This window comes from Pseudomonas sp. 15A4, assembly GCF_016925575.1.
Classification (GTDB): domain Bacteria; phylum Pseudomonadota; class Gammaproteobacteria; order Pseudomonadales; family Pseudomonadaceae; genus Aquipseudomonas.
In genome coordinates, this window is record NZ_CP068986.1 from 3,472,960 (window position 1) to 3,530,630 (window position 57,671).

Annotated in this window: 44 protein-coding genes and 9 pseudogenes (2 of these 53 only partly in view); 32 read left to right on the forward strand and 21 right to left on the reverse strand. The window is 62.2% G+C overall.

All coding sequences use genetic code 11. From position 1 onward, the window contains the following. Positions 1 to 117, forward strand: a pseudogene (locus tag JN403_RS15460) (VWA domain-containing protein); its annotated part reaches 357 nt to the left of the window's first position; the annotation flags it as partial. A 35-nt stretch (positions 118 to 152) separates the two neighbouring features. Here the strand turns inward: JN403_RS15460 and JN403_RS15465 are convergent. After that, complete coding sequence (locus JN403_RS15465; protein WP_062381945.1) at positions 153 to 419, reverse strand: hypothetical protein; 267 nt, start codon at positions 417 to 419, stop codon at positions 153 to 155. 388 nt (positions 420 to 807) lie between these two features. Between JN403_RS15465 and JN403_RS15470 the strand changes: the two genes are divergently transcribed. Further along, a complete protein-coding gene (locus JN403_RS15470) occupies positions 808 to 2,145 on the forward strand; it encodes a sigma-54 dependent transcriptional regulator (protein WP_205483067.1) in 1,338 nt (445 codons plus the stop codon). Between the two features lie 52 nt (positions 2,146 to 2,197). On the opposite strand, the gene JN403_RS15475 is transcribed toward JN403_RS15470, so the two are convergent. Together JN403_RS15475 and pnuC are read right to left on the reverse strand one after the other, a co-directional pair. After that, the gene (locus tag JN403_RS15475; RefSeq protein ID WP_205483068.1) at positions 2,198 to 2,722 is read right to left on the reverse strand and encodes an AAA family ATPase; all 525 of its coding nucleotides are present in this window, start codon (positions 2,720 to 2,722) and stop codon (positions 2,198 to 2,200) included. Positions 2,723 to 2,727: 5 nt separating this feature from the next. Then, positions 2,728 to 3,291: a nicotinamide riboside transporter PnuC gene (gene pnuC, locus JN403_RS15480; RefSeq protein WP_205483069.1), complete on the reverse strand. Its 564-nt coding sequence runs from the start codon at positions 3,289 to 3,291 to the stop codon at positions 2,728 to 2,730. Positions 3,292 to 3,646: 355 nt separating this feature from the next. On the opposite strand from pnuC, the gene JN403_RS15485 reads away from it, so the two are divergent. Both JN403_RS15485 and JN403_RS15490 read left to right on the forward strand, forming a co-directional pair. Then, positions 3,647 to 4,477, forward strand: a complete 831-nt coding sequence (locus tag JN403_RS15485) for an undecaprenyl-diphosphate phosphatase (protein ID WP_205487389.1) — start codon at positions 3,647 to 3,649, stop codon at positions 4,475 to 4,477. 7 nt (positions 4,478 to 4,484) lie between these two features. After that, positions 4,485 to 4,928 (forward strand): DUF1294 domain-containing protein, encoded by a 444-nt coding sequence (locus JN403_RS15490; protein WP_205483071.1) that lies wholly within the window; start codon positions 4,485 to 4,487, stop codon positions 4,926 to 4,928. Between the two features lie 31 nt (positions 4,929 to 4,959). On the opposite strand, the gene JN403_RS15495 is transcribed toward JN403_RS15490, so the two are convergent. The 4 genes from JN403_RS15495 to JN403_RS15510 form a co-directional block, all read right to left on the reverse strand. Continuing rightward, positions 4,960 to 5,304: an MmcQ/YjbR family DNA-binding protein gene (locus tag JN403_RS15495; protein ID WP_205483073.1), complete on the reverse strand. Its 345-nt coding sequence runs from the start codon at positions 5,302 to 5,304 to the stop codon at positions 4,960 to 4,962. An 85-nt stretch (positions 5,305 to 5,389) separates the two neighbouring features. Then, on the reverse strand, positions 5,390 to 5,962 hold the full coding sequence (locus tag JN403_RS15500) for a cytochrome P460 family protein (protein ID WP_240356587.1): 573 nt from the start codon (positions 5,960 to 5,962) through the stop codon (positions 5,390 to 5,392). 194 nt (positions 5,963 to 6,156) lie between these two features. Next, positions 6,157 to 6,570 (reverse strand): Cu(I)-responsive transcriptional regulator, encoded by a 414-nt coding sequence (cueR, locus tag JN403_RS15505; RefSeq protein ID WP_205483074.1) that lies wholly within the window; start codon positions 6,568 to 6,570, stop codon positions 6,157 to 6,159. After that, a complete protein-coding gene (locus JN403_RS15510) occupies positions 6,567 to 8,825 on the reverse strand; it encodes a heavy metal translocating P-type ATPase (RefSeq protein WP_205483076.1) in 2,259 nt (752 codons plus the stop codon). The genes cueR and JN403_RS15510 overlap by 4 nt, the downstream gene beginning before the upstream one ends. 175 nt (positions 8,826 to 9,000) lie before the next feature. On the opposite strand from JN403_RS15510, the pseudogene JN403_RS15515 reads away from it, so the two are divergent. From JN403_RS15515 to JN403_RS15525, 3 genes and pseudogenes are all read left to right on the forward strand, one after another. Then, a pseudogene (locus JN403_RS15515) lies at positions 9,001 to 9,935 on the forward strand (LysR substrate-binding domain-containing protein). 597 nt (positions 9,936 to 10,532) lie between these two features. Beyond that, on the forward strand, positions 10,533 to 11,138 hold the full coding sequence (locus JN403_RS15520) for an FMN-dependent NADH-azoreductase (protein ID WP_205483077.1): 606 nt from the start codon (positions 10,533 to 10,535) through the stop codon (positions 11,136 to 11,138). A 400-nt stretch (positions 11,139 to 11,538) separates the two neighbouring features. Beyond that, positions 11,539 to 12,606, forward strand: coding sequence for a dienelactone hydrolase (locus JN403_RS15525; RefSeq protein ID WP_205483078.1), 1,068 nt, complete (start codon positions 11,539 to 11,541; stop codon positions 12,604 to 12,606). Positions 12,607 to 12,631: 25 nt separating this feature from the next. On the opposite strand, the gene JN403_RS15530 is transcribed toward JN403_RS15525, so the two are convergent. The 5 genes from JN403_RS15530 to JN403_RS15550 form a co-directional block, all read right to left on the reverse strand. After that, positions 12,632 to 13,540: a TIGR03915 family putative DNA repair protein gene (locus JN403_RS15530; RefSeq protein ID WP_205483079.1), complete on the reverse strand. Its 909-nt coding sequence runs from the start codon at positions 13,538 to 13,540 to the stop codon at positions 12,632 to 12,634. After that, complete coding sequence (locus tag JN403_RS15535; RefSeq protein WP_122538546.1) at positions 13,537 to 14,757, reverse strand: putative DNA modification/repair radical SAM protein; 1,221 nt, start codon at positions 14,755 to 14,757, stop codon at positions 13,537 to 13,539. The genes JN403_RS15530 and JN403_RS15535 overlap by 4 nt, the downstream gene beginning before the upstream one ends. Positions 14,758 to 14,839: 82 nt before the next feature. Then, positions 14,840 to 15,484 carry an HAD-IA family hydrolase gene (locus JN403_RS15540; protein WP_122624703.1) on the reverse strand — a complete coding sequence of 215 codons (645 nt, stop codon included), beginning with the start codon at positions 15,482 to 15,484 and terminating at the stop codon, positions 14,840 to 14,842. 231 nt (positions 15,485 to 15,715) lie between these two features. Then, positions 15,716 to 16,630: a 2-hydroxyacid dehydrogenase gene (locus JN403_RS15545; protein WP_205483080.1), complete on the reverse strand. Its 915-nt coding sequence runs from the start codon at positions 16,628 to 16,630 to the stop codon at positions 15,716 to 15,718. Between the two features lie 52 nt (positions 16,631 to 16,682). After that, a complete protein-coding gene (locus tag JN403_RS15550; RefSeq protein WP_205483081.1) occupies positions 16,683 to 17,225 on the reverse strand; it encodes a cysteine hydrolase family protein in 543 nt (180 codons plus the stop codon). Between the two features lie 277 nt (positions 17,226 to 17,502). Here JN403_RS15550 and JN403_RS15555 point away from each other — a divergent pair, with 277 nt between their 5' ends. From JN403_RS15555 to JN403_RS15605, 11 genes and pseudogenes are all read left to right on the forward strand, one after another. After that, positions 17,503 to 18,624 (forward strand): DUF1615 domain-containing protein, encoded by a 1,122-nt coding sequence (locus JN403_RS15555; RefSeq protein WP_205483082.1) that lies wholly within the window; start codon positions 17,503 to 17,505, stop codon positions 18,622 to 18,624. Positions 18,625 to 18,859: 235 nt separating this feature from the next. Then, on the forward strand, positions 18,860 to 19,339 hold the full coding sequence (locus tag JN403_RS15560) for a hypothetical protein (RefSeq protein ID WP_122538719.1): 480 nt from the start codon (positions 18,860 to 18,862) through the stop codon (positions 19,337 to 19,339). A gap of 266 nt (positions 19,340 to 19,605) precedes the next feature. After that, positions 19,606 to 20,457: an STAS domain-containing protein gene (locus JN403_RS15565; protein ID WP_122538555.1), complete on the forward strand. Its 852-nt coding sequence runs from the start codon at positions 19,606 to 19,608 to the stop codon at positions 20,455 to 20,457. A 3-nt stretch (positions 20,458 to 20,460) separates the two neighbouring features. Continuing rightward, positions 20,461 to 20,823, forward strand: a complete 363-nt coding sequence (locus JN403_RS15570) for an STAS domain-containing protein (protein ID WP_037010489.1) — start codon at positions 20,461 to 20,463, stop codon at positions 20,821 to 20,823. Then, positions 20,820 to 21,224, forward strand: coding sequence for an anti-sigma regulatory factor (locus JN403_RS15575; RefSeq protein ID WP_122624707.1), 405 nt, complete (start codon positions 20,820 to 20,822; stop codon positions 21,222 to 21,224). Before JN403_RS15570 ends, JN403_RS15575 begins: the two co-directional genes overlap by 4 nt. Continuing rightward, positions 21,215 to 22,252: an ATP-binding protein gene (locus tag JN403_RS15580; RefSeq protein WP_205483083.1), complete on the forward strand. Its 1,038-nt coding sequence runs from the start codon at positions 21,215 to 21,217 to the stop codon at positions 22,250 to 22,252. Before JN403_RS15575 ends, JN403_RS15580 begins: the two co-directional genes overlap by 10 nt. After that, positions 22,245 to 23,126, forward strand: a complete 882-nt coding sequence (locus tag JN403_RS15585; protein ID WP_122538559.1) for an ATP-binding protein — start codon at positions 22,245 to 22,247, stop codon at positions 23,124 to 23,126. Before JN403_RS15580 ends, JN403_RS15585 begins: the two co-directional genes overlap by 8 nt. Next, positions 23,116 to 25,055, forward strand: a pseudogene (locus tag JN403_RS15590) (response regulator). The gene JN403_RS15585 and the pseudogene JN403_RS15590 overlap by 11 nt, the downstream one beginning before the upstream one ends. Before the next feature lie 156 nt (positions 25,056 to 25,211). Continuing rightward, positions 25,212 to 27,451: pseudogene (locus tag JN403_RS15595) on the forward strand (ATP-binding protein). Positions 27,452 to 27,484: 33 nt separating this feature from the next. Further along, the gene (locus JN403_RS15600) at positions 27,485 to 27,946 is read left to right on the forward strand and encodes a response regulator (RefSeq protein WP_122538564.1); all 462 of its coding nucleotides are present in this window, start codon (positions 27,485 to 27,487) and stop codon (positions 27,944 to 27,946) included. 68 nt (positions 27,947 to 28,014) lie between these two features. After that, positions 28,015 to 30,390, forward strand: coding sequence for a hybrid sensor histidine kinase/response regulator (locus JN403_RS15605; RefSeq protein ID WP_205483085.1), 2,376 nt, complete (start codon positions 28,015 to 28,017; stop codon positions 30,388 to 30,390). A gap of 250 nt (positions 30,391 to 30,640) precedes the next feature. On the opposite strand, the gene JN403_RS15610 is transcribed toward JN403_RS15605, so the two are convergent. From JN403_RS15610 to JN403_RS15630, 5 genes are all read right to left on the reverse strand, one after another. Beyond that, on the reverse strand, positions 30,641 to 30,982 hold the full coding sequence (locus JN403_RS15610; protein ID WP_122624711.1) for an FKBP-type peptidyl-prolyl cis-trans isomerase: 342 nt from the start codon (positions 30,980 to 30,982) through the stop codon (positions 30,641 to 30,643). A gap of 93 nt (positions 30,983 to 31,075) precedes the next feature. Further along, positions 31,076 to 31,678: a DUF1349 domain-containing protein gene (locus JN403_RS15615; RefSeq protein WP_205487394.1), complete on the reverse strand. Its 603-nt coding sequence runs from the start codon at positions 31,676 to 31,678 to the stop codon at positions 31,076 to 31,078. A 181-nt stretch (positions 31,679 to 31,859) separates the two neighbouring features. Next, a complete protein-coding gene (locus JN403_RS15620) occupies positions 31,860 to 33,443 on the reverse strand; it encodes an aldehyde dehydrogenase (NADP(+)) (protein ID WP_205483087.1) in 1,584 nt (527 codons plus the stop codon). 250 nt (positions 33,444 to 33,693) lie between these two features. Continuing rightward, positions 33,694 to 34,800: a Gfo/Idh/MocA family oxidoreductase gene (locus JN403_RS15625; protein ID WP_205483088.1), complete on the reverse strand. Its 1,107-nt coding sequence runs from the start codon at positions 34,798 to 34,800 to the stop codon at positions 33,694 to 33,696. 520 nt (positions 34,801 to 35,320) lie between these two features. Beyond that, a complete protein-coding gene (locus tag JN403_RS15630; protein WP_205483089.1) occupies positions 35,321 to 36,766 on the reverse strand; it encodes a PLP-dependent aminotransferase family protein in 1,446 nt (481 codons plus the stop codon). 213 nt (positions 36,767 to 36,979) lie between these two features. On the opposite strand from JN403_RS15630, the gene treS reads away from it, so the two are divergent. From treS to mnmH, 4 genes and pseudogenes are all read left to right on the forward strand, one after another. Further along, entirely contained in the window at positions 36,980 to 39,049 is a 2,070-nt protein-coding gene (gene treS, locus JN403_RS15635) for a maltose alpha-D-glucosyltransferase (RefSeq protein ID WP_205483090.1), read from the forward strand. Positions 39,050 to 39,399: 350 nt separating this feature from the next. Beyond that, on the forward strand, positions 39,400 to 40,548 hold the full coding sequence (locus JN403_RS15640) for an MFS transporter (RefSeq protein WP_240356595.1): 1,149 nt from the start codon (positions 39,400 to 39,402) through the stop codon (positions 40,546 to 40,548). Between the two features lie 364 nt (positions 40,549 to 40,912). Beyond that, a pseudogene (selD, locus tag JN403_RS15645) lies at positions 40,913 to 41,946 on the forward strand (selenide, water dikinase SelD). Beyond that, the gene (gene mnmH, locus JN403_RS15650; RefSeq protein WP_205483091.1) at positions 41,946 to 43,055 is read left to right on the forward strand and encodes a tRNA 2-selenouridine(34) synthase MnmH; all 1,110 of its coding nucleotides are present in this window, start codon (positions 41,946 to 41,948) and stop codon (positions 43,053 to 43,055) included. The pseudogene selD and the gene mnmH overlap by 1 nt, the downstream one beginning before the upstream one ends. A gap of 625 nt (positions 43,056 to 43,680) precedes the next feature. On the opposite strand, the gene JN403_RS15655 is transcribed toward mnmH, so the two are convergent. After that, entirely contained in the window at positions 43,681 to 44,916 is a 1,236-nt protein-coding gene (locus JN403_RS15655; protein ID WP_205483092.1) for a M20/M25/M40 family metallo-hydrolase, read from the reverse strand. A 225-nt stretch (positions 44,917 to 45,141) separates the two neighbouring features. Here JN403_RS15655 and JN403_RS15660 point away from each other — a divergent pair. The 3 genes and pseudogenes from JN403_RS15660 to JN403_RS15670 all read left to right on the forward strand — a co-directional run. Further along, positions 45,142 to 46,224: pseudogene (locus JN403_RS15660) on the forward strand (3'-5' exonuclease); the annotation flags it as partial. Positions 46,225 to 46,521: 297 nt separating this feature from the next. Continuing rightward, entirely contained in the window at positions 46,522 to 46,740 is a 219-nt protein-coding gene (locus tag JN403_RS15665; protein ID WP_205483093.1) for a hypothetical protein, read from the forward strand. 506 nt (positions 46,741 to 47,246) lie between these two features. Next, positions 47,247 to 47,456: pseudogene (locus JN403_RS15670) on the forward strand (hypothetical protein); the annotation flags it as partial. A gap of 9 nt (positions 47,457 to 47,465) precedes the next feature. Here the strand turns inward: JN403_RS15670 and JN403_RS15675 are convergent. Continuing rightward, a complete protein-coding gene (locus JN403_RS15675) occupies positions 47,466 to 48,365 on the reverse strand; it encodes a LysR family transcriptional regulator (RefSeq protein WP_205483095.1) in 900 nt (299 codons plus the stop codon). A 94-nt stretch (positions 48,366 to 48,459) separates the two neighbouring features. Here JN403_RS15675 and JN403_RS15680 point away from each other — a divergent pair, with 94 nt between their 5' ends. Continuing rightward, positions 48,460 to 48,903: a cupin domain-containing protein gene (locus JN403_RS15680; RefSeq protein WP_122624084.1), complete on the forward strand. Its 444-nt coding sequence runs from the start codon at positions 48,460 to 48,462 to the stop codon at positions 48,901 to 48,903. 19 nt (positions 48,904 to 48,922) lie between these two features. Here JN403_RS15680 and JN403_RS15685 read toward each other — a convergent pair whose 3' ends face one another. Further along, positions 48,923 to 49,864 (reverse strand): AraC family transcriptional regulator, encoded by a 942-nt coding sequence (locus JN403_RS15685; protein WP_205483096.1) that lies wholly within the window; start codon positions 49,862 to 49,864, stop codon positions 48,923 to 48,925. A gap of 222 nt (positions 49,865 to 50,086) precedes the next feature. Between JN403_RS15685 and JN403_RS15690 the strand changes: the two are divergent. Further along, positions 50,087 to 51,114 (forward strand): annotated as a pseudogene (locus JN403_RS15690) (alpha/beta hydrolase). Between the two features lie 105 nt (positions 51,115 to 51,219). On the opposite strand, the pseudogene JN403_RS15695 reads toward JN403_RS15690, so the two are convergent. Then, positions 51,220 to 52,088: pseudogene (locus tag JN403_RS15695) on the reverse strand (oxaloacetate decarboxylase). 704 nt (positions 52,089 to 52,792) lie between these two features. Between JN403_RS15695 and JN403_RS15700 the strand changes: the two are divergent. The 5 genes from JN403_RS15700 to xylB all read left to right on the forward strand — a co-directional run. Further along, positions 52,793 to 54,370 carry a sugar ABC transporter ATP-binding protein gene (locus tag JN403_RS15700; RefSeq protein ID WP_205483097.1) on the forward strand — a complete coding sequence of 526 codons (1,578 nt, stop codon included), beginning with the start codon at positions 52,793 to 52,795 and terminating at the stop codon, positions 54,368 to 54,370. Between the two features lie 15 nt (positions 54,371 to 54,385). Then, positions 54,386 to 55,378: a ribose ABC transporter permease gene (locus tag JN403_RS15705; RefSeq protein ID WP_108121758.1), complete on the forward strand. Its 993-nt coding sequence runs from the start codon at positions 54,386 to 54,388 to the stop codon at positions 55,376 to 55,378. Positions 55,379 to 55,442: 64 nt separating this feature from the next. Then, entirely contained in the window at positions 55,443 to 56,384 is a 942-nt protein-coding gene (locus JN403_RS15710) for an ABC transporter substrate-binding protein (RefSeq protein WP_205483098.1), read from the forward strand. Between the two features lie 26 nt (positions 56,385 to 56,410). Then, positions 56,411 to 57,409, forward strand: coding sequence for a LacI family DNA-binding transcriptional regulator (locus JN403_RS15715; RefSeq protein ID WP_205483099.1), 999 nt, complete (start codon positions 56,411 to 56,413; stop codon positions 57,407 to 57,409). A gap of 43 nt (positions 57,410 to 57,452) precedes the next feature. Then, positions 57,453 to 57,671 carry the start of a xylulokinase gene (gene xylB / locus JN403_RS15720; protein WP_205483101.1) on the forward strand. The gene runs 1,266 nt beyond the window's last position, so only the first 219 of its 1,485 coding nucleotides appear in the window; it begins with the start codon at positions 57,453 to 57,455; the stop codon falls past the right edge of the window.

Consider the following 57,671-nt stretch of genomic DNA (forward strand, 5'->3'; position numbering starts at 1 on the left):
TTGTTCAGCGGCCCCGTGCTGCTGATCGACATCGAGCGCGGGCCCATCCGACTGGGCCGCGCTCGGGACATCGCCGCGCAACTAGACGCTGACTACCGCCACATCGACGAGTGCTGAGCGCGCGTCGCCGGCAGGTGTGTGATCAGCAGGTCTCAGGCCGGCATGGTCCACGGCTCAAGGCTGTAGCCTTCACCGCTGATCTCTGCGCGGGCCTGTTCAAGAAACTGCGCCAGTTGCTTCGGATCAGAGTAGGCGCTGCTGGGGATCTGCTTGCGGCCAATGCGGGTGCTGGTGCGGTCGACAACCGTCAGGCTCAGCTCGCCGTTGCCATCCTGTGGGGCCCAGGCCACGCACTGGAAGGGTTCAAAGGCGTGACCGGCAATCAGCAAAGCATCGTTGAAGCGCAAGGGGGCGTTCATGGACTGTCCTCAAAGTGCCCGTATCCGTGGTGCACCGGCGGCGGGCGTTTCGCTCGGTGGTGACTGGTGTCGCTACCTGTACTGATGACCGTCCCCCACGGCTGAGTCACACCCATTTCTGAAATTTCCTGATTTATTTTGAACGAAGGTGAGGCCGCGCTTCCTTCCCGCGCCTGGGTGAGCTGTTCCGGCGCCGGGTTTTTCATGCCCAGCGCCGTTGGATTTCGCGCACTGCTGCTAAGCACGTTTCGATCTTAGGCTTATAGATAATCGATCCAAGGGCGTGTCAAAAATCTTGCTATGGTGTCAATCGGCCTTCACAAGCCACTGTTTATAAGAACGTTTTCTCCATGGATCACTACGCGACCCCGGCGCCAAGGAATCTAACATGCATGATCTGGCCTCCATCCGCCGCCTGCTGATCGTCGAACCGTGCGAGGAATGTTTGCAGCTGGTCCCCGGCTTGCGTATCGCGGGTTGGGATGTCGACAGCTGCACCCTGCAAGAGGCGGCGTTGCGTCCCTGCGACGTAGGTCTTATCCGCCTGCTGCCCGAGCATTTCGCCCACCCCGAAGTGGTCAAATCCCTTATTTCCCGAAGCAACACCGAATGGATCGCCGTGCTGACCAGCGAGGACCTGCGCCGCGAGCACATCGGTGATTTCGTCTGCGAATGGTTCTTCGATTTCCATACCTTGCCCTTCGATGTCGCGCGGGTGCAGGTCACGTTGGGTCGCGCCTACGGGATGGCGCGACTGCGAGCCAAAGACGCCAGCCATTCCAATGGTCTCCCTGTTGGCGAGAACCCGGGGCAGCAACTTCTGGGGGAAAGCCGGCCTATGCGCGAGTTGCGGCGTTTGCTGGGCAAGCTGGCGCCCACTGAATCGCCAGTGCTGATCCGAGGCGAAGGCGGGACAGGCAAGGAATTGATCGCGCGCACGTTGCATGGACAGTCCCAACGCCGCGAACAGCCCTTTATTTCGGTCAATTGCGGGGCGGCTTCGAACGGTTTGCTGCAGGAAGAGCTCTTCGGCGACGCAGGGGAGACAGTCGACGCATCACGCCAGCGCAAGCCGGGGCGCATCGAAGAAGCCAACGGCGGCACTTTGTTTCTCGACGGAATTGGCGATCTGCCCCTGGACGTGCAGGCCAACCTGCTGCGGTTTTTGCAGGATCGGCACATCCAGGTGGCCGGCGATCGCATCCCGGTCGATGTACGGGTCCTGGCGGCGACCCACGTCGACCTGGAAGCGGCGATTCGCATGAAGCGTTTTCGTGAAGACCTGTATTACCGGCTCAATGTGTTGCAAGTGAGCACCGCACCTTTGCGTGAGCGGCACGGCGATCTGGCGTTGCTGGCCAATCACTTCGCTCAGTTCTACAGCCGGGAGACCGGCCGGCGGGCGCGCAATTTCAGTCAGGACGCGCTGGTCGCCATGGGCAAGCACGACTGGCCCGGCAACGTGCGGGAGCTCGAAAACCGGGTGCGTCGCGGGCTGGTGCTCGCAGAGGGGCGGCAGATCGAAGCGTTTGACCTCGGCTTACTGGGTGAAGAGGAAATCAGCTCCAGCATGGCCACCCTGGATGAGTACAAGTCCCGGGCGGAACGGCAAGCGCTGTGTGATGTGTTGACCCGTCACAGCGACAACCTCAGCGTAGCGGCGAAAGTGCTGGGCATTTCGCGGCCCACGTTCTATCGCTTGCTGCACAAACATCAGATTCGTTGATCTGGCGTCGGGCGATTTATGCCCCGACGCCCACCTGCCGGCTGTTTTGCATTCAGCCGTTGATCAACCGGGCGACCCGCTGCAGCACATGTTCGTTGCGGTCGCTCCAGCTTCCTTCAATCACAGCGAAAGGCTGCCCGTGGGCCACCAGCCATTGCCGGCTGGCCTCGAAGAATGCCTGGCGTTCGCCCAGATCCGGCTGGCAGCGCTGACCGTCTCCGACCCATTCGACGCCGTCGGGCGATAGCAACAGGTGCAGATCGTACTGGCGCTCGACGAGGGCGGCTTCGAGCCAGGCCGGGCAGTCGTTGAACAGCGTACGACTCCAGAGGATGTTGCTGAGCAAATGGGTGTCGAGGATCAGCAGTGCCGGCTTGACTGCGCGGGCGGCGTCTTCCCGTGCCAGTTGCTCGTGAGCGATGACATCGATGTCGGCGTAAACGGTGTCCCGCTGCACCTCATCGATGTATTGGCGGACGTATTCGCCCACCAGCACGCCACCGAACTGTCGTTGGATCTCTTCCGCCAGCCAGCTCTTGCCGCTGGATTCGGGCCCTGTCAGTACCAGCACTTTCATCCCGGTCAACGCGCCAGCGCAGGGTCGGCGCGCCAGTCACGCCAGCCTTGCACGGCGAGCAGGGTGAACAGGGCATAGAGGCCGGCGGTGAGGTACAGCGCCTTGTAGAGAAACAGACCAACAAAGATGACGTCGAGGAGGATCCACAGCGGCCAGCACTGCACGCGCTTTTGCGCCATCCAGACCTGCGCCACCAGGCTGTAGCCAGTCAGTGTGGCGTCAAGCCAGGGTTGCGCAGCGTCGGTGAAGTGGGCCATGGCCGCGCCAAGCACGAGGCTGACTACCGCGCCGGCGGCCAGACTGAGCAACAGACTGCCGCTGCCCAGCGAGGTGACGAGGCGGCCGGTGTCTGCCGCGCCCCGTCGGGTCCACTGCCACCAACCGTATAGCTGCAGCCCGGCGTAGACCACCTGCAGCAGCATGTCGGAGTAAAGCTTCACGTCAAAGAATATCCAGGTGTAGAGCAGCACCATGACCAGGCCGATCGGCCAGCACCACGGGTTCTGTTTGACTGTCAGCCAGACGGCAATGACACCGAGTGCAGCGGCGAACAGCTCAAGCCCAGACATGGCAACTCCTGAAGAGACGGTGGAAAAACGGGTCGGCGATTGTAGGCGCTTTATCGCCCGAGGTGGGGGGCGATGATGCGTCGGAAGCGTCTGAAAAGGCAGCGGAAAACCGTCAGGGCATCCAGTGGCGCTCATAGAGAAAATGTAACGGGCAAGGGGCGAACGTCAAAGGCTTCGCGCCAGTATTCATGCTAGCGCGTTCGTCAGAAAGGTCTGCTAGCATCGCCGCGCTCATGCCCGAGCCAGACCGCTTCAGCGTTCATGCTTTTTACGCGCGACCGTTTATCGTTCGCGCAACAGTTTGTAATACAAATCAAGAGAGCCTTGCCATGAGCAGGTTCCAGCCGGGGGAATGATGGATCTTTGGACCGCTGCACAGGCGCTGATACTTGGGGTTGTAGAAGGGCTGACGGAATTTCTGCCGATCTCCAGCACGGGCCATCAGATCATCGTCGCTGATCTGATCGGCTTTGGCGGCGAGCGCGCGATGGCGTTCAATATCATCATTCAACTGGGGGCGATCCTCGCAGTGATGTGGGAGTTTCGCCGCAAGATCCTCGACGTCGTCAGCGGTTTGCCGACGCGGCCCGAGGCGCGTCGATTCACCTTCAACCTGATCATCGGCGTGCTGCCGGCCATGGTCCTCGGGGTGCTGTTTTCCGACCTGATCCACGAATACCTGTTCAACCCGATCACCGTGGCCGTTGCACTGGTGGTCGGCGGCTTCATCATGCTCTGGGCCGAGCGCCGCGAGCATGCGATTCACGCCGAAACCGTGGATGAGATGACGTGGGTGGATGCGTTGAAGGTCGGCTTCGCGCAATGCCTGGCGATGATCCCCGGCACCTCGCGGTCGGGCTCGACCATCATCGGCGGGCTGCTGTTCGGCCTGTCGCGCAAGACCGCCACCGAGTTTTCGTTCTTTTTGGCGATGCCGACCATGATCGCGGCTTCGGTGTACTCCGGTTACAAATACCGAGACCTGTTCCAGCCCGGCGATTTGCCAGTGTTCGCCATCGGCTTTATCGCCGCGTTCATCTTCGCGATGATCGCCGTGCGCGGCTTGCTTAAGTTCATCGCCACCCACAGCTACGACGTGTTCGCCTGGTACCGCATCGCCTTCGGTTTGCTGATTCTGGCGACCTGGCAATTCGGCTGGGTCGACTGGTCCAGCGTGCAGGGCTGATCTTTCAATGACTCAACGCTTTGAACCGCAAAACCCGGGTCGACCGGCTGCTGGCAAGCCTGTTGCGGTGCGCTTTCTGAAACTCAAGCTCCTGGCGCTCTTGTTGCTGTGCGGCTTGCCGGTTTACGGGGTCGTGACGTATTGGACGCGCGGCGGCAGCTGGCTGCCGGCGGCGATCTACGCGTTGATGAGCGTTGTTGCCTTTGCCTTGTACGGCTACGACAAGCAGCAGGCTCGGCACGGCGGCCAGCGTACGCCGGAAAAGCTGCTACACGGGATGGAACTGCTCGGTGGCTGGCCCGGCGCACTGCTGGCCCAGCAGGTGTTCCGCCACAAGACCCGCAAGTTTTCCTACCAGTTGCTGTTCTGGCTGATTTTGCTGCTGCATGAATTATTCTGGATCGACCGTCTGCTGTTCGGCGGTCGCCTGATCTCGCGCCACCTGTTTTAAACGAATCACCTACGACTCTGGACGGGCGCGGTCACAGCTTCAGTGCCACCTGCCGGCGCTTCGACAGTTTGCCAACCACTAACTGGTGGGAGCGGGTCAGCAATTCCTTCAGCTCGTCTTCGCCCATGGCGAACGGATAGGTGAGGGTGATCCAGTGGGCGCGGGCGAGGTACGGCGCAGGGCGCACGCCCGGACGGTCAACATAGCCGAGGAACAGCTCGGCGCCGACCTTGAACGACAGGTCGTTGCCCGCCAGGCCCATCACGGCGAACATTTTGGTGTCTGCGACGGAGAACACCCTGATGCCGCCCCATTTGTAATCCTCTCGCGCGCCCGGAAGATTCAGGCAGAACGCGGCGACGTCTTCAATTTCCATCGGCTGTGTCCGGTTTCAAAGGGTGCATTCACGCACGGATTGGCGAGTGTATCGCAGTCGAAGCTGCTCCTTTCCCGCCCAGGCATCAGCGGGAATAACGGGTGAAGATAAGGTCGGCCGCGGCCGGCAGTTTGTTGTGACAGGCGAAGCAGGTGTTGGCGAGTTTCTCGCTGGGGTTGGCTTTGCCCTCTTCGAATTGCCCATAACCCCAGCCGCCGGTGCTGGCAAAGCGTTTCGAATCCTTGATTTCAATCTGCACGTTGGTCGGGTCCCCCGCGACGAACGATTGCTCACGACCGAAGACCGCGTTGTTCTGTGCCGACACCTCGTAGTTGTAGGCAAGGCGGGCAATGATCGCGCCGTCCGGAAATGGCCGGGTGCCGTCTCTGAAGGCTTGCATGGCGATGTCGTTGCCGAGGATGACCCGGATGTCCTGTTTGTCCCCGGCTTCATGGGCGATGCTCACGAACGGCCAGTCGCGGTATCCCGGTGGCAGCGTTACGCCAAACACCGGCGAGGCGTCGGGTGGCGCGGCTTGGGGTGATTCAGCCCTCGCATCGGATGACAGCCCGAACTCCGAAAGCCCGAGCCATGTGAGACCGATCAGTGCGGAGAGCGCGCTGGCGGTCACCGAGGCAAAACGCATGTTCCGGGTCATCACAGATTCTCCCGTGGGTAGACATAGGTGAACGCAGCGTTGAATGGCGCTTCGGCGGTGGGGTGAGGACTTCAGAGCTGATCTATCGCCGCACGCCGATCATCCCGCGATCTGAAAGGCAGCGGAATGACCCAATCCCGCAATCCAGCATTGCACGGGGCGAAATGATCCGGCGGCGCGCGGGCCTTCAGGCGTTACACGGGCTGATGGGTGCGAGCGCCATTGGACGCCAGGTCCGCCAGAATCGGGCAGTCCGGGCGGCGGTCGCCCTGGCAGTGGCTGACCAGGTTCTGCAGCGTGTCGCGCAGCCCGGCCAATTCCTCGATTTTCTGATTGAGTTCGGCTATGTGCTGGTGGGCCAGCGCCTTGACGTCGGCGCTGGCGCGGCCGCGGTCCTGCCACAGGGTCAGCAGCTTGCCGACCGCTTCCAGGGAAAACCCCAGATCCCGCGAGCGTTTGATGAACGCCAGCGTGTGCAACTCGTCCGGGCCGTACAGGCGGTAACCGCTGTCGGTGCGGGCAGCGGCAGGCAGCAGGCCGATGGATTCGTAATAACGAATCATCTTGGCGCTGAGGCCACTGCGTTTGGCGGCTTGTCCGATGTTCATGACGCGTCTCCCGTGTGGTTGGGCTTGTCTTTGGGGTCGTCTTTGGGTGTCCAGGTTTTCAACAGCAGAGCGTTGCTCACGACGCTGACACTCGACAAGGCCATGGCCGCGCCGGCCAGCACCGGATTGAGCAGGCCGAACGCGGCCAGCGGAATGCCGATCAGGTTATAGACGAAGGCCCAGAACAGATTCTGGCGGATCTTCGCGTAGGTCTTGCGGCTGATGTCGAGGGCGGCGGGGATCAACCGTGGGTCGCCGCGCATCAGGGTGATGCCGGCGGCATGCATGGCGACGTCCGTGCCGCCGCCCATGGCGATGCCAATGTCGGCAGCGGCCAGGGCGGGGGCGTCGTTGATGCCGTCACCGACCATCGCCACCACGCCGGTTTTCTTCAGGGACACGACGGTCGCGGCTTTGTCGGCAGGCAGCACTTCGGCGTGCACGTCGCGGATGCCCAGCGCCTCGGCGACCACCCTGGCGCTGCCGCGATTGTCACCCGTCAGCAAGTGGCTGCTGATGTGCCGGGCGTTCAGTTGCGCGATGGCCTCAACGGCGCCGGTCTTGAGCGTGTCGCCGAAGGCAAACAGGCCCAGCACCTGACGCTGCGGGCTCAATTCGATGAGCCAGGACAGCGTGCGGCCTTCCGCCTCCCAGGCCTGAGCGCGCTCGTGCAGGGCGTCCCCGGTCAAGCCGCTTTCCGGCAGCAAGCCGCTTTCTGCCAGCAAGCCGCTTTCCTGCAGCAGGCGCTGATTGCCCAGCGCCAGTTCGCGGCCGCCCAGGGTGCCAGCGATCCCGCGCCCGGCCAGCGCTCGGCTGTTGCTGACGGTCTCCAGCTGCAGGCCGCGCTCTGTGGTCACGTCCAGCACCGCTTTGGCCAATGGGTGTTCGCTGCCACGCTGCAACGCACCGGCCAGTTCAAGCACGTTGTTTTCATCACCGTCGAGCGCGACCAGGTGGGCAATGCGCGGCGTGCCGGAGGTCAGCGTGCCGGTCTTGTCGAACACCACCGTGGTGACTTCATGGGCGCGTTCCAGGGCTTCGGCGTCCTTGATGAGGATGCCGTGGCGTGCGGCCACGCCGGTGCCGGCCATGATCGCGGTGGGCGTGGCTAGCCCCAGCGCGCAGGGGCAGGCGATGACCAGTACGGTGACGGCGTTGATCAATGCGCTCTCCAGCGAGGCACCGGCCATCAGCCAGCCGGCCAGTGTGGCGATCGCTGTCAACAAGACCACCGGTACGAACACCTGACTGACTTTGTCGACCAGCTTCTGAATCGGCGCCTTGGCAGACTGCGCGGCTTCCACCAGACGGATGATGCGGGCCAGCACGGTTTCCGCGCCCAGCGCCCGGGTGCTGATCAGCAGCCGACCTTCGCCATTGATCGCGCCACCGGTGACCCTGTCGCCGGGCTGTTTCGGCACCGGCAGGCTCTCGCCGCTGATAAGGGCTTCATCGGCGTGGCTCTGGCCTTCGGTCACCTCGCCATCCACCGGAAAGCGCTCGCCGGGTTTTACCACCACCGTATCGCCGACGCTCAATTCGCTGATGGCGACGTTCGCTTCCTGCCCGTTCACCAGCCGGATCGCGCGGTCGGGGCGCAAGGCTTCCAGCGCCCGAATCGCGCTGGCGGTCTGGCGCTTGGCGCTGCTCTCCAGGTATTTGCCGAGCAGGACCAGGGCGATGACCGCCGCCGACGCCTCGAAGTACAGGTGCGGCATCGTACCGGGCGCAGCGCTTAGCCACTGGTAAACGCTCAACCCATAACCGGCGCTGGTGCCCAGCGCGACGAGCAAATCCATGTTGCCGGCGCCGGCGCGCACGGCTTTCCACGCGGCTATGTAAAAGCGCGCGCCGAGAAGAAATTGCACCGGCGTTGCCAGGGCGAACTGCAGCCATGCCGGGAGCATCCCGTGGACGCCGAACGGTTGCAGGATCATCGGCAGCACCAATGGCAGCGCGAGAACGATGGCCACGACCAACTGCCAGCGCTCGGTGTCGTGACGTTGGCGCTGGTCGGCCTGCTGGACGGCTGAATTCTGTTCGAGGCTGGCGCCGTAGCCCGCCTTGTCGACGGCGGCTAACAGCACGGCGGGATCGATCTGCCCGCTGACCTCGACGTGGGCGCGTTCGTTGGCGAGGTTGACCGTGGCGACTTGAACGCCCGGCACTTTGCGCAAGGCACGCTCGACCCGGCCTGCGCAGCTGGCGCAGGTCATGCCGGTAATGGGCAGATCGAATGTGGCGGGACTGGGCATCGTGGACACTCCGGTGAGTCGAATGCCAGTAAGGATCAACCTTGCCCTTCTGGCAAGGTCAAGGGGCGTGCCGTGATGGTTTTTTCTGGCCGGATCGTTTGCCCAGGGCGTGCAGGACAGCCCATTTGCAACCTGCGACAATCTCAGCCCTTTTTGGCCAGGCGAGCGGCATACCGTGTACGACTTCAACGATTTGTACTACTTCGTGCAGGTGGTCGAGAACAAGGGGTTCGCCGCCGCCGCGCGCAAGATCGAGGTGCCGAAGACCAAGCTCAGTCGGCGCATCGCGCAGCTGGAGGATCGGCTGGGTGTGCGGCTGATCCAGCGCACCACGCGCAAGTTCACGGTGACCGAGGTGGGTCTGGATTATTACCGGCACTGTGTGGCGATGCTGGTGGAGGCCGATGCCGCCGAGAAGGTGGTCGAGCAATCGCGGTCCGAACCCCAGGGCATCGTGCGCATCAGTTGCCCGCCGGCACTCGGGGCCATGGGGGTGAGCGACACGATCGCCAGGTTTCTGGTACTTCACCCGAAAGTGCAGGTTCAGGTGGAGAGCACCAACCGTCGGGTAGATGTGTTGGGGGAGGGCTATGACATCGCGCTGAGGGTGCGGTTTCCGCCGCTGGACGATGAGAGTCTGGTGATGAAGGTGTTGGGCGAGAGCGTCCAGAAGCTGGTGGCGCGACCGTCGTTGGTGGAGGGTTTGTCGCTGCGTACGCCGCAGGATTTGCTGGGGCTGCCGAGTATGGATCTGGCCCCGGCAAACCGGGATCACCGCTGGGCGTTGATCGGGCCGGACGATAAGCGGGTGGAGGTTGCCCATCAGCCGCGCTTTGTGACGTCTGATCTGGATGCGTTGCACCGGGCGGCGGTTGAGGGGTGGGGGTGGTGCAGATGCCGGAGATCATGATTCGGCATTCGTTGCATGAGGGGCGGCTGGTTGAGGTTTTGCCGGGGTTCCGGCCGCCGAGCGGGTTGATTCATGCGGTGTTTCCGTCGCGGCGGGGGTTGTTGCCGTCGGTGCGGGGGTTGGTGGATTTGCTGGCGGAGGATTTTGGGGTGAATGCGAAGGCGGATCGGGAGGCATGTGAGTTGGCGGGGCACCTTTAGGCTTTTATCAAGATCAAGATCAAGAGCGTCTGCCTGGGGGCAGACTGTTTCGCCTTCGGCGAGTTACTTGGAAAAGCACCCCAAGTAACCAAGGGTGCTTGCTCCTGGTTTGGCCCTTCGTTCCTCAGGGTTCCCTCACTCCGACGACGCTCCGTGGGCCCGCGCCGAACGGACATCCCTGTCCTGACGGCGCTCTCGCCGCATCCATGCGGCTCGGCCCACTGCGCGTCGTCTGCGTTCGGCCTGCACCCAAGTCGCGATTGGCGGTGACTGGGCTTTTTGCGTATGAAGATCAAGATCAAGAGCAGATCAACAGCTTCCCGGCTGAAGCCGGTCCTACCGACGGTTGCTCGTAAATCTGCTGGCTGAATGCGCTGCTTTTAGTGGGACCGGCTTTAGCCGGGAAGGGGCAGGTGTGAACACCATCGATGTCTGGGTTTGCGCGGCTCCTTCAAGGCAACATCGGCGCTCCATCTGTTGATTGTCCTGCATGTGGGACGATCTATCGCATTTGCCCCTCTAATCATGCATTAGTTCGCACGGTAGGATGACGCCACTTGATCGCCAGGCGGCGATTCTCACCTTGGGGAGCACCTTATGAAACTCTTGCACATCGATTCCAGCATCCTCGGCGATCACTCCGCTTCGCGTCAGTTGAGCCGCAGTGTTGTTCAGTCTTTTATCGCCATCACCCCGGATACTCAGGTGGTTTACCGCGATCTGGCGAGTGAGCCGCTCAGTCATTTCTCCGGTGCGACACTGGCCGCTGCCGGTACGCCGGTGGAAGGTCGTGATGCGTCACAGAAGCTGGAAGTGGAGACGAACGAAGCCACGCTTGAAGAGTTCCTGTCGGCTGACGTGGTGGTCATCGGTGCGCCGATGTACAACTTCAGCATCCCGAGCCAGTTGAAGGCATGGATCGACCGGATCTGTGTAGCCGGCCGCACCTTCCGTTACACCGAAGCGGGCCCGGAAGGTCTGTGCAAGGGAAAGAAAGTGATCATCGTTTCGACGACGGGCGGTCTGCATCAGGGCCTGCCGAGTGGCGCGGGCCATGATGATTTGCTCAAGGTCGTATTCGGTTTCATCGGCGTCACCGACCTGCAGTTCGTCGTGGCCGAAGGCCTCGCTTATGGTGACGAGCCGCGTGCCGCCGCCATGGCCGCTGCGCAGAAAAACATCAGCGAAACGCTGTTCGCCTAAGCCCGGGCACTCGCGGGGATACATTCGACGGTCCCCGGTGAGATAAGCCCTCAGCAGCCGAGGGGACAGATTAATTTACGGTGAAGCGCTGTAAATAAATCAGTCCCCTCGGCTTTTGCGTCCTGGCATTCAGCCCAGCGACAGCCTTTATGACATCTTTGCGCGTAATCTCATTGCAGCACCGTAGAATGCCGGCCTCTTCGGTCCGTTCTGCGTCAAGCGGTGGCCATTCTCTTTAATCAGTCGAGCTTGGCCCGCCTTGTGCACCATTGATCCTCAAACGTTTCGGAATGTTATCGAACCCCAAGGGTCAGATAGCGACAGACGCCGTTTTTACGGGCCCTCGGGCCTTGAGCGTCTGAATCGGCAGGGATGGATTGATAAGGTGAGGGGCATTGCAATGATGCGTCTTTGTGCAGTGATGATGATCAGCCTGCTGGGCAGCCTGATTTCGGTGCAAGCCAGCGAGTTGGAGAGCTGGAGCGTGGGCTTTCACGAGCTGACGTTTCTCGATCCCCTGGATTCCCGGCCGATGCACGCGTACGCCTTTTACCCCTCCACCGACGATGAACGCATCACCCGCGTTCAGGGGTATCCCATTGAAGCGTCGGAAGACGCCACCATTGCCATGGGCCGCTTCCCCCTGCTGATGCTGTCCCACGGCAACACCGGCACACCGCTCGCGCAGCACGACCTGGCGACGTCATTGGCGCGCAAGGGTTTTGTCGTGGTGGCGGTGTTCCACCCAGGCGACAACTACATGGACCACAGCCGTCTGGGCAGCCTGAGCAATCTCTACGGTCGCCCCCTGCAAATCTCCGAAGCCATCAGTGCCGCATTGATCGACCCGATGCTCTCGCCGTACATCAGCGCGCGCCGGGTCGGGGTGATCGGTTATTCGGCGGGTGGCGAAACGGCGTTGATTCTGGCGGGTGCCCAGCCTGATCTCCAGCGCTTGCGCCATTACTGCACCGAGCGGCCCCAGGACCATGACGCCTGTAAAACCCAGGGCGAACTGGTGGCAGACCGTGAAGACCTGCACGCCCAAGCCGATCCCCGCGTAGGCGCGTTGATGCTGATGGCACCGCTGGGTTTGATGTTCGGTCGGCAGACGCTGGCGGATGTGCACGTGCCGGTACTGCTTTACAGCGGTGACGGCGATGAACTGCTCGCCATCGACAAGAACGCCGAAGCGCTGGCGCGCAAGCTGCCCGATGTCTCGGATTTCAAACTGTTCGCCGGGGCGGGGCATTTCGTGTTCATGGCGCCCTGCGATGACGAGCAACGCGCCACCCAGCCTGGCTTGTGCACCGACGCCATTGGCGTCAACCGTGAAAGCATTCACCGCGACCTGAGCAGCGAGGCCGTGCGCTTTTTCGGTACTGCACTCGGCACGCCCATCAGCACTGCCGGCATGCAGACCGCCGCCCACCATGAATTTGATTCAGTCGGCAGCCTCGATCAGTAGCGGTGCATAGAAACTTCTGGTGCTCTTACTGAGCCTGATTTGTGTCCGCTGCGGGTGAGGGCACCGTCGGTTTGCCACGAATCACTTTGCCGCGCCGCTCGGCAATCTCCCGCGCCTGACCATCACGCTGGCCACCGGTACGGGCCTCGCTGATCAATGCCGGAATCAACGGCCCCTCTGGCAGATTCTTCCAGAACCGTGCCGGCAGATGACCCTGCATGACTTTCGGATTGAGCCGCGCCGGATTGAAGATGTGGCTGTAGTAGGTCAACCAGAGATTGCCATGAGGATCGTCGGCATTGCGCGCCAGCGACTGCCACGCCTCCGGGCACACCGGCTGATGAATCAGCTGTTTGCCGTCATAGAACACGCCGTCCTTGGGCGTCGCGATCATCCAGCGATGACGACCCATGCGCCCGATGAAATGCTCACTGGCGGTGCGCAGAATGTCATGGGCGGGCTCGTGCCACGCGACGAATTCCGGCAGGCAGGTCATCTCCAGCAACGCCGCCTTGGCCGCGACGTCTTCGGCATTTTCGATCACCGGCAGCGCTACGAAGCGCAAGAATGCATGCAGATGATGGGCTTCACGGCTGACCTGTTTCAGGCGCCGGTGCAGTTCGCTGCCCAGTTTGTCGCCGGCCAGCATGGCCGTGCGATCACCATGGCTGACGCGCCACAGCACCTCATACAAGAGCGTCCAGCGTTGGTCGCCGCAGAATTGCGCGGCGTTCTGCAGCAGTTCCAGCAATTCGAGGGGTATGCGCGCGCGGAACGGACCGGGCTCGTCCGGGTAATCGGTGTCGCTGGCAAACAGGTCAGCGTCCTGTTGCACGCTCCAGCTCACCTGATCCGGGTTGATCTGATGGCTCAGCAGCCAGCGCGCCTGCTGCCGCCAGGTATCGAAGGCGTCGGCGCAATCGAGAATGATCATCCCCACAGCGCCATTTGCTGCGGCTGGGGTTTGTCGCGCAGTTGCTCGCGCAGATCGATGCTCGAGCTGTCAGCCTGGCGAGGATGGTAGTCGCTGGTAATGATGAACGGCTTGGCCTTGGCCAGTACGCAGCGCAGACGGGTCAGGTCTTCGTAACGAATGCGGCGCTGGCGGCGCAGTTCGACCAGGCGCTTGGTGGTGCGAATGCCGATGCCGGGGATCCGCGCGATCATGGCCGGCTCCGCGCGGTTGAGGTCCAGCGGGAAGATGTCGCGATGCTCCAGCGCCCAGGCCAGCTTGGGGTCGATGTCCAGGGCCAGATGCCCCGGGCCTTGCAGCAATTCGTTGGCACTGTAGCCGTAACTGCGCAGCAGAAAGTCTGCCTGGTACAAGCGGTGCTCGCGCATCAGCGGCGGCGCGGCATGGGGCACGCTTTTCGGGCTGTTGGGAATCGGACTGAACGCGGAGTAGTAGACGCGCTTGAGGCGGAAATCGCCGTACAACGATTCGGCGGTGTGCAGGATGGTGCTGTCATCGGTTTCGTCAGCACCGACAATCATCTGCGTGCTTTGCCCGGCCGGGGTGAATTTTGGCGCACGCGGTTCATTCAGCACGGTTTGCTGACCGGTGTAGATGGTCTGCATGGCCTGCTTGATCGAACCCATTTCTTTTTCCGGCGCCAGGGTCTGCAGGCCCAGCTGGGTCGGCAATTCGATATTGACGCTCAGGCGATCGGCGTAACGGCCGGCCTCTTCGATCAGCGCGGGGTCCGCTTCGGGAATGGTCTTGAGGTGGATGTAGCCACGGAATTCGTGGTCTTCACGGAGCAGTTTGGCCACGCGAATCAGCTGTTCCATGGTGTAGTCCGCCGAGCGGATGATCCCGGAGCTGAGAAACAGGCCGCTGACGCAGTTGCGACGGTAGAAATCCATGGTCAACGTCACCACTTCCTCCGGACTGAAACGTGCGCGGGGCACGTCGCTGGACCGACGATTCACGCAGTACTGGCAGTCGTAGAGACAGAAGTTGGTCAGCAGAATTTTCAGCAGCGAGACGCAGCGCCCATCGGGGGTGTAGCTGTGGCAGATGCCCATGCCGGTGCTTGAACCAAGGCCGGATTTGCCCTCGGAACTGCGTTTGGGGGCGGCGCTGCTGGCGCAGGAGGCGTCGTACTTGGCGGCGTCGGCGAGGATGCTCAGCTTGTCGATCAGCTGCATGGATTTTCTCGATACTGTTTTTATGTACAGTATCGAGTTGGTCGGTGATGAACAAGGGCCGATCGGATGGATGGCCGGTCGATCAACTGATGCGCTGTACCAATTCCTTCAATTCGCCGAAATCCTTGACGCGATGGAAGTTGGCATTGCCCACAAAGGCCGAGAAATCGGTGTCGCCGTAGCCCGCCACTTGCGCACCGGCACCGAGCCCGGCTTCAACGCCCGGAACGCTGTCCTCCACCAGCAGACACTGAGTGGGCGGCAGGCCCAGCAATTCTGCGGCGTGTTCGATCAGCACCGGGGACGGTTTCCACGACTGCACTTCATAAGCGCTGACGATCAAGCCGTGGAACACGTCCAGCAGGCCGACTGTGCTCAGGCACGTTTCGATCTTGCTGCGCGGGCCGTTGGACGCTACGCACTTGGGCAGCGCCAGATTGCGCACGAAGTCGACCGCGCCGGGCATTTCTTCCAGTCGCTCCCGCAGCAGCGGCAGGGTGCGCGCTCGGAATTCGGTTTCGATCTCGTCGCTCGGCAGCCATGGATAATCGCGGCAGAGGCCTTCCAGGCATAGCGCAAACTGCACGCCTCGAAAGCGTTGCAGCACCTCCTCGACGCTCAGCAACACCTGATGCTGGTGAAGGATCTCTCGCAGCAACCCGGCGGCCAGCCGTTCGCTGTCAACCAGGGTTCCGTCGCAGTCAAAAATGACGCCGGCAATATTCAAACAGGGTTCTCCTTCTTTTCTCGATCAGGTTGCTTGATCGGAATGCATGTGCAGATGTCTGGAATCCGGGTAGGGGCAGTTCGACCGGCATTATCCTGAAAAGTTGGCATCAGTGTTCGAGCACTGACTTACGGTACGGCCCCTTCAGTCCATGCTCCGGCCGGCAGGCGTTTGAACGTCATTGCGAGCAGGCCGACGGCTTCATCGTCAGACCTGCACGTGAAGCGCCGGTTACAACTCGACCGGCGTGACCAGCGTACCCTTTTCGAAGTAGCCCTTGACGTTGGCGAAGACGAGGTCGGCCATGGCCTGGCGCGTTTCGTAGGTCCCCGAGCCGATGTGCGGCGTGAGTACCACGTTGTCCAGCTTCAACAGTTCGGCGGGCACATTGGGCTCGTCATCGAACACATCAAGACCCGCACCGGCGATTTCCGAGGCCAGCAACGAGGCCACCAGTGCCTTTTCATCGACAACGGTGCCGCGCGCAACGTTGATCAAAAATGACTTGGGTCCGAGGGCCCGAAGCACGTCGGCGTCGATCAGGTGCTGGGTGTCCGGCCCACCGGGGACGATGACGATCAGGTAGTCCGAGTCCTGCGCCAGTTCCCGAAGGTCACCGTAATGCCGGTAGGACACATCGTCGTAGGGGCGGCCACGGCGGAAGTAGGCGATGTTCATCTCGAACGCGGCGGCGCGTTTGGCGATGGTCTTGCCGATCTTGCCCAGGCCGACGATGCCGCAGGTCTTGCCGCACAGGTCGTTGCCGAGGGGGAATTTGCCGTTGGGCCACTGGCCCGCACGCACGAAGCGTTCGGCTTCGCTGATGCGTCGGGAGACGCACAGCATCAGCGCCATGGCGGTTTCCGCGACGGCGTTATTGAGCACGTCAGGGGTGTTGCTCAGCTTGATGCCCCTGCGCGACAAGTATTGGGTGTCGACCGCGTCGTAGCCGACGCCGAAGCTGTTGACCACTTCCAGATTCGGCAGGCGGTCAAGAATGGCATTGTCGGTGCCGAAGACACCGCTGGTGACGACGCCGCGCACCTGGGTCCCGTGCTGGTCGGCCCAGGCCTCGATGTCGTTGATGTCGGCGAGTTTGTGCACGCTGTAATCGCGTTCGAGATTTTGCATCAGCGACGCATGCATCTGACCCCAGACCAGAATGTCGATTTTTTCTCGCTCATTGTTTTCTCCTTGTTCAAACCAGATACGTGTCGGTACTCAGCACCTCGGCATAGGCAAAGCCCAGGGCTGACATGAAGGCGGCGTGGACCTGAGCGGCAGGCACCACGGTGCCTTCGAATTCCAGGTCGCGGCTGGCGCAGGCGTCGTGGATGACTTTGACGGTGTAGCCCATGTCCGCCGCAGCGCGGGTGGTGGCGTCGATGCACATGTGGCTCATGGAACCGATGATCACCAAGTGTTTGATGCCCTTGTCTTCGAGCAGCGCCTGCAGCCCGGTTTCACGAAACGAGTTGGGGAAGTGCTTGAGCACCACCGGTTCGCTTTCCAGGTTCAGGACCTTGGGGTGCAATTTGGCGCCATTGGAACCGGGGGTGAAGAAGGGGGCATCAGCGCCTGATTCATGGCGGATGAACACGACCAGATCCCCGGCGTCCCGAGCTGCCTGAATCACCTTGGCGGCGTTGTCGGCGGCGGCATCGGCGCCTGCGAGGGGCCATTTGCCGCCGGGAAAGTAGTCGTTCTGGATATCGACTACGATGAGCGCTGTGGTGGACATTCGGGCTTCCTTGTTGAATGGGTAGGGTGGGTCAGAGTAATGCCTGCCCGAGCGTAGGGCCACTCCCGCTACACAGGTTCAACGCGATGCGTTTTGTAGGACCGGCTTCAGCCGGGAAGGGGCCAGTGCGTACAACATCGATTTTGCAGCGTGACGTCCGACGCTTTGCCGGCTAAAGCCAATCCCACTATGAAGACCGTAGCCGGCCCTGTTTGAATCAGCGGCGCTTGCTGATGTCCATAAGGCGCCACCCCGTTTGAGTAACCAGCGAGAAGTCATGCCCGTGAATGGAATCAGTCGCCACCTGCACACCCTGGCCAGCCTCATCCTGCTGACGCTGCTCGCGGGTTGCAGCTCGCAACGCAGCCAGGAACCCGCGCCGGAGCCCTCAGTGGTCCGCAGTGAGATTGTGCGGTTGTTGCCTGCCAATGTCGCCGACCGCCAGGGTTGGGCCCAGGACATTCAACGCGCGTTCGAAGTGCAGAAAATCGACCCCAGCCTGGAAAACCTCTGTTCCGTGCTGGCGGTGACCGAGCAGGAATCAAACTTTCAGGTCGACCCGGCCGTTCCCGGCATGGGCAAGATCGCCCAGGACGAAATCGACCGTCGAGCCAGCAAGGCGCACATCCCCAATCTGCTGGTGCGCAGCGCGCTGGACATCCGCTCTTCGACCGGCAAGACCTACAGCGAACGCCTCAGCGCCGCGCGGACTGAAAAAGACCTGAGCGCGATTTTCGATGACTTCATCGGCATGGTCCCCCTGGGCCGCACGTTGTTCGGCAACTTTAATCCAGTGCACACCGCCGGGCCCATGCAGGTCAGTATTGAGTTCGCCGAGCGGCAGGCCCGGGATTATCCCTATCCGGTCGAGGGTTCGATTCGCCATGAGGTATTCGGCCGCCGTGGCGGCATGTACTTCGGCATCGCACATCTGCTCGGTTATCCTGTGAGCTACGACAGACCGCTATACCGCTTCGCCGACTTCAACGCTGGCTGGTACGCCAGCCGCAATGCAGCATTTCAGAGCGCACTGGCGCGGGTGTCCGGCAAGCGTCTGGCGCTGGACGGCGACCTGATCAGCTACGGTTTCGGCCCGGCGCTGGGGCAGACCGAACTGGCCGTGCGCAGCCTTTACCCTCAGCTGGACATGCGTAATACGACCATCCGCAGCCAGCTGGAGAAGGGCGAAACGCTGGCCTTCGAAGACACCGAGCTGTACGCGAAGATCTTCGCCATGGCCGACAAGGCCGCCGGTAAACCGCTGCCGAGGGCAATCCTGCCGGGCATCGTGCTGGAAAGCCCGAAAATCACCCGCAAGCTGACCACCGCCTGGTTTGCCCAGCGGGTGGAAGAGCGGCGCGTACGCTGCATGTCGAGGGCGTCGGGTTCACTGAAGTGAGCGTGTCTTCGCCGCTGCCTTGCTTCCTGCTGAAACTGAACGCCGTTCGTCCGCTTGCGGGCACCCGACCCAGATCCTTCAATCAAATACCGATGGGTGACGCAGGACCGACTGCGCCGCCGTTTTATAGGCAGGAGCCCCGCTTGTGAGTCGTGACATGGAAACACCCACCATCATTACCAGCAGCAATCCGATTGCCGCGGAGCAGTCCGCTAACGCTCAAGTGGCAGACGCCATGCTGTTCGGGTCGCCGAAGGATCGGCTGGATTTCTACCGCAAGGAGATCCAGTACGAGACAGCGATCCTGTCCAACCGCACCAACGCCTATTTGTCCGCGCAGTCTTTTCTGGTGATCGCCTTCGCCTCGTCGATGGCCAACCTCAATCCCGAATGGGGCAAGATGTTCACGCTGGTGGTGCCGCCTTTTCTGACATTGCTCGGACTGATCAGCTCCATGCACGCCTGGCCGGGCATCCGCGCGGCGTACGAAATCATCGACCACTGGCATTTCAAACAGGCCCAGTTGCTGAGCAGTCAACCGGCCATGGGCCTGGCCTATGACGATTCGCCGTTGTTCAGTGAGCACGAATCCAGCGAAAAGGGCTACCGCAAGTCGCTGATGTTTTCGATGCGCACACCGTGGCTGTTTACGGCGTTCTGGTTTTTGCTGGGCGCGTTTTCCATCTATGTTCAGTTGGTCGACAGCGTGTTTTAAGCCGGCGACGACTCCATTGATAAATAAACAATGAAAACCGGGTGATGTTACCTTGACACCTACCGGCGGCAGGCGTATTTCGTGTGCGCGGTTCACGCTGGTTGCAGCCGCGGTGCCCTCGTGGACCCGATAGCTTCCTGGTCCACACCTTGCAGCAACCTGCTGCGCAACGCCCTGCGCTGTTTTTTTGACCCTTTCGCGTATTTCACAGGCCTGCTTACGTCGACCCATTCCAATCCTCGACCTGCACTCACTGGAGCCACCTCATGGCAGCATTACAACAAATCACCGTTGACGCCCTTAAACGCTCCGAATCGCAACTGGCTGCCCAATGGCACGCTGATCTGGAAGCCAGCGGCGCGACGCGTAACCTCAAGCCTGAGGAAATCCGGCAGCAGGTAGCCGATTTTCTGCGCCTGTTGACATTGACGCTGGAGAAGGGCGGCTCTGCCAACATCACCACCGCCGAATGGGACGACGTTCGTCACTTCCTCGAAAAACTGTCCAGCCAGCGCGCTCTGGCCGGTCAGGATTCTCAGCAAACGGCCAGTTTCATCTTCGCCCTCAAGGGCCCGCTGTTCACCCAACTGCAAAACGCTTTCGCTGACCAGCCGTTGCTGATCGCCGAACAGGTGCTGCAGATGTCGGAGCTGCTCGACGGTCTGGGTCTGCACACGATCCGCACCTACCAGAAATCCCGTGAAGCGGTGATCAAGCGTCAGCAGGAAGAACTGCTGGAGCTGTCCACGCCGGTGGTCAAACTGTGGGATGGCGTCCTGGCACTGCCGATGATCGGCACGCTGGATTCGCAGCGCACCCAGGTGGTCATGGAGTCGCTGTTGCAACGCATCGTCGACACCGGCGCGGAAATCGCCATCATCGACATCACTGGCGTGCCGACCGTCGACACCCTGGTGGCCCAACACCTGCTCAAGACCGTGACAGCGATCCGCCTGATGGGCGCCGATTGCATCATCAGCGGCGTGCGTCCTCAGATTGCCCAGACCATCGTGCACCTGGGTCTGGACCTGCAAGGCGTGGTGACCAAAGCCAATCTGGCCGATGCGCTGGCATTGGCGCTGCGCCGTCTGGGCGTCACCCTCACCAAGGCGGTATGAGCCATGGAGCGCATTCCGATTCTGCAGATGGGCGACTTTCTGCTCGTGACCATTCAGGTAGACATGCACGACCAACTGGCGCTGACGCTGCAGGATGACCTGTCCGAACGCATCAGTCGCACTTCGGCGCGCGGCGTGCTCATCGACATCTCCGCGCTGGACATGGTCGATTCGTTCATTGGCCGGATGATCGGCATGATCTCCGGCCTGTCGCGAATCATGGACGCCGAAACTGTGTTGGTCGGCATGCAGCCGGCCGTCGCCATTACCCTGGTGGAACTGGGCATGACCCTGCCCGGCGTGAGCACCGCGCTGAACGTTGAACGGGGCATGAAGCTGTTGCGCGAGCGGGCCTATTCTCAATGAACGAGCGCAGCAGCGGCACTCAGCCCATTCGCATCGAGCAAGATGTCGTGCTGGCGCGGCAGACCGCGCGCAAGCTGGCGCAGGACTGCGGCATGCGCCTGATCGACCTGACCAAGCTGGTCACGGCGGTCAGCGAGCTGGCGCGCAACACGATGGTCTATGGCGGCGGCGGTGACATGGACTGGCAGATTGTCGAAGACGGCCTGCGCGTCGGCGTGCGCCTGACCTTTCGCGACGAAGGCCCGGGCATTCCCGACCTCAAGCTGGCGATGACCGACGGCTGGACCTCCGGAGGCGGCCTCGGTCTGGGCCTGACGGGCGCCAAGCGCCTGGTGGACGACTTCGAGCTGGACACCGCACCCGGCGCAGGTACGCGCGTGATGATCTGCAAATGGACGTGAACCTGCACAGTCATCTGACCCAGGTGTTGTCGATCGAAGACATCAGTCAGGTCGGGCACGCACGGCGCACGGTGCAACGACTGGCCGAACAGGCGGGGTTTGACGAGGCCGATTGCGGTCGCGTGGCCCTGGTCGTCACCGAACTGGCCAGCAATATTCTCAAACATGCGCAAAGCGGCGAGTTGCATGTTCGTGCGCTGCCGGGTGATGCCTCGGGCGATGCCTCGCGTTCAGCGCCGGGCGTCGAGATCATCGCGATCGACCGGGGCAAGGGTTTCGACGTGCAAAACTGCATGGCCGATGGTTTTTCCACCCGCGGTACCCAAGGCATCGGCCTGGGCGCCGTGCTGCGCCAGGCGCAAGTCTTCGATGTGCACAGCGACGCGCGCGGCAGTGTGTTGCTGGCGCGTTTCTTCCCGCGCAAAGCCACGGTCAAAGACCTGCGCATGGGCATCACCCAGCATTCGCTGCATGATGACCCGGCTTGCGGTGATGTGTGGGAAGTCGCGGTCAAGGGGCAGCAGATGTCGATCATGATGATCGACGGCCTCGGTCACGGCCCTGAAGCCGAAGCGGCGGGAATGGCCGGCGCACGTGCGTTCATTCGCAATCCGTTCGCCGATCCGGGCGTGTTGCTGGAGGACCTGCACGTCGACATGCAAGGCAGCCGCGGCGGCGCGGCAGCACTGGTGCGGTTCGACGGCGCGACAGGCAAGCTGCGTTTCATTGGCATCGGTAACATCGGCGCGACGCTGATTGGCGACGAGAAAACCCGCGGCATTCCTTCGCACCCCGGGATCGTCGGCCTGCAGTACCGCAAAATACCGCCGATGGACTATGACGATTGCACCGGGCAGTTGTTGATCATGTTCAGCGATGGCCTGCAATCGCGATGGAATCTTCGCGATTGTCCTGGCCTGGTGTACCGACATCCGGCAATCATCGCAGCGGTCTTGCACCGCGATTATTGCCGGGGCAGGGACGATGTAACGGTACTGGTGATGGCTCTGGAGGCGCTCGATGACTGACAACAACGCCCGTGTGACGCCTCAGGGGTCTATCGAACTTGAGCTGGAACGCTCGCGCGCCGAAGCCGTTGCCCTGCGCACCGAGCTTGACGAGACCAACCAGGGCGTTCTCGCGCTGTACGCCGAACTTGAGAATCAAGCCGACCAATTGCGTCAGGCTTCCGACCTCAAGAGCCGTTTCCTGTCCTACATGAGCCATGAATTTCGCACGCCGCTGGGGTCGATTCTCAGCATCGCCAGTCTGCTGACCGATGAGCTGGACGGTCCCCTGAGCGAGGAACAGCACAAGCAGGTCGCTTTTGTCAGTACGGCCGCACGGGAGTTGAGCGACATGGTCGACGACCTGCTGGACCTGGCGAAGATCGAAGCCGGCCGCATCAGCATCTCGCCGGCATGGTTTGACATGTTCGACCTGTTCTCGGCACTGCGGGGCATGTTCCGTCCCATCGTCGATGCCTCCACCGTGGACCTGATCTTCGAAGCGCCCGTCGGCTTGCCCCGGCTGTATACGGACGATCAAAAACTGGGGCAGATTCTGCGCAACTTTATCTCCAACTCGCTGAAGTTCACCCAGCGCGGTGAAGTGCGCGTCTCGGCACGGCTGGAATCCGAGGACTCGGTTCGCTTTGCGGTGACTGACACCGGTATTGGCATTCCCCAGGAGCTTCATGGTGCGCTGTTCGAGGACTTCACTCAGGTCGATTCGCCCCTGCAGAAACGCCTGCGCGGCACCGGTCTTGGCCTGTCGCTGTGCAAGCGTTTTGCCGAATTGCTGGGCGGGCGTGTCGGCGTGGAGAGCGAGCCCGGCGTGGGCTCGACGTTCTACGTGGTGATCCCGTTGGCGCTGGCCCAGGAGCCTGCCAATGAAGCCTGAAACCCGGCTGCTGATCGTCGACGACAATGCCGCGACCCGGTACGCCTTGCGGCGTCGGATGGAGCGCCAGGGGTTCAAGGTGGCGGAGGCCGGCACCGGCACCGAAGGTCTGGCGCTGATCGCCGAGCGCTTGCCCGACGCGCTGATTCTCGACGTCAATCTGCCCGACATGAGCGGCTTCGACATCGTTCGTCAGCTGCGCGCTGCGCCCCGCACGGCGCTGTTGCCAGTGGTGCACGTTTCGGCGGCGTCGATCCAGACCGGCGACATCGTCACCGGTCTGGAAGCAGGTGCGGACGCCTATCTGGTGCACCCGGTCGACCCCGACGTGCTGCTTGCCACGCTGCGCACGCTGTTGCGGGTGCGTGATACCGAATACGCATTGCGTGACAGCGAAGAGCGTTTCCGCGAAATTTTTGCCAACGTCTCGGCGCCGATTGCGGTCATGGACGGCAGCCTGAACGTTCACGAAGCCAACCACGCCTTTGCCCAACTGCTGGGTCAAGGCGCCGATGAGGGGGCGGTGCTGCGCAGCTTCAGCGAAGATCAGGGCTCGGCCCTCGACGGCCTGCGCGAAGCGCTGGGCGCAGGGGAGCGCTGGATGGGCACGCTGAGCATGCGGGTCAAGGGTGAACTGCGCGAAACCGAATGGCAGGTTTCGCCGTACCGGGAGAGCGGCATGAGCCTGGTGTTCATCGAAGACGTCACCGAGCACCGCCGTCGCGAACAGTCGCATCTGCAGCAACTGGACTCGGTCAACAGCCGGCTCGCCCATGAAGTCGCCGAGCGCGCCCGCACCGAAGAACAGCTGTTGCAAGCGCAGAAGATGGACGCTATCGGCAAGCTCACCGGCGGCATCGCCCACGATTTCAACAACCTGTTGACGGGTATCGTCACCGGGCTGGAGCTGGTCAAGAAACGCACCGAAGACGGCCGCCCCGAAAAAGTGATGGTGTATGCCGATGCCGCGTTGGCGTCGGCGAAAAGCGCGTCGGCACTGACCCATCGTCTGCTGGCTTTCGCCCGCCAGCAGCCCCTCGATACCCGTGCATCCGACGTCAATCAGTACGTGCGTTCCCTTGAGGACCTGCTGGGTCGCACCATCGGCAAAGGCATTTGCCTGACGCTGGAGCTGACTTCACGCAGCGCGGTGGCGATGGTCGACGCCGGCCAGCTCGAAAGCGCCGTGCTCAATCTGGTGATCAATGCCCGGGACGCGTTGCCGTCGGGCGGCAACATCTGGATCAGCACTTTCGAGACCTACTCCCAGGGCCACTCACGCATGGCAGATGGCGCGTACATCGCCCTGACCGTGCGCGATGACGGCGTCGGCATCGAACACCACTTGATCGACAAGGTATTCGACCCGTTCTTCACCACCAAGCCGATCGGCCAGGGCACCGGCCTGGGCCTGTCGACGATCTACGGTTTCGCCCGGCAGTCGGGCGGCGACGTGCAGATTCGCAGCGTGGTCGGTCACGGCACCGAGGTCACGCTGCTGTTGCCGGCGGCGGACGAGCAGAGCGTCGAGCCGCCGCAGCCTTTCGCTGTCGCCGCGCAGGGCGCGGGGAGCACGTGTTGATCGTCGAAGACACGGCGTCGGTGCGCATGTTCGTCAATGAGGTCCTCACCGATGCCGGTTACCGCTGCACCCAGGTGGCCGATGTCGGCACGGCGCTGTCGTGCCTGGAGCATGACGGCACCATTGACCTGTTGCTCACCGACGTGGGCATGCCGGAAATGAACGGCCGCGAAGTTGCCCAGCGCGGCCGAGGGTGGCGGCCCGACCTGCCAGTGCTGTTCATGACCGGCTACGCGGAGAACGCGCTCAACCGACAGGATTTTCTGGGCGAACGGATGGACATGATCCTGAAGCCCTTCCAGTTGGTTGAATTTCTGTCGAAGGTGAGGGCCATGCTCGACAGCTGATGCGAATGGATGGTTTTTTTCTCGCCAATCAGTGAGTTCGGAGTATTTGAGCCGGTCGGTTTTTGTTAACGTGTGCGGCATTCCCATCCGTGCCGCTTTTGCGGCACACATTGCCGACGCCGTTTGCCCAAACGTTGAAGGTAAAGGAGCAAGACCTTGACCCTTAGCGACGACGCCCTCAAGGGCGCGATCGAGCATTGCGCGCGTGAACCGATTCAGATCCCCGGCAGCATTCAGCCCCAGGGATTTCTGCTGGTCGTCGACGAAGCCGCTTCTACGGTCATTCAAGTCAGCGCCAACGTCAGAGACTGGCTTGGGCTGGATCCGCAGGCGCTGATCGGCGCATCCCTGTCCAGTGTGTTCGCCGAGCCTGAGCGCCTGCTCCAGCGCCTGGACGCTCTGCCTGACGAAGAGCAAAATCCTTTTCACATTGGGGAAGTGCGTTTCCTGCCAGGTTCGAGTGCCGGCCAGCCGATGACCATGATGGTCCATCGTCACGATCAGGTGCTGATCGCCGAGTTCGAGCCGGCTGGGGACATGAGTGGCGCGTACGGCAACGTCTACCCGCTGATGCGCGGCTTCATCAGCCAGATGAATGTGGAAGAAAGCATCGAAGCGCTGTGTCAGCGCTCGGTGGCCGAGGTCAAGCGCATCACCGGTTTCGGCCGGGTCAAGGCTTATCACTTCGATGCCGATGGCAACGGGCTCGTCAGCGCCGAAGCGCTGGATGAAGATTACGAAAGCCTGCTCGGCCTGAGCTTTCCGGCGTCTGACGTGCCTGCCCAGGCCCGGGCGCTGTACCTGGCCAACCGCATTCGCGTCATCGAAAACGCCAACTACCAGCCATCGCCGCTGGTACCCGGCAACAACCCCATGACCGGCGCGCCCCTGGACCTCACTTTTGCCACCTTGCGCAGCGTGTCGCCCGTGCATCTGCAGTACATGCGCAACATGCAGACGCTGGCCTCGATGTCGATCTCCATCGTGGTACGCGGGCAGTTATGGGGCCTGATTTCCTGCCACCACGCCACGCCACGCAGGGTCACCTTCCAGTCCCGCACTGCCTGCGAACTGTTGGGCAGCGTGTTGTCGCTGCAGATCGAGAGCAAGGAAGCCCATGCCGCCAACCAGCGCATGCTGAGCCTGCGCCGGCAGATCGTGCAGATGCTCGCAGCCATGGCTGACCTCGACAGCGTCACCGGCGGCCTGCGCACGATGCCCGAAGTGTTGCTGGGTTTTGTCGGTGCCACTGGCGCGGCAGTGATTTCCGGCGCCAGCGTCGATGTTTACGGCGAAACCCCCGAACGCGAGCAGATCGTCAAGCTCGCCGACTGGTTGAGCGGCCGCGATCCCCACGAGGTCTTCCGCTCCGACAACATCAGTCGCGACATCCCAGAGCTGCCCTTGCTGGCCAGCTCGGTCAGCGGCGTGCTGGCGACGGCGATCTCCGAGCTGCATTCCAACTTCATCATCTGGTTCCGGCCCGAGCAGACCCGCGTGGTCAACTGGGCCGGCAAACCCGAGAAAAGTGTCAGCCCGAGCGGCTCGCTGAGCCCGCGCAACAGCTTCGCCTTATGGGAGGAGACCGTGCGCGGGTTCTCCAGACCCTGGGACGACATGGACTGCGAAGCGGTGATCGAGCTGCGTGCGGCCGTGCTGGGCATCGTCCTGCGCAAGGCTGAAGAAATGGCCGCACTGGCCGATGAATTGAAGAAATCCAACAAGGAGCTTGAAGCATTTTCCTACAGCGTGTCCCACGATCTGCGCGCGCCGTTGCGACACATCGCCGGCTACGCCGAGTTGTTGAGCGACATTGAAGGCAGCAAGTTGTCCGACCGGGGGTGCGCTTCCTGGAAAACATCAGCGAGTCGGCGCGCTTTGCCGGCACGCTGGTCGACAACCTGCTGAGCTTCTCGCAGATGGGTCGGTCGGCGATGCGTTTCTCTGATGTTGACCTCAACGCCATGGTCGAATCGATCCGCCGGGAGATGCTGCCCGATTACGAAAGCCGCACGCTGGAATGGAAAGTCTCCCAGCCGTTGCCAGTGGTCATTGCCGACGCGGCGTTCCTGCACCTGGCGATGCGCAACCTGCTGTCCAACGCGATCAAGTACACCCGCAACGAGAACCCGGCAGTGATCGAGGTGGGCAGTTACGAGGAAGACGGCAAGGTCGTGGTGTACATCCGCGACAACGGCGTAGGCTTCGACATGGCCTACGCCGGCAAGCTGTTTGGCGTGTTTCAGCGCCTGCACCGCATGGAAGAATTCGAAGGCACCGGCATTGGCCTGGCCAGTGTCCGACGGATCATCGAACGCCATGACGGCACCGTCTGGGCCCATAGCCAGTTGGGCCATGGCGCCACTTTTTACTTTGCGCTGCCCAAGCGCGGTTGACCGTTACTCTTTGAGTGTCGAAGGAGACGCCCAGTGCTGAAACCCATTCTTCTGGTGGAAGATAATCCAAACGATCTGGAGCTGACCCTTGTCGCCCTTGAACGTAGCCAGTTGGCCAATGAAGTGATCGTGCTGCGTGACGGTGCCGAGGCGCTTGATTACCTGCTGCGCCGCAACCATCACCACGACCGTGTCGCCGGTAATCCGGCAGTGATGCTGCTGGACCTGAAGCTGCCCAAAGTGGATGGCCTTGAGGTGCTCAAAGTCATCCGCGAAACCGAGGAACTGCGCAGCATTCCCGTGGTAATGCTGACGTCCTCCCGCGAAGAGCCGGATTTGAACCGCGCCTATTCACTGGGTGTGAACGCTTACGTGGTCAAGCCGGTCGAATTCAAGGAATTTGTCTCGGCGATCTCGGACCTCGGCGTGTTTTGGGCCGTTTTGAACGAGCCACCACCGGGCTCCCTGCGACTCGCACGCCGTCCAGGCTCCTGACTCCGGGGCTTTCGGACCGGCACTTATAAACGCCGAACCAGCCCCTTCTGGAACAATGACTTTTATTCATGCCGTTATCGCAGCTTAAATTGCTTTTGGTCGAAGACAGTTCGCTGGATGCCGAACTGATCCTGCTCACCCTCGAAAACAGCGGGCTGAAGATCGACGCCACGCTGGTCTACAACCACCAGGACGTCGAGCGTGAGCTGCTGGCCGCGCGTTTTGACCTGATTCTCAGCGATTTTCTGCTGCCGGGCTCTTCAGGGGCGGATGTGCTCAACAGCGCATTGCGCCTGGCGCCGCAGACGCCTTTCATCTTTTTGTCCGGGATTTTCGGCGAGCAGCATGCCGTCGAAATGATGCGCATGGGCGCCATCGATTACGTCCTCAAGCAGAACATGAAGATGCTGCCCAAGGCGGTCATGCGCGCGGTCTCCGAAGTGCAGGAGCGGGAAAAGCGACTGTACGCCGAGAAGACGCTGCAAGTGGCGGAAGTGCGCGCGCAGCTGGCGATCGAAGCCGCGGACATGGGGGTCTGGACGTACGATCCGCGCACCGACACGCTGCTGTGGGACGAGCGCTGTAAGGCGCTTTACGGCGTTGACGCCGACGCTTCCGTCAGTCTGGTCCTGATGTTTCTGCTCTGCCACCCGGAAGACCGCGATCAGCTGCACAGCAAGGTCATGGCCGCGCTGACGGTGGACACTTCCTTCCAGATCGAGCACCGACTGATCACTAATGAAGGCGAGGAACGGTGGGTGTTCTCCAACGGTCGCTCGGTGTTTGAAGAGGGCCGATGCGTGCGCTTCACCGGCGTCATGCAGGACATTACCGAGCGCAAGCACGCCACCCAGGCGCTGCATCAGCTCAACGACATCCTCGGCGAACGTGTCGTGCAGCGAACCCGTGAACGCGACCGAACCTGGGAGCTGTCCCGGGAATTGCTCGGCGTGCTGCATTTCGACATGACGCCGATCGCCCTCAACCCGGCATGGGAATCGACGCTGGGCTGGGCGCGCGATGAGGTCGGTCGGCAGCGTTTGAGCGAGTTGATTCATCCGGATGATCTCGGAGCCACGTTGCGCGAAACCGCCAGCGTCGCCGAAGGCCATGTCTCGACGCGTTTCGTCAATCGCATGCGCCATACCGACGGTGGCTACCGCTGGTTGTCCTGGACCATCGTGCCGGACGACGGCCTGATGTACGCCGCAGTCCGCGACATCACCGGCGAGCGTGCGGTGGTGGACGAGCTGGCGGCGACCAACAAGCGCCTGCGTGATCAGATCAAGGAGCGCGAGCGCGTCGAGGCCGCCCTGCAGCAGATGCAGCGGCTGGAGGTGGTCGGCCAATTGACCGCCGGCGTTGCCCACGACTTCAACAACCTGCTGACGGTGATTCTCACCAGCGCGAATTTCCTCAGCCGGGATCTGGAAAAAGGAGTGTTCACCAAGTCTCCCCAGCGCCTGCAAAACATCCGCGAAGCGGGCGAGCGGGGCGCTAAGCTGACCAGCCAGCTCTTGTCGTTCTCCCGTCGCCAGCGTCTGGAGCCTGTTGCGCTGAACCTCAACGACACGATCGCCGGCATGCGCGAACTGCTTGGCCGTGCGCTGGGCGGCAGTGTGTGGGTAGAGACCGAACTGGCCGAAGACCTGTGGAGTGCGCTGGTCGACCCGACGCAGACCGAGATGATCATTCTCAACCTGGCAATCAACGCCCGGGACGCCATGCCCCAGGGCGGGCAACTGCGCCTGAGCACCTGGAACGAGATGGTCTATCGCCTGCCGCTACGGCCTGAAGACCCAGAGCCCGGCGCCTACGTGGTGTTGTCGGTGAGTGACTCCGGCTGTGGCATGAGCCCCGAAGTGCTGGCCAAGGCCTTCGAGCCGTTCTTCACCACCAAGGCGGTGGGCAAGGGTTCGGGACTGGGTCTGGCGCAGGTGTTCGGTTTCGCCAAGCAATCGGGTGGCGGCGTCAGCATCGATACTGCCGAAAACGCCGGCACCACGCTGCGGGTTTACCTGCCGAGTGTTGCGCGCACCGCAGTCCCGGTCATCAGCGCCTCCGACATGCCCGGTCGTGCCGACGCCGACGACAAGGACCGCACGATTCTGCTGGTCGACGATGACCCGGACGTACGCTCGGTGACGGCGATGATGCTGGTTTCGCTGGGTTATTCGGTGGTCGAAGCGGACAGCGGCGACGAGGCGCTGAAGAAACTCGACCCGAGCATCGAACTGCTCCTCACCGACTTCGCCATGCCCAACATGACCGGCGGCGAACTGGCCGAAATCGTCCGCCGCGACCACCCGCAGCTGCCGATCATGTTCATCACCGGTTTCGCCGACATCGACATCCTCGATGTCGACCCAAAGCTGATCGTGCAGAAGCCGTACAAGGAAGAAGAGCTGGCGAAGAAACTGGCCGATGTGTTGATGAAGGCGTAGGTCCGAGATTGTGGGGGCGAAGGCAGGCTCCCAGGTTAGGACCGGCTGTGGCCGGGGAAGCGTTGGTTGTCCTACTGTGGGACTGGGGGCGTACACAGTGGCCTCTTCCCGGCTGAAGCCGGACCCACAAAACCCATCGCGCACACTCAACGTGACGGTGGGCGACCCCATATTGTGGGACCGGCTTTAGCCGGGAAGGCGTCGGTAGCCATATCGCAAAGCCTTGGATGAATACCGCTCGTCAACCACCTCAATCATCCCGCGTCAGCACTTCCAGCAGCTCGATCTCAAACACGAGGTTCGAATCGGGTTTGATGTGCGCGCCCATTGAGCGCTCGCCGTACGCCAGCGCCGCGGGCACCCAGAGCTTGCGCTTGCCGCCGACCCTCATGCCCATCAGCCCGATGTCCCAACCCTTGATCACCCGCCCGGTGCCGATGACGCACTGAAACGGCTTGCCACGTTCCCATGAGGAATCGAACACGGTGCCGTCTTCCAGGGTGCCGGTGTACTGCGTGGTGATCAGCGCGCCTTTGACGACGGCCTTACCGTCGCCCTGGTGCAGATCAATGATGCTCAGTTCTTCATTCATGTTCAGGTGTCCACAACGAGAGGGGGATGCAGGTCAGCCGGGCGTAAGCAGCCGGTCAAATCAGTTGCCTGACTGGCCCGCCCGGCAGATTGGCTAGCTCAGGTCATGCAGGTCTCGCCCGAGAGGCGGGCTCAACAACCATTCGGAAAAGCTCACCCTTAACCCTTGGCGCTCCGGTGTACAGCACATAGGACCCACCGTGTAGCTGTCCGCGTCTGGAAAGGGAGCAAGTCTAAGCAGCGGCCAAGTGATGCCATCGGTGGAGTATTGCAGACGCAGCACGCCATCGGAAACGGTCACCCGAAGCCAGAAATCGGTCGGGTCGCCGGAAAAGCAGCCGGGTGCCCAATCCGACTTGCCCTGGGTCAGCACGCTGCTGATCATTGGCATTCCATCGTTGTATTCGATTCCTGCCTTGAGCCAGGTCTCCTCGTTGAGCCTGACCATAATCCCCGCCTGGTCATAGAGCTCGCGAAAATCGGCGTTGATTCTGACTTGCGCGGTAAAACCTCTCTTGGTCTTAAACCCCAGGAAATGGCCGCTGTCTCGAATGAACCCATAATGGGTTTCACGCCAGAAATCGGTTTGGAAATCCGTCACAAGCTCCAGCGTGTGGTCATCCACACGGCAATGGCTCGGCTTGTTCAGCCATTTGCCAGCTAGCCAAGTTGGCCCTTCGCCGAAAAGGCTGGCCATTTCAATCTGCTTTTCATCCACCAAGCTACCCCCTCCATTAAGAGCTAAATCCAGCCGTGCCAACGCTCCACACTGATCCCAAGGCAAAAAAACGGCACGGCCCCTCACAGGGTCGCGCCGTTTCTCGTTGGTGTGACGCATCGGATCTGATGAACAATACCTGACGAATCAGGCTCCTTCATCAGGCGATGACGTCAGTGCTCCACTCGCCGTTCACCAGGCGCTTGAGGCCCAGCGGGTTGGCGTTCTGCAGAGCGGCCGGCAGCAGGCTGTCCGGGTAGTTCTGGTAGCAGACCGGGCGCAGGAAACGATCGATCGCCAAGGTGCCTACCGAAGTACCGCGGGCATCGGAGGTCGCCGGGTAAGGACCGCCGTGCACCATCGCGTCAGAGACTTCGACGCCGGTCGGGTAGCCATTGACCAGAATGCGGCCGACTTTCTCTTCCAGCACCGGTACCAGCCACTGGTACTTCTGCAGGTCGGCGGTTTCGCCGATCAGCGTCGCGGTCAGTTGGCCGCGCAGGGCCAGCAGTGCGGCTTTCAGTTCAGCGTCGTCAGCCACTTCGATGAGCAGCGTGGTTGGGCCGAAGACTTCTTCCTGAAGCAACTCGTCACCATTGAGCAACATGCTGACGTCCGCCTTGAACAGCTGAGCCTGGGCCTGCTTGCCTTCCTGCGGCTTGCCGGCCAGGTGCGTGACGCTTGGGTGTGCCAGCAGCTTCTCGACGCCTTTGCTGTAGCTGCGCAGGCCGCCTTCGTTGAGCATGGTCTGTGGTGCCTGACCGCCCATGTGCTCGGTCAGTTGCTCGGTGAACGCCGTCAGGGCAGCGGAGCGAATGCCGATCACAACGCCTGGGTTGGTGCAGAACTGGCCTGCGCCCATGACCACGGAGGCCGCGAGTTCGCCCGCGATGGCAGTGCCGCGCGCTGTCAGTGCGCCGGGCAGGAGGACCACCGGGTTAATGCTCGACATCTCGGCGAACACCGGGATTGGCTGCGGACGCTCGGACGCCAGTTTGCACAGGGCGTTACCGCCGTGCAGCGAACCGGTGAAGCCGACGGCCTGAATGGCCGGGTGCTTGACCAGACCTTCGCCAACGCCGCTGCCGAAGATCATGTTGAACACACCTTTTGGCATGCCGGTCTTCTCGGCGGCGCGGACGATGGCGTTACCGACCAGATCAGCCGTCGCCATGTGGCCGCTGTGGGCTTTCACCACAACCGGGCAACCGGCAGCCAGTGCCGAAGCGGTGTCGCCGCCGGCAGTGGAGAAGGCCAGCGGAAAATTGCTGGCGCCGAACACCGCCACCGGGCCAACGCCGATGCGCTGCTGGCGCAGGTCGACACGTGGCAGTGGCTTGCGGTCAGGGAGGGCTTGATCGATACGCGCGCCGAGGAAGTCACCGCGACGCAGGACTTTGGCGAACAGGCGCATCTGGCCGGAAGTACGGCCACGCTCACCCTGGATTCGACCGGCCGGCAGCGCGGTTTCCTGGCAAACGAGGGCAACGAAGTCATCGCCCAGGGCGTCGAGTTCGTCAGCGATGGCGTCAAGGAATTCAGCGCGACGGGCCGGGCTCAGCTGGCGGAATTCGAGGAAGGCGTCTTTGGCGGCCGAGGCGGCGGCATCGATTTCCGCGTCGGTGGCCTGATGGAAGGTGTAGGGCAGTGCTTCGCCAGTGGTGGCGTCGAGGCTTTTATAGCGTGCTTCGCCGAGGCCACTGCGGGCGCCGCCGATGAAGTTCTGACCGAGAACGGTAGGCATCTGCTTCTCCTGTTATTTTTGGGGCGAATCGATCAGGCGTGGGGCCTGATGGAGGAATTCGAAATCGTATGAAGCGTAGCGGTGACGAGCGCAAGGGCTTATCGAAAAGTCGACAGTCATCATACAACTGCATTTTTTCAGCCGCAAGGCGCGCCTCGCAGAGGCAATGTCCAAAGCCCGGCGAACAAAATAGCCGGGCTCTGGATTGCGATCAACGTGTGTACGCCGTCAGACCTGATCAACCAGACGGTCAGGCATTCGGCTCATCGGTATTGATGTATTCCGGCACTTTGGCCAGCGGCAGGCGACGGGCCTGCTCGATACTGATGCCCGGGCGCTCCGGCAACGGCTCAAGCTTCTGCGGCTGCCCGGTGGTCAGCGCACGTTCAATGGCCTCGACCACACGCACATCGCGCCAGCCCTCGTCGCTGTCCGGCTCGGGTTCGCGGTCCTGAAGGATGCAGTCGGAGAAGTACTGGGTCTCGCCGCCGAACTGGTCAACCACCGGATGCGTGTGCTCGGTGGTCTGGCCGTCGATGATCGCCCGGTAACCGATTGCCACGCCTTCGCCGAAACCGAAGCATGGCGAGGCTTCGAACTCACCCTTGGTGCCGATCAGCTGGAAACGCTCGGTGGACGGCAGGCTGTAACTCACGGTGAAGGTCGCCAAACGTTCTTCGGCAAAGCGCAATGTCACGTTGACCGTGTCGAAGGTGTTGATTTCGCGTCCCGGCGTCTTGATGCCAACGGCGTGGACCTCAATCGGCTCGGCGGCGAACAGGTTGCGCACGGCGTTAATGGGGTACGGGCCCATGTCGGCCACGGGACCTGCATCGAAGCCGCTCTGCATGCGGTGGTTGGCCGGGTCGGTGGTCTGGGCGAAGGTGGCGGTGAACAGGCGCAGGTCGCCGAGGTCGCCGGCACGCACGCGGTGGACCATTTCGACGGTGCCGGGCTCGAAGTGCAGGCGGTAGGCGACCATCAGTTTGGCGCCCGAGCGTTTGGCGGCTTCGGCAATGGCCAGGCAGTCTTGTTCATTGGCAGCCATGGGCTTTTCGAGCAGCACGTGGATGCCGGCTTCGAGTGCGGGCACGGCGAATTCGCGGTGGCGGAAGTTGGGGGTTGCCAGGTAAATGGCGTCGATTTCGCCAGATTTCAGCAGGGTGTCGAATTCGTCGTAGTGGTAGCTTTTGAGGTCGTAAAGTGCGGCCAGTTGGTCGGCTTTGACGGGGTCGCCGGTGACCAGGGCGGTCATGACGGAGTTGTCGGTCTGTTCAAGTCCCGGCATGAAAGCGCCTTGGGAGATCCAGCCTCCAGCGACCACTGCGTAGCGGATTTTGCCGTTTGCGTCTGGCATGTATAAGCCTCCATTTCTCAGCGGACGGTGTGTCCGGCAGCTCTGTAGTCGGCAGGTTCCGGGGTTAGAAGTTCCATCGGATTGTGTCAGGTGGATCTGTGGCGTGGCTTGGTGCGGCAAGATCAACAGCGTCTGCCTGGGGGCAGACTGTTTCGCCTTCGGCGAGTTACTTGGAAAAGCACCCCAAGTAACCAAGGGTGCTTGCTCCTGGTTGGGCCCTTCGTTCCTCAGGGTTCCTTCACTCCGGCCTCGCTCCGTGGACCCGCGCCGAACGGGCATCCATGCCCTGACGGCGCTCTCGCCGCATCCATGCGGCTCGGCCCACGGAGCGAGACCTGCGTTCAGCCGGCACCCAAGTCGCGATTGGCGTCGTCTGGGCTTTTTGTGTACGAAGATCAAGATCAAAAGCAGATCAAAAGCTTCCCGGCTGAAGCCGGTGCCACGGGGGGACGCGGTCTGCTTTTAGTGGGACCGGCTTTAGCCGGGAAGGGGCCGGTGTGTGCGCCCTCAATTTCCCCTGTTAATCGAACACCATCAGCAAATCCCGCAACCGATCCAGCGCCGGGTCGATGTCGAGGAGGTCGATGGCGCCGAATCCCAGCATCAGTCCATCGCGCGGTGGCGCGTCGCTGTAGAAGCCGTGGAGGGGATAAAGGCCTAAGGCCTTGTCCCGCGCGCGGTCGACCAGCAGGTGCAGGTCGATCGCCGGCTGGAGCGAGGGCTTGAGCATCACCGCCATGTGAAAGCCCGCCGTGCACGGGATGGTTTCCAGCCAGGGCGAGAGGTCACCGGCGATGCGGGACAGGATTCGTTCGCGGCGTCCGGCGTAGGTGCTGTGGCACCGGCGGATGTGTTTGTTGAGCAGGCCTTCGCTGATGAATTTGCTCAGGGCCCACTGCGGCAGCGTCGAGGTGTGCCAGTCGGTCAGCTGCTTGGCTTTGATCACCGCTTCGAGGATCGCCGCCGGCAGCACGACGTAGCCCAGGCGCAGCTCCGGCAGCAGGGTTTTTGAAAAGGTGCCGACGTAGGTCACGACGCCGTGCTCGTCCATGCTCTGCAACGAGTCAGTCGGGCGGCCTTCGTAGCGGAATTCGCTGTCGTAGTCGTCTTCGATGATGATCGCGCCGATTCGCCGCGCCTTCTCCAGCAGGGCGTGGCGGCGCGCCAGGCTCATGGGCATGCCCAGCGGCATCTGGTGGGAGGGGGTCACATAAATGGCGCAGGCGTCGTCGGGAATCTGTTCGACGATGATGCCCTCGCGGTCGACCGGCACACTGGCGACCTCAGCGCCCTGGGCGGCAAACAGCAGGCGTGCCGGCGTGTAGCCCGGGTCTTCCATGGCCACGCGGCTGCCCGGTTCGATTAGCACGCGGGCGATCAGGTCCAGGGCCTGTTGCGCGCCATTGCACACCACCACGTCATCGGCCCCGCAGCGGACGCCGCGCGCGAAGGCGATGTGCCCGGCAATCGCGGCGCGCAGGGCGGGCAGGCCTTCGGGCTGGCTGTAGAAGCCGCGCTCGGTGGACATCTGCCGCACCGCGTGGTGCACGCAGCGCCGCCATTCGTCGTGGGGAAATTGGATTTTCGCGGTCGCGCCGCCGAGAAAATCGTAGCGCAGGGTGCCCGCGCGGGTCGGATGGCGCAGGGGCAGGGAGATCCGCTCCCATTTCGCCACGATGTGGGCGCTGGCCAGTTTCGATGGCGCAGGCCGAGACGGGCTGTGGGCGTTCATGGCGTTGACGAACGTGCCGCTGCCGACCTTGCCCACCAAGTAATTTTCATAGGTCAGTCGGCTGTAGGTGTCGGAGATGGTTTTGCGCGACAGCCCCAGCTGCGCGGCGAGCAGCCGACTGGGCGGCAATTGCACGCCCGCCGCCAAGCGGCCGCACACGATACTGTCGCGCAGCTGTTCATAGACCTGACGGGCAAGGTCCTTGCGGCCCTCGATAACGATGTGTAATTCCACGCAAACCCCTGAACAGCGCCGGCGGTGCAGATGCACCCCGGGGATTTTAGCCACTGCATGGCGCGCGTCACAGCAACGGATGCAACGTTTACGCGCCAAGGTGCTCTTAGAGTTAGGCATAAACCTGACACACCCAGGCAGGACGGTCCGGACAGCGCTCGCAGAGCCGTTGGACCGCCGCTCCCATCCACTTGAAGATGGAACCCCGCATACATGACCACCCCGGACAAGCAGTACGTCGAATGGCTGGTTGAGCAATCGATGCTCAACGCCGCGAAGCAACGCGCAAAACTGTATGGCGGCCAGGGCCGTCTCTGGCAGCGGCCCTACGCACAGGCCCGTCCGAGGGATGCCTCGGCCATCGGCTCGGTCTGGTTCACCGCGTATCCGGCGTCGATCATCACCCGCGAAGGCGGTTCGGTGCTCGAAGCGCTGGCCGATGAAACCCTCTGGCACGCGCTGTCCGAAGTCGGCATTCAGGGCATTCACAACGGCCCGTTGAAAGCCTCCGGCGGTTTGAAAGGGCGCGAGCGCACCCCGAGCATCGACGGCAACTTCGACCGCATCAGTTTTGAGGTGGATTCGTCACTGGGCACCGACGCGCAGTTTCTCAACCTCAGCCGCATCGCCGCTGCGCACAACGCGATCGTCGTCGATGACGTGATCCCTTCCCACACCGGCAAAGGCGCGGATTTCCGCCTGGCCGAGATGGCCTACGAAGAGTATCCGGGCCTCTACCACATGGTGGAGATCAAGGAAGAAGACTGGTCGCTGCTCCCGGAAGTCCCGGCCGGCCGCGACGCCGTCAACCTTCAGCCTGCCATCGTTGATGCGCTGCGCGACAAGCATTACATCGTCGGTCAGTTGCAGCGGGTGATTTTCTTCGAACCCGGCGTCAAGGAAACCGACTGGAGCGCCACGCCCATCGTCACCGGCGTCGACGGCAAGGACCGCCGCTGGGTCTATCTGCACTACTTCAAGGAAGGCCAGCCGTCGCTGAACTGGCTGGACCCGAGTTTCGCCGCGCAACAGATGATCATCGGCGATGCCTTGCACGCCATCGACGTCATGGGCGCGCGGGTGTTGCGTCTGGACGCCAACGGCTTCCTCGGCGTCGAACGCAAGGCTGACGGCACGGCGTGGTCCGAGAGCCATCCGCTGTCGATCACCGGCAATCAGTTGCTCGCGGGCGCCATTCGCAAGGCCGGCGGCTTCAGCTTCCAGGAGCTGAACCTGACCATCGACGACATCGCGGCGATGTCCCACGGCGGCGCTGACCTGTCCTATGACTTCATCACCCGCCCGGCGTATCAGCACGCGCTGCTGACCGGCCGCACGGAGTTCCTGCGCCTGATGCTGCGTCAGGTCCATGAGTTCGGCATCGACCCTGCGTCGCTGATTCACGCCCTGCAGAACCACGATGAACTGACCCTGGAGCTGGTGCATTTCTGGACGCTGCATGCCCACGATCAATACCTTTATCAGGGCCAGACCTTCCCGGGGAATATCCTGCGCGAGCACATTCGCGAGGAGATGTACGAGCGTCTGGCGGGCGAGCATGCGCCCTACAACCTGAAGTTCGTCACCAACGGCGTGTCGTGCACGACGGCGAGCATCATCACCGCGGCCTTGGGCATTCGTGAACTGGACAGCATGACCGCCGCCGACATCGAAAAGATCCAGCACATCCATTTGCTGCTGGTGATGTTCAACGCCATGCAACCGGGCGTGTTCGCGCTGTCGGGCTGGGACCTAGTGGGCGCCTTGCCGCTGCCGGCCGAGCAGGTTGAGCATTTGATGGGCGACGGCGACACCCGCTGGATCCATCGCGGTGGCTATGATCTGGTCGACATGGACCCGGACTGCGAGATCTCGGAGGGCGGTATGCCACGGGCTCGCGCGCTGTATGGCAGCCTGGTCGAGCAATTGAAGCGGCCGGACTCGTTCGCCTCGCAGCTGAAGAAACTGCTGGCCGTGCGTCGCGCCTATGACATCGCCGCCAGCCGGCAGATTTTGATTCCCGACGTCGAACACCCGGGGCTGCTGATCATGGTGCACGAACTGCCAGCCGGGAAGGGCACGCAGATCACCGCGTTGAACTTCAGCGCAGAAGCCATCGTCGAGACCCTGCACTTGCCAGGTATCGCCCCGGGGCCGGTGGTGGACATCATCAATGAACGGGTCGAAGGCGACCTGACCGAAGAGGGTGAATTCACCATCACGCTGGACGCCTACGAAGGCCTCGCGCTGCGCGTCGTCAGCATGGCGGCACCGATGATGTGATGGGTTGCGGAGCTGGCTTCTTCTCTAGGCAGCACCGGCTTTAGCCGGGAAGGCGTCGGTGGTCACACCCTGAAAATGAGGGTGTACAGGCTGGCCTCTTCCCGGCTGAAGCCGGTCCTACGGGAGATAGTGCACATCTGCAGGGCTGGGCCGGTCCCACTGGATGCACGTGCTGCTTTAGTGGGACCGGCTTTAGCCGGGAAGGCGTCGGTGGTCACACCCTGAAATGAGGGTGCTCAAACTGGCCTCTTCCCGGCTGAAGCCGATCCTGCGAACGAGTGCGTTCAGCGAAGGATCGCTTTTGTTATTCACCGTCTGCCGCTCGCGCAGACCTGTTCAGGTCGTTTTCTGTGTCAGTTGCCCAATCCGTTCGTGCCCCCGTTTTTGTTCACCTCTGGAGTTATCGCCTGACGTTTCTGCTGTCCGGGATGTCGCTGGGTGCGTGGGCGCCACTGGTGCCTTTCGCCCGCGACCGCGCCGGCCTTGAGGAAGCTCAGCTTGGCTTGCTGTTGTTGTGCTTCGGCCTCGGTTCGATGCTGACGATGCCGCTGGCGGGAATGCTGACCACCCGCAAGGGTTGCAGGTTTGTCTCGTTGATTGGCGGCGCGTTGATCTGCTGCATGCTGCCGTTGCTTGCCACCTTGTCATCCCTGCCAGCGCTGGCAGTGGCCCTGGCGGTGTTCGGCGCCGGGCTGGGCAGCATCGACGTGGCAATGAACGTGCAGGGCCTGATGGTCGAGCGCGATCACGGACGGCCGATGATGTCGGGGTTTCACGGGCTGTTCAGCCTCGGCGGCATCAGCAGTGCGCTGTTGATGACGTTGCTGCTGTGGCTGGGCGCGTCGCCGTTACTGGCGGTGGCCGTGGTGGTGGCGCTGATTGCCGGAATGCTGCTCTGGCACGCCCGCTACCTCGTGCCCCATGGCGCAGACGATCCGTCCGCACCCTTCGCCCGGCCGACCACCAAGGTGATTATCGTCGGCATTCTTTGCTTCATCGCGCTGCTGGTGGAAGGCGCGATGCTCGACTGGAGCGCGTTGTTCCTGAACCGCATGCACCAGATCGATTTGTCGGTGGCCGGCGGTGCCTATGCTGTGTTTTCGCTGACCATGGCAGCGGGACGGTTTTCCGGTGATTGGTTGAGGGATCGCCTGGGCGCTGTGAACCTGCTGATTGGCGGCGGGCTGCTGGTGATGGTCGGGTTTGCCATGGCGATCCTGCTGCAACCGTGGCCGCTGTTCCTGCTGGGCTTCGCGCTGATCGGTCTGGGGCTGTCCAACACTTTTCCGGTGTATTGCTCGGTCGTTGGCGCACAGACCAAAATGCCGGCGGGGCTGGCGATTGCGGTGATTACCGGCATTGGCTATTGCGGGATTTTGCTGGGGCCTGCGTTGATTGGTTTCGCGGCCCATGTCATCGGTTTGCGGGAGGCACTGTTGTGTGTCGGCACCCTGATGCTCGCGCAGGTGCTGACCGCGAGGCGCATGGCTCGTGGCTGAAAAGGGCCACGCCGAGCTCATTGTATGAACGCGACGCTTTTAGTGGGACCGGCTTCAGCCGGGAAGAGACAGATGCGCACACCATCAATTCTGCGGTGTGGCATCTGGGGCCTTCCGGCTAAAGCCGGTCCCACCGAAAGCACGCGGTGTTGACTGTAGGACTGGCTTTAGCCGGGAAGAGGCCGGTGTGGAACCCTCATTTTTTGCGGTGTGGCATCTGACGCTTTCCCGGCTAAAGCCGATCCCACTAAGTGCGCGTTAGCCTGATGGTGAAGTGTCTGTCCCGACATCCAGCCATCCAGCAACCCTTCAACCCACCGGCGCCTCTGTTAGACTTCGGCGCCTTGAAACTCAGGGGCTCCCCATGACCGACCCGATTCGTCTTACCCAATACAGTCACGGCGCCGGCTGCGGCTGCAAGATCTCGCCCAAGGTGCTGGAAACCATTCTCGCCGGCAGCGGCGCGCAGAACCTCGACCCGCGCCTGTGGGTCGGCAACGCCTCCCGCGATGACGCGGCGGTTTATGCCATCGACGACGAAAAGGGCGTGGTGTCCACCACCGATTTCTTCATGCCCATCGTCGACGACCCGTTCGACTTCGGCCGCATTGCCGCAACCAACGCCATCAGCGACATCTACGCCATGGGCGGCGATCCGTTGATGGCCATCGCCATTCTCGGCTGGCCGGTCAACGTGCTGGCCCCGGAAGTCGCCCGCGAAGTCATCCGCGGCGGGCGTGCCGTATGCGATGCAGCGGGCATCCCGTTGGCGGGCGGTCACTCCATCGATGCGCCCGAGCCGATTTTCGGTCTGGCCGTCACGGGCCTCGTTGAAAAGCGCTTCATGAAGCGCAACGACACCGCCACCGTCGGCTGCAAGCTGTTCCTGACCAAGCCCCTGGGCATTGGCATCCTCACCACAGCCGAGAAAAAAGCCTGCTGCGCGACGAAGACATCGGCCTGGCCCGCGACGTGATGTGTACGCTGAACAAGCCCGGTAGCCGGTTTTCCCGACTGGCCGGCGTGACAGCCATGACCGACGTCACCGGCTTCGGCTTGCTCGGGCATCTGGTTGAGATGGCCGACGGCAGTCAGGTCACTGCACGACTGAACGCTGCCGCCGTGCCGCGTCTGGGCAGCGTCGATTTCTACATCGAGCAGGACTGCATCCCCGGTGGTACCCACCGCAATTACGACAGTTATGGCGAGCGCATCGGCCCGTTGACCGAGGCACAAAAACTGCTGCTCTGCGATCCGCAAACAAGTGGCGGCCTGCTGATTGCCGTCGAGCCTGCCGAAGAAGCGGCGTTCCTCGCCATGGCAGAAGAACTGGGCCTGAGCCTTGCGGCGATCGGCGAATTGATCGAGCGACAGCCACTCGCGGTCGAGGTGTTCTGATGCGCGACAACAGCGCCGACCTGCGCGAGATTTTCCTCCGCGACGTGCCGATGATGGACGTCCGCGCACCCGTGGAATTCACCAAGGGCGCGTTCCCTGGCGTGGTCAATCTGCCGCTGATGAATGACGTCGAGCGGCAGAAGGTCGGCACCAGCTATAAGCAGGACGGTCAGCAGGCGGCGATCGAATTGGGCCACAAGCTGGTGGCTGGCGAGCTGAAACAGGCGCGAATCGACGCGTGGGCGAGTTTTGCCCGCAACCATCCGGAGGGGTTTCTCTATTGCTTTCGCGGCGGCCTGCGTTCGCAGATCACGCAGCAGTGGCTCAAGAGCGAAGCGGGCATCGAGTACCCCCGGGTCATCGGTGGTTACAAGGCAATGCGCAGCTTTTTGATCGAAGTGACCGAACAGGCGGTGGCCGAGTGCGATTTCGTGCTGATCGGCGGCTTGACCGGCAGCGGCAAGACCGAAGTGCTGCAGCAGCTCGACAACGGCCTGGATCTGGAAGGGCATGCGAATCATCGCGGTTCGAGCTTCGGCAAACACGCGACGCCGCAACCGGGACAGATCGATTTCGAGAACCTGCTGGCGGTCGACATTCTCAAGAAGCGCGCCCGGCAGCTCGACCAGTTTGTGGTCGAGGATGAGGGGCGCATCGTGGGCAGTCGCGCTGTGCCCCTTGAGTTGTACCGGACGATGCAGGACGCGCCGCTGGTGTGGCTCGAGGACAGTTTTGACAGCCGCGTCGAGCGGATTCTGAAGGATTATGTGACGGATCTGTGTGCGGAGTTCATCGCCGTGCAGGGCGTTGAAACGGGTTTTGCGGCGTACGCCGAGCGGCTGAAACAGAGTCTGTCGAGCATTGTTCGGCGTTTGGGCGGGGAGCGTTATCAGCGGTTGGCGGCGATTATGGACAGCGCGCTGGCCGAGCAGGCGCGCACGGGGGCGGTTGAGCTGCACCGTGGTTGGATCAGCGGGATGTTGAGTGAGTATTACGATCCGATGTATGCGTTTCAGCGGGACAGCAAGGACGCGCGGGTTGAGTTTTCCGGGGATCAGGGGGCGGTTGTGGAGTATTTAAAACAGCGGAAAGTTAACTCCTGCGATTGAGGGGCAAGGTCAAGAGCGTCTGCCTAAGGGCAGACTGTTTCGCCTTCGGCGACTTACTTTTGAGAAGTCGAAAGTCGCACCATCCAAAAGTAAGCAAAAGTGCCTGCTCCTGGTTGGGCTCCTCCTGCGTCGGAGTACCCTCACTCCGGTCTCGCTCCGTGGGCCCGCGCCGAACGGACATCCCTGTCCGCAACGGCGCTCTCGCCGCATCCCTGCGGCTCGGCCCACTGCGCGAGACCTGCGTTCAGCCTGCACCCAAGTCGCGTTCTGCGGTGTCTGGGCCTCTTGTGTTTGAAGATCAAAAGCGCGTTTAGAGCAGATCACAAACAGATCAAAAGCTTCCCGGCTGAAGCCGGTCCCACTAACAGCATCGCGTTCCGTCAGTGGGACCGGCTTTAGCCGGGAAGAGGCCGGTAGAACACTGCTATTTATGATCGTGCCCACGCTCTGCGTGGGAATGCATCCGAGGACGCCCTGCGTCCACTCCCGGCATAAGCTAGTCCCTCTGGCTGAGCGCTGTGCGGTTAGTGGGACCGGCTTCAGCCGGGAAGAGGCCGGTGTAAACGCCGCTATTTTTTGGTCATTCCCACGCTCTGCAGGGCAATGCCGCCTCTGACGGTGGGCTTTATTTCCCGGACAATTCCATGATCATCGCCGCGGTCAGGTAGAGCCTGGGGGCGATGCTGCTGAGGTCCATGTATTCGTCGTCGGCGTGGAGGCCGGCGCCGACGACGCCCATGGTTTCGAGGACGGCAGGTTTCTGGCTGTCGGGTACGTAGGCGTAACCGGCGTCGGTGCCGAAGCGCATGGCGATGGGTTCGAGGGTGCGGCCGGTTTTGGCGTAGATCGCTTGCGCGATTTTGGCGAGGTCGTCGGTGGCGGGGTTTTTCGCCAGCGGCGGGCGGCCTTTGTCGAGGCGGAAGGTGACGTCGGTGCCGTCGATCATTTTGCCTTGCACGATGCGTTGTCCGTCAGCCAGCACGCGGTCGGATTCGCTCAGGTCGGAGTAGCGCATGTCGCCTTCGGCCGCAGCGCTGGAGGGGATGATGTTGCGCTTCTCGCCGCCTTTGATCAGCGTCCAGTTGACCGTGGTGCCCTTGGCCGGGTCGCCCAGGTCCTTGAGCTGCACCAGTTGGTGGGCCAGTTCCATGGCGGCGTTGCGGCCGGCTTCCGGGGCGGAGCCGGCGTGGGAGGACTTGCCTTTGACGTCGACGAACACGCCGTTGATGCCATTGGTCGCGACCGTTACCGCGTCCTTGTCCGGTGGCTCGAACGAGAACACGTAGTCGTGCTTGCGCGCCAGTTCGGCGATGAGGGCTTTCGAGCCGGCGGAGCCCGTTTCTTCGTCAGGGTTGAACAGTACGGTGATCGTGCCGAAGTCCTTGAATTTCTCGTCATCGAGCAGCTTCAAGGTATGCAGCACCATGGCCACGCCACCTTTGGCGTCGGCGACGCCGGGGCCATACGCATGCTCCCCGTCGACGCGGAAAGGTCGCTTGGCGGCGGTGCCCGGGCCGAACACGGTGTCGTAATGGATCATCAGCAGAAAGGATTTGCTCCCCGTGCCCTTGAGGGTGCCGACGATGTTATCGCCTGCCGAAGGCGTCGCCGGTGTGGTCTCGACTGTTGCGCCCAGGGCTTTGAGCCGCTCGACCAGCACCGCGCTGACCATTTTCAGGCCCGCCGCCTGACCCGTCCCGGTGTCGATGTTGACCAGTTGCTTGACCGTGGCCAGATAGGGTTTTTGCTCAGCCTCGGCCTTCTTTAACAATGGTTCGGGGGTGACGTCGGCGGCATAGGCGCCGCAGGCAAACAGGGCAGCGAGGATGGAGGCGCTCAGGGCGGTACGTCGAACGTGCATGCTGGATCCCTCAGATGATGGTCGAGTTGTTGTGATGTCCAGGGACCCACATCGTTCCCGCAGCATAGGTCGTCAGGCACTGCCCGTGCGGCGGATTTTCCGGTAGAGCCGCTTCTGGCTGACAGGTCATCGGCCGGGCATGGCGCTTTCCCGCAACCGCCGCGCTTTCCTGCAGCATTCACCGTAGAATCCTCGTCTGAAATAAACAGCGACGAGGTTGCAGCGGTGGATTTACAGCAGGGCTTCGTCCTGACCCGGCATTGGCGCGACGCGGACGCCGGCACCGAGGTGGAATTTTGGCTGGCCACCGATGAGGGGCCGCGCCAGGTGCGCCTGCCGTATCAGACCTCCGTCGCGTTTATCCCGGAGCAGCACCGCGAGCGCGCCGAGGCTGTGTTGCGCAAGGAGCGTAACGTCGAGCTAAAGCCACTGGCGTTGTGTGATTTCCGCCATCGCCCGGTGCTCGGGCTGTACACGCGTCAGCATCGCCAGTTGATGAACCTGGAAAGCGACCTGCGCAAGGCCAGCGTCGACGTCTACGAAGCCGATATCCGCCCGCCTGAGCGTTACCTGATGGAGCGCTTCATCACCGCGCCGGTGCAGTTCGGCGGGCGGCCGGACGCCAATGGCCTGTTGCTGGACGCGCAACTCAAGCCTGATCCGGGTTACCGACCGACCCTGAAACTGGTGTCGCTGGACATCGAAACCACCGAGCGCGGCGAGCTGTATTGCATCGGTCTGCATGGCTGCGGCGAGCGTCAGGTGTACATGCTTGGCCCGGCCAATGGCGATGACGCCCAGGTGAACTTCAAGCTTGAGTACTGCGACACCCGCGTCGCGCTGCTGGAGAAGCTCAACGAATGGATGGCCCGCCATGACCCGGACGGGATCATCGGCTGGAACGTCGTGCAGTTCGATCTGCGCGTGCTGCACGAGCACTCGCGGCGCTTGAATGTGCCGCTGCGCCTGGGCCGGGGCGGCGAGGTGATGACCTGGCGCGAACATGGCGCACGCAACAATCACTTCTTCGCGGCGGCGGCCGGGCGGCTGATCATCGACGGCATCGAGGCGCTGCGTTCGGCGACCTGGAGCTTTCCTTCGTTCAGCCTGGAAAACGTGTCGCAGAGGCTGCTGGGAGAAGGCAAAACCATCAACAATCCGTATCAGCGCATGGACGAAATCAACCGTATGTTCGCCGAGGACAAGCCCGCGCTGGCGCGGTACAACCTCAAAGACTGCGAACTGGTCACGCAGATTTTCGCCAAGACCGAGCTGCTCACCTTCCTCCTCGAACGCGCCACGGTGACCGATTCGCCGGCGGACTGCGGCGGTGTCTGGCGCTACGTCATCGAGCGGCTTTACATGACCTGCACCAGATCACGCACCGCTTGCCATGTCGCCGCTGAAACCGGCAGAATGCTGGCTGCTTCAATCCGCAGCTTCCACGGTGATCGATCATACCGTGCCAAGAGGGGACCTCCGTACTGAAGCCCACCTGAAAGATGATCGCCAACCACGATAATCAAATCTCACGATCCTTGATTATCGGCAGGTCGAGACTGAAGGTCAGCATCCTGAGCAGCGAAGAGTTTTTGGCGCGCTGGGGTGCGCGTTGAACCAGACGAATCGCCGTTCATCGGTTCCGTGGTGGCTGGCGGTGAGGTCTTCCGCTTGGCAGCAGGTCGCAACAATATCAAACGAATCGGTCTGCTGAAACGTCGCCATGGCGGTATATTCCATGTTGTTTGTGTCGCGATGCGCCGCAATAGTAATGTCCCGATACCGCTTCCGCAACAGATTGGCGAGATCCGCGCAACACGATAACGAACCGCAACGGCGAAGAGTTACAGGAAATTAATCCATGCCCAAACTGTCAAAGTTTCCACATCAGTCGCATGATCTTCATCGTCGCGACCGAAGAAAGGTGGGTTGAAGACGTCACCGAGCACGCTGGCGGTGAGGAAACACATTAGATATTGAATGTCCGCATCACGAACCATTGTAGCTACCATAATCACAAACGCTTGCGGTGAGCGAGCACGTATTTTCCGCTTTCGCATCAGTCTTTTTCTTCAATGCAAGATTATGAATACAGTCACAAAAGAGGGTGCGGTGTCGCTGACGCAAGGCGGTAAACGGCAAAATGATTTTCCGTATCAACGCCCGCTGAATCGCTATGTCACGCCCGGCAACATCGCGAGTTGCTGGTTGAATCCCGCCAAATAAATGAGTCGCAAGACGCTGATCTGCATCGGAGCTTCACGCTTAGCCTCCGATAATGATATGTCGCGCGTCATCGCGAGGTATTAACAACACCAGGACGACGTCCAGGTCGGCCGTTGCAGTACCAGAACGGCGGCTGGATCAGCTACGTGATCACGGTGGCCGGACCCGAGCCGCTGGAAGTGCGGACGGCGGCGATCGACTACGACCACTACATCAGCAAACAGCTGCAGCCGATTGCCGACGCGATCCTGCCGTTCGTGATCTCGCGGACCATCGATCTCAGTTCCCAGGACCAGTTCAGCTTCGACTTTTGATCCGCATTTTCACGCCAGCGGATTGATCCGCAGCGCCTCCAGCACCACGCGAAACGCTGCCGTGTGCTGGCGCCGACTGGGGTAATACAGGTGATAGCCCTCGAACGGCTCGCACCAGTCGGCGAGCACTTCCACCAGTTCGCCCTGCTTGATGTGCCCGGCCACCAGCCCCTCGGGAAGCTGTGCCAGACCGACGCCGTCCAGGCACCCCTGAAGAATCTGAAACACGCTGTTCATGATCAACGGGCCGTCGACACGCACGCGGATGTCGCGGCCGTCTTTGGCGTACTCCCATTGATACAGCGCGCCGTGGGTCGGCAAGCGCAGGTTGATACAGCGGTGGCCGGGCAGGTCTTCGGGCACCCGCGGCATGGTGTGCCGCGCGAGGTACTCGGGGGACGCCACGGTAACCAGCCGCAACGGCGGGGCAATCGGCGCGGCGATCATGTCCGCCGCAAGGGTGTCTCCCAGGCGCACGCCAGCGTCGATGCGCTGGGCGACGATGTCGGTCAGGCCGTAGTCGGTGACCAGTTCGATGGTCATGTCAGGGTATTGATCGAGCAAGGGTTTGAGCCGTGGCCACAGGACGTAACGCGCGGCGAACTCGTCGGCGGTGATGCGCACCGTGCCGGAAGGGCGGCCGCTGTGGTCGATGGCGGCGTTGACCTGTTCCTCAATGCCGTCGAGCAGCGGTGTCAGGCCCTTGAATAACTGCTCGCCGGCCTCGGTGCGGGTCACGCTGCGGGTCGTGCGGGTGAGCAAGCGAACGCCAAGACGCTCTTCAAGTAAGCGCATGGTCTGGCCGACCGCGGAGGGTGAGATGCCCAGCGCGGCGGCGGCGCGGGTGAAATTGCCTTCGCGGCCCACTGCAACGAATACCGCCAGGTCATCCAGTTTGTAATCCGCCATTGCGAAGCGCTCCTTCATTTTGATCGAAGCATTCTACGGATACTGTCGGCAATGCGCCCTTGTTACGCTGGCTGCACATTTTCTGGAGGTCGCTATGAGCTCAACTGATTTATCTGCTGAAGACATGCAAATCCACCGTGCCGGCTCGGCCAAAGCTATCAAGGGCCCGGCAGACTGGTTCACCGGGGACGTGCGTATCGACCGGATTTTCAACGCGCCGGCACCGGCACGGGTCGGCCTGGCCATCGTGAATTTCCAGCCGGGCGCGCGGACAAACTGGCACACCCATCCGCTGGGCCAGATCCTGCTGGTCACTGACGGCGTCGGCTGGACCCAGTGCGAAGGCGGGCCAAAAACCGAAATCCGCCCGGGCGATCTGATCTGGTGCAATTGCGGCCGTCGTCACTGGCACGGCGCGACCGACACCACCGCCATGCAACACGTCGCGGTCAATGAAGCGCTGGACGGCAAGCCGGTCGACTGGCTGGAGCCGGTGACCGAGCAGACCTACCTGGCCGGGCCGGTCAAGAAGGATTGAGAGGGTGGCGGGGCGCCGATCATGACGCTGCCACGGCCTGGCTGCGCATCCGCGTAATGTCCTTTTTCGGCGGTGCGCCGAACAGCCGACCGTACTCGCGACTGAACTGCGAGGGGCTTTCGTAACCGACCTTGAACGCAGCGCTGGCGGCGTCCTGCTGTTCGTTGAGCATCAGCCTCCGCGCCTCGTTCAGACGCAGCCATTTCTGGTACTGCAGCGGGCTCATGGACGTGAGGTTGCGAAAGTGCAGGTGGAAGTTCGGCGCGCTCATCTGCACCCGCGCAGCCAGGTCTTCGACGCGCAAGGCACTCGCGTAATTGAGCTTCAGCCAGTCGATGGCTTTGGCAATCCGGTAACCCTGACCGTCCACCGAAGCAATGTGCCGCAGCAGCGGCGCCCGATCGCCCTGGAGCAGCCGGAAGTGAATCTCGCGCTGCAACAGGGGCCAGAGCACCGGAATGGCGTCGGGCTCCTGCAACAGATTGACCAGTCGGGCGAGGGGATCGAGCAGCGCTGAGGTCAGGCTGGCAATGCCCGCGTTTTTGCGCACGGCGCGCTCCTTCGGTGTTGGCACATTCCCTTGGGCGATCAGCTCGGTCAAGGTGCGCAGGTCCAGCTGGAAGACCAGTCCCAGGCACGGCGTGTCCGCGCTGGCGAGGGTTACGGCGGAGTTGGCAGGCACGTCCAGTGAGGTGATCAGAAAGCGTGTCGTGTCGTAGGGATAGACGTCGCTGCCGATGACCATTTCCTTGGCGCCCTGGACCACCAGCACGATGCTCGGGGCCAGGATGCAGGTCGCCGGCGGCGAGGGCGCTTCGCGGCGAAACAGGCCGAGACCGGTGATGACGGTAGGAAAATCACCGGGGGCCGGCGTAAGGCTGTCGATGATGCGCGTCAGCGATTGCAACTGGGCTCGGGTGTCGCTGCCTGTTGCCTGCACCGAAATCGCGGTGTCGCCCATGTTTTTCCCCCACTTGGTTTTGCCGCGGCTTTGCCGTGGTTTTGCGGTCCTGCCGAGCTTGAACTGTACGGGCCCGGTAAAACAGCCGTCCAGCCTTGCCCCTCCGGATTGATCGGATCGGGCAAGAAAGCCACCGGATTGCTCTACTGCCTGCTCGGGCTGCCCCATGAATATGTGCATCGCACACTTCATTCGCGCCGCGCCCCGGCGCCGGAGACATTCATGAAACAGCTGATGATGGGGCTGGCCTTGCTGGTCAGCTCATTCGCCACAATGGGAGCCGATATGTCCAGCGGAGCTGACAATTTCTACACCAGTGAACAGGTCACCAAGCAGAAGGTGACGTTCAACAACCAGTACCTGATGAAAACAGTGGGCAACCTGTTCGTGCCGAAGGACATGATCAGTGGCCGCAAGTATCCGGCGATCATCGTCGGTCACCCCATGGGCGCCGTGAAGGAACAGAGCTCGAACCTGTACGCGCAGAAGCTCGCCGAGCAGGGTTTCATCACTCTGGCTATCGACCTGTCGTTCTGGGGGAAAGCGAAGGTCGGCCGCGCAATCTGGTGTCCCCTGAGATCTACGCCGAAGACTTCAGCGCCGCCGTCGATTACCTCGGCAGCCAAGGCTTCGTCGATCGCGACCGCATCGGTGTTCTGGGTATCTGCGGCAGCGGCAGTTTCGCCATCAGCGCTGCGAAGATAGACCCACGCATGAAGGCCGTCGCGACCGTGAGCATGTATGACATGGGCGGCGTCAATCGCAACGGCCTGCAGCATTCGGTCAGTGTCGAGCAACGCAAAGAAGCCATGGCGGCCGCCGCTGCACAACGTGATGTCGAGTTTGCCGGCGGCAAAACCCGGTACACCAGCGGCACCGTGGACAGACTCACCGAACACTCCAACCCGATCGAGCGTGAGTTTTACGACTTCTACCGGACCCCAAGGGGCGAATTCACCCCCAAGGGCCAGTCGCCTGAATTGACCACGCACCCCACGCTGAGCAGCAACGTGAAGTTCATGAACTTTTACCCGTTCGCTGACATCGAGACGATTTCACCGCGGCCGATGCTATTTATCGCCGGCGAGAACGCCCATTCCCGTGAGTTCAGCGAGGAGGCTTATCGCCTGGCCGGCCAGCCCAAGGAACTGGTCATCATTCCGAGTGCCGGGCACGTGGACCTGTATGACCGGGTGGATCTGATCCCTTTCGACAGGCTCGCGTCTTTCTTTCAGACCCATCTGAAGTAACCCCCAGGCTGTTTGAAGCCGCTTGATCCGTCGAGTCGTCGGCGGATCGAACCGGTTGATCAGGGGTTTAGGCGGCGTGACGCAATCATGCGCCACGCCGCAGCCTCACTCCTTCACATCCATGAAATCCTTGGCCCAGGCCACGTAGTTTTCCGGGAAGGTGTAGGTGTGGGTCAGTTCGGTGGCGCTGTGATTCGAGGTGCTGTGGGTGACCTGGCGCTGGGCGCGGAGGCTGTCGTAGGTGGCCTTGATCGCGGCGAAGTAGGCCGCGTGGCCGGCGACCACCACCCGCACGCCCAGATCGGCCAGGCGCTGAGGGTCATTGAGCTCGGGATTGCCGTAGGTCACCAGCATCAGTGGCACGCTGAGCTTTTCCGAAATCTGTTCCAAATGCTTGAAGTCCTTGATGCCCACGATGCAGATGCCGTCGGCGCCGGCCTTTTCGTAGGCCAGTGTGCGCTCGATGATGTCCTGGACCGGCAGCACGCCGGCGTTGGTCCGGGCGACGATCGTCAGTTCCGGGTCGACGCGGGCTTCAAGGGCGGCCTTGACCTTGCCGATGCCTTCTTCGATGGACACCAGGTCCGTGGATTTGCGCCCGAATTGCGCGGGCAGCAAGGTGTCTTCGATGGTCAGCGCCGCCACACCGGCGCGCTCCAGTTCTTCTACAGTGCGCATGACGTTCAGGGCGTTGCCGTAGCCATGGTCGGCGTCGGCAATGAAAGGCAACTGCGCGACACGACCGATGCGGGTGGCCTGCTCGACGAATTCGCTCAGGGTAATCAGCGCAAAATCCGGCGCTGCCAACACCTGCAGCGACGCCACCGACCCCCCAGAATCCCGACCTCAAAGCCCAAATCCGCCGCGATGCGCGCCGACATGGGATCGAACACTGAAGCCGTCTCGACGCAGTGCTGCGAAGCCAGCTGCTCACGGAATTTGCGACGCAAAGCGGAGTGGGAAATTCTGGACATAAGGCTTCCTGATTCAGGCCGTCATCGAAATGCCAGCAATGCTACCGCAAATTCAGGCTGAAACGTCTCACCTCGACGAGCGACGTGCATTGATTTGCGTGGGTGGCCGCGCAGGGCTGATCTCCACAGCGCCTGGTAGGAACGGCTCCAGCCGGGAAGGCGTCAGCACCACACCGCAGAATTGACGTGATCACACCGGCGTCTTCCCGGCTGAAGCCGGTCCTGCGGGAGCAGTCTTTCTGCCACAAGGTGATGCCGATTGTTCCCACGCTCTGCGTGGTAATGCCGCCCCGGACGCTCAGCGTCCAGCAGAGGACACGCATTCGAGATCGGGAGGTGACGCGGAGCGTCACAGGATGCATCCCCACGCGGAGCGTGGGGACGATCAAGGTCAGGGCTGACCTCTGCCGCGCTGGGTAGAACCGACTTCAGCCGGGAAGGCGCCAGGCCTCACGCCACACGACCCCAGCTCCAAATAACAAAGCAAGCGCTTGCGTGAATCGATTCAGCTGTTTTAGGATTCAGCTGTTCCGAAATATTTCGAAGCAATACCCGAGTGCCACCCGCAAAGAGGTGGCCCAGGCATAACAACAAGAAACCTCGGAGATCCACATGATCAGCTCGTCTGCTCGATTGCCGCGTGTGCTGTCCGCGCTCGTCATTGCTGCTTCATCGGCCGCCCGGCCATGAGTGCCGTCCTCGCTATGTCCCCTCAACCCGTACTGGAAATGTCCGCCATTTCCAAGACCTTCAACGGCCTGCGCGTGCTGAAAAATGTCGCTCTCAAGGTCTACGCCGGTGAGGTTCATGCGCTGATGGGCGAGAACGGCGCGGGCAAGTCGACGCTGATGAAGATTTTGTCCGGCGCTTACCAGGCCGACGCCGGCGGCGAGATCCGTATCGACGGCCAGGCCCTGAGCGCATTCGACCCGTTGTCTGCCAAAGCGCGCGGCATCGCCGTGATCTATCAGGAACTGAGCCTCTGCCCGAACCTCAGCGTCGCCGAGAACATTTACCTGGGCCGCGAATTGCGCCGTGGCTGGAGCATCGACCGCAAGGCCATGGAAGCCGGCTGCGTTGACGTACTGGTGCGACTGGGCGCCGATTTCAAACCGTCGACCACCGTCAGCGTGCTGTCCATTGCCGAGCGGCAACTGGTAGAGATTGCCCGGGCGCTGCACGCCAACGCGAAGATCCTGGTGATGGACGAGCCGACCACGCCGCTGTCGTCCCGGGAGACCGACCGCCTGTTCGCGCTGATCAAACAGCTGCGTGATCAGGGCCTGGCAATCATTTACATCAGCCATCGCATGGCCGAAATCTACGAACTGTCCGACCGGGTCTCGGTGCTGCGCGACGGCGAGTACGTGGGCATGCTGGAGCGTGACGCGTTGTCGGCCGAGGCGCTGGTGAAGATGATGGTCGGCCGCGACCTGTCCGGTTTCTACAAGAAAGAGCACGCCGCTTACGACCCCGGCGCGGTGGTCATGCGCGTGCGTGATATGGCCGACGGCAAGCGCGTCAAGCCGTGCAGTTTTGACCTGCACGCCGGCGAGGTGTTGGGCATTGCCGGACTGGTCGGGGCAGGGCGCACGGAACTGGCGCGACTGATTTTCGCCGCCGACTCACGCACCTCTGGCACCCTCGAAGTTGCTGGCAAGGCGATCACTGATTTACGCAACCCCACCGATGCCATCCGAGCCGGCGTGGTTTACCTGACCGAAGATCGCAAGGCCCAGGGCCTGTTTCTCGACATGAGCGTGCGCGACAACATCAACGTCTGCGCCTGCGTGCCCGATGCCCATGCCGGTGGCGTGCTGGATCGCGGCCGTGGCGCACGGCGGGCAATCGAGGCGATTCGTTCGCTGTCGATCCGCGTGGCGTCGGGCAAGGTCAATGTCGGCGCGCTGTCCGGCGGCAACCAGCAGAAGGTGCTGCTGGCGCGGCTGCTGGAGGTCAAGCCTCACGTGCTGATTCTCGACGAGCCCACTCGTGGCGTGGACATCGGCTCGAAGTCCGAGATCTACCGAATCATCAACGAACTGGCCAAGGCCGGCGTCGGCATTGTGGTGATCTCCAGCGAGCTGCCGGAAATCATCGGCACCTGCGACCGCGTGCTGATCATGCGTGAAGGCGAGCTGGTGGCCGAAGTCGGCGGCGCGTCCGGGCAGGAGATATCCCAGGAGCGGATCATCGATCTGGCGACAGGCAGCGAGAACGCTGCAGCCGCCGCGGCCCACGGCGCCCGCGATACTTCCGACCACCCCATTCAACAACAATAAAAAGGAAACCAGGCCATGAGTCTGCCCCTGGAAAACTCGCCCACCGTTGCCGCCATCAGCAAGCGTGAACGCGTGCGCGAACTGATGCGCACCGTTGGCATGCTGCCGGTGCTGATTCTGTTGTTGATCGGCTTTTCGCTGATGACCGACACCTTCATGAGCTGGCAGAACCTCTCGATCATCACCCAGCAAGCGTCGGTCAACGTGGTGTTGGCAGCGGGGATGACCTTTGTGATCCTGACCGCCGGCATCGACCTGTCGGTGGGGGCGATTCTCGCGGCCTCCGCAGTGGTCGCCCTGCAAGCCTCGATGTCACCGCAGTTCGGCATGCTCGGCATCGCCGCCGGCGTGGGTTTCGGCCTGCTACTGGGACTGGTCAACGGCGGGCTCATTGCGTTCATGCGCCTGCCGCCGTTCATCGTCACCCTCGGCGCGCTCACCGCCATGCGCGGCCTGGCGCGTCTGCTGGCCGACGACAAAACCGTGTTCAACCCCGACCTGCCGTTTGCCTTCATCGGCAACGACTCGGTGCTCGGCGTGCCGTGGCTGGTGATCATCGCCGTGGCGGTCATCGCGGTCTCGTGGTTCATCCTGCGCCGCACGGTGATGGGCGTGCAGATCTACTCGGTGGGCGGCAACCCCGAAGCGGCGCGCCTGTCCGGGATCAAAGTGTGGAAGGTGTTGCTGTTCGTCTACGCGGTGTCCGGCGCGCTGGCCGGGCTCGGCGCAGTGATGAGCGCCTCGCGCCTGTTCGCCGCCAACGGGCTGCAGCTGGGCCAGTCCTACGAGCTGGACGCCATTGCAGCGGTCATCCTCGGTGGCACCAGTTTCACCGGCGGCGTCGGCACCATCGGTGGCACCCTGATCGGCGCGCTGATCATCGCGGTGCTGACCAATGGCTTGGTGCTGCTGGGCGTCTCCGATATCTGGCAATACATCATCAAAGGCATCGTGATCATCGGTGCGGTGGCGCTGGATCGCTATCGCCAGTCCGGTGCGCGAACCTGATCTACCGCTGTTTTGCTCCATGCGTTTCAACGAAGACTCCGACAATAATCACAAGAGAGAACCCATGAACGTCAAACGCAAATTCCCCGCTGTCGTGTCCCTGTGCCTGGCCGCGTTGCTGTCCCAGGGCGTTCAAGCCCGCGAGCTGAAATCCGTCGGCATCACCCTGGGTTCCCTGGGCAACCCGTATTTCGTCACCCTGGCCGACGGCGCCAAGGCCAAGGCTATGGAGCTCAACCCCAACGTCAAAGTCACCTCCGTCTCCGCCGATTACGACCTGAGCAAGCAGTTCTCCCAGATCGACAACTTCATTGCGTCGGGCGTTGACCTGATCCTGATCAATGCAGTGGACCCGAAGGCCATTGCTTCGGCGATCAAGAAGGCCCAGGCCGCCGGCATCAAGGTCGTGGCCGTGGACGTGAGCGCCGCCGGCGTCGACGCCACCGTGCAGACCGATAACGTCGAAGCGGGCAAGCTGGCCTGCCAGTTCATCGTCGACAAGCTGTCGGGCAAGGGCAACGTGATCATCCAGAACGGCCCGCAAGTGACCGCCGTCACCGACCGCGTCGCCGGCTGCAAATCGGCCTTCGCCGCTGCGCCGGACATCAAGATCCTCTCCGACGATCAGGACGCCAAAGGCTCCCGCGAAGGCGGCCTGAACGCGATGCAGGGTTACCTGACCCGCTTCCCGAAAATCGACGGTCTGTTCGCGATCAACGATCCGCAGGCCATTGGCAGTGACCTGGCCGCCAAGCAGCTGAAACGCAGCGGCATCGTCATCACATCGGTGGACGGCGCGCCGGACATCGAGCAAGCGCTCAAGTCCGACACCTCGATTCAGGCCTCCGCCAGCCAGGACCCGTGGGCCATGGCGCAGCAGGCGGTGGTCATCGGCAACGATTTGCTCAACGACAAGAAGCCGGCTGAAGCGGTCACCCAGCTGACGCCAAAACTGATCACCCGCGACAACGTCGGTTCCTACAGCGGCTGGTCCAGCAAGCACTGAGACGCGGGCCTGAAGGAGTCGGCGCAGTGATCAAAATGGAAGACGTGGCGAAGCGGGCGCGGGTATCGACGTCGACCGTTTCCCACGTGCTCAACGGCACGCGCAAGGTCAGCGCCAAGACGGTGGAAGCGGTGCAGCGGGCGGTTCAGGACTTGGGCTACATCCCCAACACCCTGGCGCGCTCGCTGGCCCGTTCGCGCACCCACACCATTGGCGTGGCGATCTCGGCGCTGTCGAACCACTATTTCAGCGAGACCGTGCACGCCATCGAAACCGAATGCGCGCGCCACGGCATCATGATGTTGTTCGTCGACACCCACGACGATCCCGCCCAGGAACTGCGGGTGGTGCAGGCGCTGCACCATCGCCGCGTCGACGGCATTCTGCTTGCGCCATCCAGCGATCCGCAGCAGGCAGCGTTGGCCTACTTGCGCAGCAACGCCATTCCCAGCGTGTTGGTGGACCGGATGGCGGTGGAGGGTTTCGATCAGGTCGGCGTCGAGAATCGCCAATCCACCGCTGAGTTGGTGACCCACCTCATCGGCCACGGTCATCGGCGCATCGGCATGATCGCCGGGCATCGCGGCCTGAGCACGACAGAGGAGCGCATTGAGGGTTATCGACAGGCGCTCGTCGAGGCTGATCTGCCGTGGGATCCGCAGTTGCTGATCGACGGCGAGTCGAACAGCGAATCGGCACGGGTCGCCACGTCAGCGCTGTTGCGCCTGAACCCGCCGCCCACGGCGATTCTGGCGGCGAATAACCTGATGACCATCGGCGCCATGCACGCGCTGCGGGACGCCAGCATTGAGGTGCCGCAGCAGATGGCGCTGGTGGGTTTCGATGATTTCGACTGGGCGGATTTTTTCCTGCCGCGCTTGAGCGTGATCGCTCAGCCGGTGCAGGCCCTGGGCGCGCGGGCGGTGCAGCTGCTGTTGCAGCGCATCGATAATCCCGAGGGCAAACGACTGTCGGAGCGACTGGCGCCGACGTTACGCATTCGCAATTCGTGTGGATGCCCTTGAGGGGCCGCTGCCAGGCACCGAATATTTCAGGAACCGGACTTTCATGAATCAGCTTGTTTCCCTGGGCATCGACCTCGGCACGTCCGAACTCAAGGCCATTTTGCTGGATGCCGACGGCGAGGTGCTGGCCCAGGCCGGTGCGCGCGTGGAAGTCAGTCGGCGGCAATCGGGCTGGTCGGAGCAGAACCCCGCTGATTGGTGGCAGGCCTGCCTGTCAGCCCTCGGGCAGTTGCGGACAAGCGATCCTCAGGCATGGGCGCGG

Coding starts and splice junctions, on each gene's coding strand:
- JN403_RS15465 (WP_062381945.1), bottom strand. CDS start 419: ATGAACGCCCCCTTGCGCTTCAACGATGCTTTGCTGATTGCCGGTCAC.
- JN403_RS15470 (WP_205483067.1), top strand. CDS start 808: ATGCATGATCTGGCCTCCATCCGCCGCCTGCTGATCGTCGAACCGTGC.
- JN403_RS15475 (WP_205483068.1), bottom strand. CDS start 2,722: ATGAAAGTGCTGGTACTGACAGGGCCCGAATCCAGCGGCAAGAGCTGG.
- pnuC (WP_205483069.1), bottom strand. CDS start 3,291: ATGTCTGGGCTTGAGCTGTTCGCCGCTGCACTCGGTGTCATTGCCGTC.
- JN403_RS15485 (WP_205487389.1), top strand. CDS start 3,647: ATGGATCTTTGGACCGCTGCACAGGCGCTGATACTTGGGGTTGTAGAA.
- JN403_RS15490 (WP_205483071.1), top strand. CDS start 4,485: ATGACTCAACGCTTTGAACCGCAAAACCCGGGTCGACCGGCTGCTGGC.
- JN403_RS15495 (WP_205483073.1), bottom strand. CDS start 5,304: ATGGAAATTGAAGACGTCGCCGCGTTCTGCCTGAATCTTCCGGGCGCG.
- JN403_RS15500 (WP_240356587.1), bottom strand. CDS start 5,962: ATGACCCGGAACATGCGTTTTGCCTCGGTGACCGCCAGCGCGCTCTCC.
- cueR (WP_205483074.1), bottom strand. CDS start 6,570: ATGAACATCGGACAAGCCGCCAAACGCAGTGGCCTCAGCGCCAAGATG.
- JN403_RS15510 (WP_205483076.1), bottom strand. CDS start 8,825: ATGCCCAGTCCCGCCACATTCGATCTGCCCATTACCGGCATGACCTGC.
- JN403_RS15520 (WP_205483077.1), top strand. CDS start 10,533: ATGAAACTCTTGCACATCGATTCCAGCATCCTCGGCGATCACTCCGCT.
- JN403_RS15525 (WP_205483078.1), top strand. CDS start 11,539: ATGATGCGTCTTTGTGCAGTGATGATGATCAGCCTGCTGGGCAGCCTG.
- JN403_RS15530 (WP_205483079.1), bottom strand. CDS start 13,540: ATGATCATTCTCGATTGCGCCGACGCCTTCGATACCTGGCGGCAGCAG.
- JN403_RS15535 (WP_122538546.1), bottom strand. CDS start 14,757: ATGCAGCTGATCGACAAGCTGAGCATCCTCGCCGACGCCGCCAAGTAC.
- JN403_RS15545 (WP_205483080.1), bottom strand. CDS start 16,630: ATGCATGCGTCGCTGATGCAAAATCTCGAACGCGATTACAGCGTGCAC.
- JN403_RS15550 (WP_205483081.1), bottom strand. CDS start 17,225: ATGTCCACCACAGCGCTCATCGTAGTCGATATCCAGAACGACTACTTT.
- JN403_RS15555 (WP_205483082.1), top strand. CDS start 17,503: ATGCCCGTGAATGGAATCAGTCGCCACCTGCACACCCTGGCCAGCCTC.
- JN403_RS15560 (WP_122538719.1), top strand. CDS start 18,860: ATGCTGTTCGGGTCGCCGAAGGATCGGCTGGATTTCTACCGCAAGGAG.
- JN403_RS15565 (WP_122538555.1), top strand. CDS start 19,606: ATGGCAGCATTACAACAAATCACCGTTGACGCCCTTAAACGCTCCGAA.
- JN403_RS15570 (WP_037010489.1), top strand. CDS start 20,461: ATGGAGCGCATTCCGATTCTGCAGATGGGCGACTTTCTGCTCGTGACC.
- JN403_RS15575 (WP_122624707.1), top strand. CDS start 20,820: ATGAACGAGCGCAGCAGCGGCACTCAGCCCATTCGCATCGAGCAAGAT.
- JN403_RS15580 (WP_205483083.1), top strand. CDS start 21,215: ATGGACGTGAACCTGCACAGTCATCTGACCCAGGTGTTGTCGATCGAA.
- JN403_RS15585 (WP_122538559.1), top strand. CDS start 22,245: ATGACTGACAACAACGCCCGTGTGACGCCTCAGGGGTCTATCGAACTT.
- JN403_RS15605 (WP_205483085.1), top strand. CDS start 28,015: ATGCCGTTATCGCAGCTTAAATTGCTTTTGGTCGAAGACAGTTCGCTG.
- JN403_RS15610 (WP_122624711.1), bottom strand. CDS start 30,982: ATGAATGAAGAACTGAGCATCATTGATCTGCACCAGGGCGACGGTAAG.
- JN403_RS15615 (WP_205487394.1), bottom strand. CDS start 31,678: ATGGCCAGCCTTTTCGGCGAAGGGCCAACTTGGCTAGCTGGCAAATGG.
- JN403_RS15620 (WP_205483087.1), bottom strand. CDS start 33,443: ATGCCTACCGTTCTCGGTCAGAACTTCATCGGCGGCGCCCGCAGTGGC.
- JN403_RS15625 (WP_205483088.1), bottom strand. CDS start 34,800: ATGCCAGACGCAAACGGCAAAATCCGCTACGCAGTGGTCGCTGGAGGC.
- treS (WP_205483090.1), top strand. CDS start 36,980: ATGACCACCCCGGACAAGCAGTACGTCGAATGGCTGGTTGAGCAATCG.
- mnmH (WP_205483091.1), top strand. CDS start 41,946: ATGCGCGACAACAGCGCCGACCTGCGCGAGATTTTCCTCCGCGACGTG.
- JN403_RS15655 (WP_205483092.1), bottom strand. CDS start 44,916: ATGCACGTTCGACGTACCGCCCTGAGCGCCTCCATCCTCGCTGCCCTG.
- JN403_RS15675 (WP_205483095.1), bottom strand. CDS start 48,365: ATGGCGGATTACAAACTGGATGACCTGGCGGTATTCGTTGCAGTGGGC.
- JN403_RS15680 (WP_122624084.1), top strand. CDS start 48,460: ATGAGCTCAACTGATTTATCTGCTGAAGACATGCAAATCCACCGTGCC.
- JN403_RS15685 (WP_205483096.1), bottom strand. CDS start 49,864: ATGGGCGACACCGCGATTTCGGTGCAGGCAACAGGCAGCGACACCCGA.
- JN403_RS15700 (WP_205483097.1), top strand. CDS start 52,793: ATGTCCCCTCAACCCGTACTGGAAATGTCCGCCATTTCCAAGACCTTC.
- JN403_RS15705 (WP_108121758.1), top strand. CDS start 54,386: ATGAGTCTGCCCCTGGAAAACTCGCCCACCGTTGCCGCCATCAGCAAG.
- JN403_RS15710 (WP_205483098.1), top strand. CDS start 55,443: ATGAACGTCAAACGCAAATTCCCCGCTGTCGTGTCCCTGTGCCTGGCC.